Genomic DNA, 57,671 nt, shown 5'->3' with positions numbered 1-57,671 from the left:
CCACAATTGCACATAGATTACGCAGGGAATTCAATGAATGAACGCAGACGAATTTTTCAAAACGCGCAATGACGACACCTAAGGTGAACTGCGTAACATATAACGCCTTAGGTAACTTCGCTTCGATTTTAGTGTCAAAAAGAAAAAGGCCAGAGGCTTAACACCTCTGACCTGAGCTTTAGATGGTGGGCGATACAAGATTCGAACTTGTGACCCCATCCGTGTGAAGGATATGCTCTACCCCTGAGCCAATCGCCCGTCGCCTTTCGGCAAAAGAGATACTAACATAGCCGTGCGCGGTTTACCAAGAACTTTTTGCCCTCGATTATAAATTCGTGCGCGTAAGTCAAGCCAAAGCAGCCAAGTCACCCAACAAACCAGAAGGTAAAAAGCCCTTTATCGCTTTATCCACGAGGTCTCGGGCCGGCAAATAAGTCGCGCGGTGTTGTAGGCCATGTCGAGCGTAAGGCAGGTGCGCGCGGCATAGAAGCCATCCTCGTGCTGGATGGCTAGCGCCAGCTCGGGCTTGTTGACGGTCAGGTACAGCGGCAGCAGTAGCTAGATCCGGCCGCCGTAGAACTGCGCACCCGCTAGCACGGACTCGACGCGTCCGAGCTTGAGCGCAGCCCGGTCCACTGCGGTGTCGGTCGTATAACAGCGTCCGATCGTCATGAGCATGCTATGCAGGCTCATGACGGCCGCGGCCATGGTCCCGAGCGATCTAGAATCATCGAGCACCAACGACGCGACCGCCATCATGAGTTCTCCAAGAGCCTGAGTGCGTTGGGCATGTCCGCAATAGTTGACTGAATGGCTTCGTCGATCAAGGCGATGCTGTCCAGATCATCGGGTAAAGTACGGGGTGCTTTCGGCACGATAGGGTCGGTTGCGTCTGCTGTACAGTTGTCAAAAGTCATGCTTTCAGGATAATTGCTGCAACAACTATCAGGGCATGTCGTTGCATTTAACGTTTTCATCACGCCGTCCTTCTGCTGACTGAATACGAGCGTTTAACCCGGGCATTTCGACCATGCAACCTAAATTGATATTCTTGAGGCAATCAATCATCGCTGTCCAAGCGTCTAGATGTCAGGTCGAAAACCTTGACCTTGTCCCTTGCGCCTATTGCGATGATTTGAACTACTTCGACGTGCCCGTCGCGGATGCGATAAATTACGCGAATGCCATCAGTACGAAACTTAAGTTCCCTACAACCTGCAAGAAGACCCGAAAGCGGCTTGCCAATTTCATCGGCCCGAAGTGCAAGGCGCGCAATACCTTTGTCCGCCATAGCGCGAACCGAGCCATCGAGTGACAGATACTCTTTCTCGGCAGTCTTGTCGTAAAACTCAACCTTAAACCTAGCCACGCTCACTCGAACAGCTCCTCGTCGGAAATGGGATCGGTTGCCTCGGCTTCTAGCATGGCCTCGAACCTCTCACGTCCCACGGTATCGGAGAACGGAATGCCCTTGCGATTCGAATCAGTGTCGCCCTGCGCGAGCCTTGCAGCGGCTATAGCGTGCAGGCGCTCCTCTCGGAGCTGTTCGAGTTCGACCGCCATCGCTTCGAACTCGTCGAAGCCAACGATAACAGTATCGATGCCATCGTTCCTGTCTGAGACAAATTGCGGTTCTCTTCGAGCGCGACGTCTCGCTTCGCCAAAATTTTTGCTTGCCTGCGTCGAAGTCAGCACCTGTTCGCGTCCGAAAACGAGTTTCTTGTCTATCACGGCAACCATAGCAACCTCCTTTAAAATCTGTCTCTAATACGTATTATTGTTTAATTTAAATACGTACGTAAAGAAAAGTTAAACAGCAATATTCTTACTATTGATTGTTTCGGACGAACAGGGTTTCGAATCGTACTCCAGAGCAACCGGTTGCCTGACAGGGTCTTCGATGGCGCAGTTTAGGGTCTTTGCGAGCGCCAATGCCGAAGAGAGCGAGGCACGGCGTAGGTCGAGTCGGATCTGCTCGTAGAGCTGTATAGCGCGAAGTAAACCCCCGATTGGGTGGCGAGCTATTTTTGCGTTAGACCGGCTGGGCTTTCCCGTGGCTATTAACGCATCCCCATCGCGGATGGCCTTTAGGTTCTCAACGTTGAGTACAACGGGAGGATCAGATAGCAGGATGATATTCGCAAACTCATCGTCCCGCACATGTTGCTTCATAGATGCGCACCTCATCTTGCTTGATACTTTTGCGGAAGGGCAGGCGCATGTGCTCTGGTGGGTTGGTGACGATATCAACCTTTCGCCCAAGTTCCCTCTCGAGCTCATGGGAGAGTTCGTAAAGCGTGCCGAACGTCATGGTGTTGCCGCAGACTAGGCGCAAGTCAATATCGCTATTGGGCGTTTGCTCGCCTCGGGCAAACGAGCCAAATAAATAGGCTTCTCTGACGTCGTATTGAGCCAGCACGCGGGATACCGCGGATGATATGTAATCAAATGAAATCATGTCTCAATTGGGCGATTAACAGTAGAACGTCCGAGGGCCAGCGTCGAAACCGCCGGTCTGGCTTTTTGCCGTTCTGCAAGCTCGAAGATAAACGGAGCGTTTGATCTAACGAACTCGGTCAAAAAAATCCAGATCGTCGGCAGTAAATCCCTCGAAGTTGAACCACTTGACCGTAGGCAAGTAGCATTCAACGTGGTCAAAGCTAAAATCAACCGGACGCTCGACGGCTACACGAACGGCCCCGTCATCTCTTGTCTCTGAGTAGGCAAACTGAGTGCCGTCATTAAGCTGAACATAGCTCCATAACATGACTACCTCCTTAGTGTATATATCCGAGTATTAAGAGCAGACTAGATGGTTTGGATGTTCTTTTTAGAAGGAGTTTGTCAAAAAGACATTTTTAGAATTCATGCAGACTCTCCGAAAAAGAAAATGCCTCCAACCCAAAGAGATTGAAGGCATCTTCTCAGTGGGCTTTCTTTTGATTCCGTTGGTCACGCCCTACGACCAATTTCTGATTTTAAGTATGTTCAGGTAATGAAGGAAATGAGTGAGATTTCGAAAATGAGTTTGGCAGAATTAGGCAGAGTCAAATAACGAATGCCTCGTGTTATTTCTTACCCTTTGTTCGGAAGCAGAAGCTTGGTATATATCTGGAAGACAGTAAGAAGAAATAGGTCTTCCATGGTCTCGATTCTCTCGCCATCGAAACCGCCGGGGCACCCGTAGTACCTATTGTTGGCCTCGTCACCAGAGCCGTAGGTTGCCGCGTAGAATGCAGCGGTCGACGCGAATCGGCAGGCCTCTATCTCGAGGCTCGATTCGAATTGATAGTCATTTTTTAGATAGGAAATGGGGGCGAAGGAAGCGCCCCTCGATTCGAAGGCCTCGGAAAGGACCTTACGGATAAGGTAATCGTACCCCGGGGTACAGCTATCAGGGGGCAGGAACGAAGAGTCCAGGCACTCGGGAAGAAGGTTAACCCGAGGTTCTGGCAGTCTCTCCCCCGCATACCTTTCGAGGCTGTGAAGCACGTATTTCCCATCATCATAAAGAACAGATTCATCTTTTGGGAAGCGGTCACGGAGGACGGCTTCGACTGCGGCGATGCAACGGACGAACAGGTCATCCTCTCCCCTGACCCGCAAGTCAAGACTGCAGTATTTAAGAATCAGATTCTGCACCTCCGGCACTAGGCAGCAGAATTCCCAATACATCTTACGTGAATAATGGAAAAGATCATTGTGCATGGCGGCAACGGCGCAAAGCGGAATCAGGCCTCTGTCGGCGTAATGCTTCGAGATGAACTCAATCGCTCGTGCCTTATTCCCTTCGGCGTGCCTACGCTCATCCCTCTCGTCCTGACGACGTTCGAATACTTCCATGCGCTTGCTCTGATATATTTGTATAAAGGCGATAACAATTGTCGCAGCTAAAGAAGATACCAAGCATATAAATTCAGGCATCGTGCTTCTCTCCAATAGAATTCTTACACAAAATCCAGTAATCACGCGATCCAATTATTGAGCATTTTTACGCATAGGGCGTTTGCTTTGATCGGAGCCATTTCATTATGAGCTTGTGCGAGTCTAACGGAATATTGGTGAGCTTATGAGGCTGGTTAGATCAGGCCATCTTTCGTCGACGAATCGGCGTCATCTGACAATGCAAGAGGAGAACGTTGATACATATACACCATCGTTTAAGCTCACTGGATTAGTTCTTGATAAGATGCGAAGAATAGCAGCAAGGAGATGATTGTATGGTTCGGCGAATCTCTAAATCGGAAATTGCCGGCGTACTTGAGCAGTGGCGTGTCGGGTCATTAATCAAATTTGTGACGCAGAGAGTTTATGCGGAACAACTTATCCAGGGAATCCCCTACCTGCAGGCGATTGATGAATTTAGATCAAAAGAGGCGGGAGATGGAAGGTCTGATGCCTACGAGGGTCTCCTTACAAGTTTTATGTCTGTTGGTTCAAGTCGTGCAATTTACTGCATGACGGCACTTGAAGATTCGAATTATCAATTCTTCCTACAGAGTAAGGATGGGCGGCGCATTAGAGACGAATTTTCAAATAGAGGCGCTGCAGTTTTGATTAAGGATCCTGTCGAGTTTTTGCTTCGATTTCAGGAAGCGGAACCTGAAGGTATCAATTTTGGACTGGTTTCTTATGACGGAGACATATTTGAGCCCAAGGTGGCGTTATCCAACTTTAAGCAGGCAGCCAGTGAAGTTACTTTCCACAAGAATCGTGCATATGAATATCAACATGAGTTTCGAATCGTCACTGGCCACGACTGCGATATCGACTTTAAACAGGAGGACAGGGATGGTGTAACGCACAACGTGTTCAACGGTTACATTCCCTATCAGGGTTTGAGACTTGGCTCCCTTGATGACATTGCTGAATTGCTTACCTTTCAGTGAGCGTCTATCGACAACGTTAAAAGGCGCGAGTTGAATTATGTATAACTTATAAGGGCGGAGGATCCAGCATGAGCAAGAACAAAAGCGACCAGAACGCGCACGAAGAGCAAGTGTTCAATGATGTTCTTAATCTATCAATGGCCTCGGGTGGTTACAAGAAGAAAGCTGCCTTGAAGGTGAGTGGATCTATTAACGCAGGCAGCGAGTGCCCTGATATTGTTATTACCCGCGAAAATGGATCCATTGTTGGTTTGGAGCATTTTAGAATCGACCATAACATCAAACATGGTCGAAACGCTCAATCAAAATCTGCTGAGCTCACATCGGTAATGAAAGCTGACTATGAAAAGCTGGTGCCAAGGCTAAAAGCCGACGACGTATCGTCGGAGGAAATGGCGAGTTTAGTCGCAAACTATGTCTCAGTGGCCAAATATCATCAAAGCTGTGCATGTTGCGATGATTTGACGCGCTCCCTTGATGCTCGATTGTTTGGTGGAAAAACAGGTCATGCTCGCAAATTACCTAAATACCGCAATCACCTTACTGAACTTAGCGGTGATGGTGGACGCATTGAATTGGGCTATTTAATTGAAATTCATTCAGATTTTCAGGGATTATTCATTCACGATGGAACAAGAGTGGCCCGCCTCGACAGTGGACAATGCCCACTTTATGCGGAAATTTACGATCTCCTTTTCAAGGCATCTTGCGAGGTCGATTGGATCCTAATAGGTTTTTACCCATGCCTGACTGACCAGATTGCGAATGCCGCCATCATAGATTGTCGTAACAATATGTTTAAGGAGAGCTGCCGCAGGCAGCGTCTTAAAAGAACGGAATATTTAGGTCTAGGTAAAACGGAACCCTTTCTCAAACAAAGCAGAGTCGGAGAAACAGAAATTGAGCTTTGCGCAGATAAGGTAAATATCAAAATCGAAAACCCCGCTGAAGGGATTTCCCCTGAGCTCCTATTTTGCACTGCGATAAATGATGCTGCAAGAGCATTAAATCTTGATAGAAGCGGCGAAACGTATACAACAACTATTTCTGTTCAACTGATTTACGAACTCGTGCGGATGAGGAGTAAGAAGATACGAGGCATCGTAAGAATCTATGACGTTATGCGGCTGCTTGCAGAGATTGAGCCAGCTATGTTGAAAAGGGAAATTGACAGTTTTGGTGAACGGTATAACATTTCCGAAACACCAGACTTTTGCTTATAGACAATCCGTGATGTCACTAAGAAGCCAGCTCACACAGCCCACCAATGAGCCCGGTTTAATATTTGCCCGCTTTAGCACCGCCGAATATTGCGAGGCAACTCTGCTGGTCTTTCACTTGGGCACCAAGGTCGACATAGATCCCGGTGCCCTTTCGTTGCCCTCAGTCCAATCTGCGACAATATTGATTGATTGTCTCACTCATGTGGATCTGGGTCGCATGTCACGATTCAGCCCATGGTCGCGTCCATATGGCCTCTGCCTTCGATAATTGGGCGCCTATAAACAAACAAGCAAATAGCTATACCTTGTGGATGTCCCTTTCTTCCAAATGGTAGCTATTTCAGCAGCGATATGCGGCGGCCAAGAGCACTGTCCCCAGTAGGAAAAGCGCTACGGACGCGACGACCCAGTTGTTGTCGCCGGTCTTGGGGAGTGCCGCTGTTGTCACAGTGGCAGCCTTGGGCTTGGGGACTTTGACGACTGTGGTCTTGGTTACTGTCGTTGTTGTCTTGGTTGTTGTGGCCGCGGGTCTCATCGAGGGATTTGCCGTGGGCACTGTGGTGGGCTCTCCAGCGGCGGGGCTTGCATCGGCGGGGGGCTTGTCCGCGCTATCGCCAGTCACCTCGCCCCTGTCGGTCTCCCCCGCCGGAGGCGTGGCGACATCGGGCACAACCACCACATGCGGTGCCATCGCACCGGAGGCATCCAACACGCCGCTAGCACCAAAGGCCCCGTCGGCAGGCGTCACAAACCGTGCGGACACAAGCGACCCGCCCGTGCACGCTACGCCGCTATCGGCACCGGTCGCATCGAGCCGCGAGGCGTCGACGGAAAGCCGGCAGCCAACCGCACCGTCGCCAAGGCCCGCGTCCTGCAGATACACGCCGTAGGCGCGCACGCCCGCTCCGTACCCGGCGCCCGCGGCAACGACGCGCCCGCCGCCGCGCACGGCCATGTCGCCGGCGATCACACCGGCGACCGCCTCGTCCGTGATATCGGCCCCGTCTGCCCGGGCATCGACGGTGCATCCGTCCACCACGAGCGCCTGCGAGACGTGGATCCCGCACTGCGAGCCCGTCGCCGTCAGGGTCCCGGCGCCGCGAAGCGTCAGGTTGCCCCACACCTCCATGCCGCACAGCGTGATGTCCGCATCGGGCGCATGCGACTCCGTCACGGAGTTCTGCCCGGCAAGCGTCAGCACCAGGTCGCCGTCGGCGCCGATGGCCTCGCCCGCGTAGCCGTTAAGCTCTAGGTGGTCGGCATCGGTCCAGGCCCAGCCGGGGCCCGACACGCCCGGCTCGTAGTACGTCGCGTCCGCGATGATGAGGCTCTCCGCGCCCGCAGCATAAGAAGGCCCACCCAGCAAAACGCATAGGCAGGCCATGGCAACAATCGCAATGTAATGACGGCTGGTGTAGGACTCGGCAGCAAACATACCCGCTCCGATCTTCGCAGAGCCAATAGAATGTGTACCAGAAAATGCCCTGGTAGCAGCAATTAATAGTTTAGCGAGATCAATGCGGGAGCAAAGAGAAATCGTGTGGGCAATGTCCACAATTAGGTGTAAATCGCTTTGCCAGTCGGTGAAAGGAGGGATCAACGGATTAGATATCCATCTTATTAAAGTCGATGGAATATCCCATGGACTTGAGTTCTTTCAAGAGGCCGAACTCCCAACTGTCTGTTCCGGTATAAACGACGCCCTGTAGATCGGAGGGAATCTCGATACCTTTGTCAACAAGAATTGCAACGTTTTCCCTGCCAAGCCGACCAATAAAGTATCCGGCTTCAAATACAACATTTTGTCTAGCCCTGGGCTTTTCCGACTGTTCTGCCTGGGCTCTTCCTTCGTCGTCCGCCGTAAAAAGGCATACCGCTCCTGCTGCATCGCCTTCAATTTCCAGCTTTTCGATGATTGTCTTGCCCTGATTTGACTGCTCGTTTAGGACAACCGCCGTCAGGCCCTGCCTTTCGATGATTCTCGCGACCCTTTCTCTAAGCTCTCCGTTGTGACCATGAACGATAAATACCTTCGAATAATCTCCAACATTTGCAGTCGATCCGGTTTCCCCTTCGTCTGAAAACTCATCAAGGTATGTCTCCAGCACAGCTTTTGCACTGCGCAGGCCGTCCGCACAGGCTTCAACGAAAGCCGAGTCGGGCGTACCGGAGGTGAAGAAAGACAACGAGTAGCTGATTTTGTTAAAGCTTTTAAATTCGTAGCTGTCTTTTCCAAATCGCCTAATTAAAAGCCTGTCCGCCCTTGTCTTCCATGCTTTAAAGTCAGGCGAACTAGAGCTGATGTATTTCTTTGAAAGTTCGTCTGCTGTTTCGCACAACTGCTGCAAAATTTCAAAATCAGACATTAAGCCTTCTTTCTATAACCAATAACGGAGCTAAGAAGCATCTTATTCCAATGAGCGGCCAAATCTCTTTACTGTTTCCTCGGTGCCCCTATCGGAGATGGACTTGCCCAGTGCGAACTCAATAGCGTCCAGCAAAGCCATGACGCGAGCTTTGAAATAGGCATCAAAGTCATCATTAATGAACGCATCCCAGTCAATGAGATTCGATTCGATGACGGAGTTCACAGTGTTCGATGTCAGCTTTCTTAACGAATTTCGCTGAGTAGACGCTGGGGGCCGCGCCTCCAATTTCTGTGCCCGAATAGGAGTACGAGCACGTCGGTCAAGATGCATTCGGTGGTCAACATGGCGGGATCTATCTGCGAGCGGAAAACAAGCGGCGCTGCTAATGGTAGCGCCGCTCGCATCATCAAAGAAGAATCGTTATCGATTGTCTCTGGGACTTTTCGTTCAAAACCAGAGCATGTCGACTACTGCTTATCGAAGTACATCCACCCTACAGGCTGCATTAGATCGTAATAATCGACGGGCGTTTTGAAGCGAATCCTGCCCAAATAACCACGCTTTTCAGCAACCAACTGCATCTGTCTGCGTCACGGCAAACTCTTTGAATTGGCGTTGCGGCAAGTTTGTCTTAAGAAAATAAGGCTGTTAAGACAAACCCATTTTGACGTTTACGTAACGTCGACCATCGATCAAGCCGTATTATTCGGAGTTAGAATTATCGCCCCACGACGCTGAGCCGGTGACCATCCAATGATTTTTGGCATCGATATAGACATCGCCAATCTGATTGTCCAAGCATTCATCGGACTCGTTACCTTGGTGGCCTTGATTGTCGCATTCTGGCAAGGCAGCCAGAGCAAAAGGAACAGGGAGGACGACATCAAGCGGTATCAGCCATCCCGCATATCGGCATGGTACGAAGGGGGTCGAAACCGTACCGGTCAGCCCGAGGACAATCGATTCGTCTGGCAGTTCGTCGTGCTTCGAAACGAAAGCGAGTCCCCCGTCTACGGCGCAATCGTCACCTGCGTCGGGATTAGCGGAGCCGGCCCCTCTTTCAAAGGAGAGGACAACCGCCCCGTTTTTCCCAACCGCGTCTGCGTCGGCACGCTTCCTCCTGGAGCATGGTACATATGGCTCCCGACGGAAGGGCACGGAATGGGAGTACGCACGGCGCCCGAAACGGCTTTCACCGACGCAAACGGAACATCGTGGGTTCGGCGAGGCAACGGAAGGCTCGAGGAGATTCCTATGGAGCCGGCCTCGTTCTACAGGCTGTCCCTCCCCTTGCCCTGGCGCGGATGCGAAAAGCTGACCGAGTAGCCCCTTGGCATCGTCGCTTCAAGCATTGGGTTTTCCGAACTGAGACGCGACCTTCTCCAGCCGTTCCGGATAACGGGAAAGTCAGAAACACTCGGGTCTACGGGGCGGGATCGCGAGGGCGACTCCGCCCTATTTTTCCGATGCACCCATGAATTGATGCGAGATCGGCATCGTTTCCTCGAAGCGCTTACTTACAGATCTATGTTGGACCATTTGCATGACTCCAAGTAGATATTAAAAAACCCGTTGCCGGAACAAGCCGGTAACAGGCTCACTTTGCTACAACGCTATAAAGAGTGCCAATATCGAAAGTCAATTTATAATCCTACAGCGATGTGAATTCACGATCGGACCTCGCATCGATGCACCGGGGCCGCTGTTCGTGACCAAGCCCGACCATGACGGCGAGGCGGTCGACGAGTTCAACGAACCGCGTTCGGGCATAAAGTTCAATTTGGTAATCGGTGAGATCCTGGCATAGGAGGCATGGATGGAAGTGAGGTCGATGTTGAGCGAAGACGGCCGAATCATCAGGGTGGACAACCCGTGGTGGTCGTTTTACATCGATACCAAGCTGGCCCCGGAGCTTGATAAGCACAGGTGCGGGAAATGGATGTTCTTCTTCAATGATATTGAGTTCGTAGAGGAGGTCTGCCGTGAAGCGGCTCTCGGTACGGTGGTTGCTGAATGCAAGCACAGCTCCTGCGAGACCCTCGCGAAGGGCAGGCGCGGTGTCGCGTGCTTCTATTTGAATATGGACGACGACGAAGCGCATCGCCGCGTGATCGCATTCATGTTGGAACAAGACCTGATTCGGAGAACGAAGTCGGGAAAGCTGTTCAACATCGGCTTCAAGCTTGATGATCAGACGCGAGCGAGAGAATATGAGGCCGCTTTCAAGGCGCAGATCAGACTTGGCGACTTTATCGACCTTGAGTCTGGCGAGTTTCTTTAGCAATCCCGCTGTGATGCTACGTTAATTTACTGGTTATGATTCACAACTATCGGACGTTATATTTCTGGTTGGGGCCGGTGGTCAAATCGATCCCAACCAATGGTTTTACAAACGATAAAGAGCGGTCTCCAGCTACTTATTTACCATTCTCGACAAGATAATCGAAGTCAATAAGTTGAAGTTGCTCTACGAACTTCTCCAAATACGAGACGACTTCCTCGTCGTTCACGAATAGCGGCCTGTCCTGCGTCAGTCCGCCTGATTTGTCCTGCGGATAGCGGAGACTGATGCCGTTGTCATCGATGTCGGCAATGGCATTTACAAAAGCACCCATGTTCTTGATGGTTCTATTGTCTTCACGGCACTTTTGCTTCGGAAACCTCGAGAGCAAGGAATTCCACAGGTTTCTAAGGCTGTGGTCTTTCTTAGGCTTAGCCCCACATTTTTTATCGCCCTCTTGATTGAAAGCTCAATACAGTGCCTTGTGAGGAACATCACCGGAATCGCGTAGGAATGCTCCAGGAACACATACATGCCCGGCCTGTCGGTCGCTCTCCTCCCGGCGGCCGCAAGCTCCTTGGCGGCATTGAGGAAGGATTTAATGAATTCATCGTCGAACCTGTCGGCTTTAAGTTCGTCTTTCACTAGGGCAGACGAGTCCAACAGCGTGAAATACCTTAAAGTGGGGTCATCAAGGCCATCCATCTGAGGCTTCATGACCTGTTGATCCTTGTATTTAGGGAAAACATGGTCATTGAACATGCTATCCATCAGAGAATCTCTCCTGTCTTCGCGTTCATCCTCGCCCCCGACCTCGGGTTGGTGAAATCGTATACGGCCTCGCTATCATGGTCGGGCTCGATCACGAACAGCGGCCCGACACGAGCACGTCGGCCAAGATGCGTTCGGTGGTCAACATGACGGGGCCTATCTGCGTACGGAACATAAAAGAAGCGGCGCTGCTAATGGTAGCGCCGCCTGCATCATCAAAGAAGAATCGTTATCGATCGCCTCGGGGACTCTTCGTTCAAAACCAGAGTGTGTCGATTACCATTCATCGAAGTCCATCCACTCCACAGGCAGCATCAGACCGTAATAATCGACGGGCGTTTTGAATCGAATCCTGCCCAAATGACCGTCGCTCTTCCGCACCCAACTGCGTCCGTAGCGATCGGTGAAAGCCACCTCGCAGCCGAGGGCCTTATGCATCGAGCAATCGAGATGCCCGATACACCTCACGGTTTTGCCCGGAGCAACGGACGAGAGTAGAACTCTGCAGCCACACCCCTCGACGTCCCTCCCGTCTTGAGGCCCGGCACCTTGGACGAGCGCGGCAGTGAGGATAACTTGGTAAACGACGTCGTTGCTATTGTTCATCACTTCTAGTCCGAACTGCGGCCCGAAATCAACCCTGCACCTGCCAACCGTGGCCGTCTCCCCCTCGGGCATCCTGACCACACGGGCACAGATGGCCGAGGCCTGGCTCCGCGCGGCCGCCCGGCGGCCCCGTATCAGCGTGACAATCCACTGGAGGAGAGTGAGCGCCAACGAGAGGAAAGCAACAGCCGTGCCGAAATCGATTTGACCGTTGAAACTAATTACAACGCTATCTGGGAACATTTGGTCAACCCATCCGCCAGCGCCGCCGCTTCAAGGAGAGGCTTCCGGTCAACGGGCCCCACTTGGCGAACGGCTCGCTTCTCCCGTCGCACATCCCGCATTCTGGCCGCAGGCCTCTCGTGAATCCATGGGTAAAAGAGCACGCGGTAGCGCTCGTAAAACCCTTCTCCAGGCATATCATCATCGGAGCGCACGATATCACAGTCCCCTTCCTCTACAGATTCCGCCTTATGGAGACCCTACACCAACAATCGCGACACTACCTTCGCCATCGGCTCGTCGGCGTCCAAGCGCCACCTCCAATCAATCTCGCCCCGCCGCGAAAAGCAGGAAGCCGACCCGAAGGACGGCTCCCCAGTGTCCCGTGCGGCGGAGGATGACCGCACGGCTATGTTCCTAGACGTGTCGCCATGCCGAGGGCCGCCCCGGAGGACGGCCCTCGGCATGGCGTTCGGGCTACAGCCCGATGAGCCCCCTGAGTCCAGGGTGGGAGAGCGCCATCATCGCAGCCATGATGACCACGAGGACGACGTCTGCGGCGATCAGACAGTTCCTCGGCCATTTTCCCAGCTCGACATTCCGATGGTTGAAGGACATCTTCCAGATGAAGACCAGCAGGATGCAGACCGTGTTGATGAGCACGAAGCCCACGAGCGCGGCGAGGAGCACGATGGCGCGTATGCCGCCGTCGATGCCGAGCGCGCCCATCGCGGAGGTCGAGAACCCGACGCCGCCGTTGAAGGCGAGCACGACCGCCGCGAACACGCCGAGGATCGCGATGTACTCCATCCTCGTCTTGTCGAGGCGCTCGTCGAACTCCCTTTCCAGCTCTGCGCGTTTCTGGTCCGCCTCGTCCCTTTCCGCTTTCACTTCGGCGATTGCCGCTTTGAATGTGCGCATGGCCTGCTGCTGTTCGATGTCGTGGCTCAGCCTCGTCTTTTCCAGGTCGATGTGGTCGGCGAGTTTGAGGACACTTTTCGCCTGGTCACAAAATCCATGTTTCGTCAGGTTGTCATGGATGATGCGAATGTTCTCGGCGAGGCAGTTGACCGAATAGGGGACCCCTTCGTCCAAGTCCCCAGGGGACTGCCCGAGTGCATTGAATACCAGGTCGCAGATGTCGGCATATCTATGGCGATAGGGCTCGCTCCCCCCATATAGCTTTACGAAGAAGTTCGAGGCTCGGCGGATGTCATCCTGGGAGAGCACCGCAGCATCATCCGTGCTGGCGAGGGATTCGAGCATGTCGCGGAGAGCCTTGCGTTTCTCTGCGTCGTCGCTGCCTGCGTTTATTGGGGGAACTTTCAGGGGTGGCTTCGAAAGAGTCCCAATCTTGCTGGTGAGCAGAGAGAGGGCCCTTTCGAAGTTTTCGGCCGCCTTTGCGTAGTCTTGCTCGGTCACTCAGAGACCTCGCTAGCGCACTGCATGATCAATTCATTTGGGATGATTCCCTTGTGTAGGCGCTTCTGGTTGTAGATGACGTCCCACGGAGACCCCTCGGCGTGTGAGATCCTGACGAGCTCCCATGGGGATTTCTCGGCGAGCATGTCCACCCCCGCATCCAGAAACGGGCGGATGGAATCATTTATCTCGGTGTCGAACTCGCGTTTTATCGGGAAGCCGCCGCAGTCAGAGAACTTAACGTAGACATCTCTGATGACCGGGCCGTAGGGCCATGCCTCAAACTGGTCGGCGAATAGCAGCTCGCCGGTCTCGCTCGCGTGTATGACTTGCAGGAAGTAAAGAATCTTCTGGAGCTGAAGATTGCTGATTGGCGTGTCGTGGCGATATCGCCTGCTGACGGCGTACTCGGCGATTTCCATCGCACAGTACTCTGTCCCGATTTGGACTTTCATCTGTTTCCTCCTTTTCCAAATCATACCAGTGATGTGCTTCCCATCTGCGCTTATCGTGATAAAAGCATCTCAGCTCGCCCGGACAAAAAACGGACGGTCCCTCCAGCGGGGGTTCCGGTCTCGGACGCGCCCCCTAGTCCTCCACGGCCCCAGCACCAGGGCGAACGGCACGTGCAGCAGGAACGCCATGAGCACGAGCGCCGTGACCGCAATGCCCAACGCCCATTTCACGTCTTCGCCAATCACTTCATCTCCTTCCGCTCGAACCTGCAGAAGCGCGCACATGCGCCCAAGGTCGCTACCGTGTATCTCGCGATCACCACATCCCTCGCTAATGGCGCGCGTGGCCCTGCAGTCGGCGAGCCCGGACTCGAGCTCCCAGATGACCATCGAGCAGACCGAGGGGTTCTGCCCCAAGGCGGCCGAGGTGCTCAAAGAGGCCGAGATCGACGCTCTGGCCTACCTCGACTTCCCCTACGAGCACCACGTGAGACTTCGCACCAACAACGTGCAGGAGCGCGCCAACCGCGCGCCCAAGCGCCGCAGCCGCGTGGTGCAGGTGTTCCCCAACAGAAAGTCGCCCATCGGGATGATGAGAGCGATGTTCTCCGAGAAGGACGAGGACTGGGCGGGCCTCTGCTGGTTCGACGACGACTCCATCGGCAGGGCTGTGGAGGGCGCCAAGGACCAACACACCGAAGCACGCCTACGGGGGCACCGCCGCCGAGCACGCGGCCAGGACCATCGGGCTCGGTGTGGCCGACAGCCCCGTTCCCGGCGGGGAGGCGGTGTGACATTAGCTAGAATGACGGCATTCTAGGTGGTTCTCGGTTCCTTGGGCAGCCTTCGGCCACCCTCGAGAGCAGAGACCTACATCAACATTTGCGAGACTATCATACTGTTGATGAGCGAATGGAGGCTTGCGATGCGTAAGTCAGCAAGATACTTGGGGCGGGATGTTGGGCTTAATGCTGAGGAGATGAATGTCTGGCTGAAGGAAGAAGGATACCTCGAAGGCGAACCTGGAGATTATAGGGTCACCGAGAAGGGGCATCCCTATGCCACGCAGAGGCATAGGGAAACTGGAAGCCCAAATCATGCTGGCTATGTTGCCACGTAATGGGAAGAGGAGATTCTCGATGAAATGGGGCCGCTTTCCTCAGAACGCAGACGCGAGCTTTCCGATTCAGTTGCAGCCAATCGCGCCGAAAAGAAAAGGCAGAGAGAAGAATTGGAGGCATCGCTTGCGGCAAATGGCGACTATAGTATTGATGACGGCCAGCGCAATGGAGATGATGCCTCCAATCCGAACGGCGGCAAGGTGGCAGCTGCTGCGATTGCCGTAATTGCCGTCGGCTATCTGGTGGCGAAAGGTGCTCAGGTGGCAAAGCCTCATGTCGAAAAATGGTGGCGTGAGACCGCGCGCCCAAAGATTGTCGAGACAAAGAAAAACGTTATGACGAAGTTCAAGGGTGTATTCGGCGAGCAGGGCGAAGAGGCTGACCCCAAGACAACGGAGAAGACGGCAAATTAACCTTTAGCGCCTTTCGATGGTGGGGAAAAGCTGGACGCTGCGTTCTCACCCATGCAAGAGTCGTCCATCATCGCGTACCCCACCGTGTCAATCGAGTGGTCGTTGCCGACGGGGGATGTCGTCAAGCCACGTCCCGTCTCGGTCGCTGTCGAACTTCTTGAGCCTGGACTCCTCGTGCGCCAGCGGACAGCGCACCTGGTCGTTGCAGATTTCGCGCAGCCCTGCCAGCCACTCCTAGGAGAGCCGCTTCGTGTTGCTCTTGCGCGCGGGCCTCGCCCGCAGCCCCGCCTCGCGCCGCCACATGCCATCGGCTGCTTGCCTTCGGGCATCTCGTCGCAACCGATCAACTCGTCGTGCAGGCATGCGCCCCCCGCCGGGCGTGTCCGCGTAGGCGAACAGCTGGGCGAATAGCATCACCACAGTATTTATGGCGGGGAAGGCCGCGAGCAAAGGCGTAAGAAATGCAACCCACGACGCACAACGCTCCACCAACTAACCGTTATTCAGGGACACGTTCGGCCAACTGCGCCCTAAATAAAACGGGGGTCCCGAGCACTAGTCCGGGACCCCCGTTGTTTCGTATGAGCTGTTACCTCTACTGCCCCTGCGCGCGGTAACGGGTCTCGGTTGCCTCCTTGGCGGGGCGCCACCAGGACTCGTTCTCCACGTACCAGTCGATCGTCTGCTTGAGCCCCTCGGCGAAGTCGGTGTGGGCCGGCCTCCAGCCCAGCTCGCGCTGGAGTTTCGTGCTGTCGATGGCGTAGCGGCGGTCGTGTCCGGGGCGGTCTGCGACCCAGTCGAAGTCCTCGGGGTCGCGGCCCATGGCCGTGAGGATCATGCGCAGGACCGTGATATTGTCCCTCTCGCCGTCGGCCCCGATGAGGTAGGTCTCCCCCATCCGGCCCTTGGTGAGGATGTCCCAGACGGCCGAGGAGTGGTCCTCGGTGTGGATCCAGTCGCGGACGTTCTCGCCGCGGCCGTAGAGCTTGGGGCGGACGCCGTCGATGATGTTCGTGATCTGCCTGGGGATGAACTTCTCCACGTGCTGGTAGGGGCCGTAGTTGTTGGAGCAGTTGGAGATCGTTGTCCGTAGGCCGTAGGTGCGGGTCCATGCGCGCACGAGCATGTCGGAGCTGGCCTTGGTCGAGCTGTACGGCGAAGAAGGCTTATAGGGCGTCTCCTCGGTGAACTTGGCGGGGTCGTCGAGCGCGAGGTCGCCGTAGACCTCGTCGGTGGAGACGTGGTGGTAGCGGACGCCGTACTTCCTCACGGCCTCCAGCAGGCGGAAGGTTCCCTCGACATTGGTGCGCAGGAAGGGCTCCGGGTCGGCGATGGAGTTGTCGTTGTGGCTCTCGGCGGCGTAGTGCACGATGGCATCGTGGCCGGGGACGATTTCATCGTGCAGCGCGGCGTCGCAGATGTCGCCCACGACGAGCTCCACGCGGTCGGAGGGAAGCCCGGCGATGTTCTCGGGGTTGCCGGCGTAGGTGAGCTTGTCCAGGACGGTGACGTGCACCCCGGGGTGGTTGTCCACGACGTAGTGCACGAAGTTGCTGCCGATGAAGCCGCAGCCGCCCGTGACGATGATGTTCTTGGGTTCAAAAATGTCTGTCATATTTACCTCCTCATTGCCTCGCTGGCCACATTCAAAAGATACTTGCCATATGCGGTCTTCTTCAGCGCTTCGCCCAGTTCATATAACTGTGTATAGTCGATAAATCCGCGACGATAGGCGATTTCTTCCAAGCATGCGATGTAATATCCCTGGCGGCTCTGGACAGCCTCCACGTACTCGGCAGCCTTCAAAAGACCTTCGGGCGTGCCCGTATCCAGCCACGCCATGCCTCGGCCCATCAGCTCGACCGACAGTTGACCTTTATCTAGATAGGCGTTGTTGATGCTCGTAATCTCCAGCTCGCCGCGTGCGCTCGGTTTAACGTTTGCCGCGATGTCGGAAACTTGCCCATCATAGAAGTACAGCCCTGGTACTGCATAGTTCGACTTTGGGGCCTCGGGCTTTTCCTCAATGCCGACAACCCGATGATTCTGGTCGAACTCCACCACGCCAAAGGCGCTTGCGTCTTGCACGGGATACCCGAAAACAACGGCCCCGCCGCGACCTTCCACTCTCTCTTTTGCGCGCGTAAGCAAGCGAGTGAGGTCTTGGCCATGGAACATGTTGTCACCCAGAACCAGCGCACACGGCTCGCCGGCAAGAAAGTCGCGCCCGATAGTAAAAGCCTCTGCCAGACCGCGAGGCACGGCCTGCTCGGCGTATTCTAGTCGCATTCCCAACTCGGAGCCATCGCCGAGAAGCTCCCTGAACGCCGGTAGGTCACGCGGTGTCGAGATGACAAGCACTTCGCGTATGCCCGCCAGCATCAACACGGACAAAGGGTAGTACACCAACGGTTTATCGTAGATCGGCAGCAGCTGCTTGCTCATCGCCTTGGTTATAGGATGCAGACGAGTACCCGACCCGCCCGCGAGGATTATGCCTTTCATATCCCCTATCATCCTTTCAATAGCCAGCCTATTACGAAGTGGTCAAACTAAAGGTAATTAAATAATTTACAGCTTCCTCCTAAGAGCTTCACTTCCCAGCCAGAACCCATCCCTTGAACAGCCTCAGATCTTCGGCCGTCGTGATCTTGATGTTCGCGGTCGAGCCCTTCGAGAACCATACACGCTCCCCCATCGCGAACATCAGGCTCGTGGTGTGCGGCTCCACCTTGTCCAGAAGGCCGCGGCGGGCGCCCTCCTCGTAGACCCACTTGGCGTATCCGTAGCGCAGCGCCTGCGGGGAGTTCAGGCACATAACCTCGTCGCGGTCCACGAACCCGCTCGTTCCCTCGCCGTCGCCCGGGGTCGCGGCCAGGTACACCTGGCTGTGCGCGGGGCTGGCGTTGCCGTGCAGCCTGCAGACGCGTATCGCGTCGGAGATCACCTCGTCGGAGACGAACGGGCTGGCGCCGTAGTGGACGAGCACCTGGTCGTCGTCGGAGATCTCGCCCTCGAGCTTCCTGAGGCCGCTGATGACGGAGTCCTGGAACTCCCTGCCGCCCTCGGCCACCCAGCGGACCTTGTCGAAGCCGCCGGCGTCGCAGATGGCGCGCAGCTCGTCCTCGTAGCCCTTGCGGCAGACCACCTCTATCGCGTCGACCTCGGGGTGGTTCTGGAACCTCTCAATGGTGTAGGACAGCACGGGGCGCCCCAGGACCTCTATGAACTGCTTGGGCACGTCGGCGCCCACCCGGGTGCCGCGGCCGCCGGCTAGTATCATCGCTATGTTCATCGTCTACTTTCCCTCGTACATCTCGAGCGCCAGCGGCAGGTAGTGGTTGAGCGTCCTCCAGCTCCGCAGCATGAAGAAACCGTCTTCGCCAAGCGTGTCCTTGAATAGACACCAGCACATCCAATACCAAGAGCTCAGTGCGAACACGCCGTAGGCGTGACGCTTTTCCTCAAGGCTCAGCCCGCGCCCAAAGTAAAGTTCCAAAATCTCGTCGCCCTTATCGTGCGAGAGCCCATCGCGTACCACCATTGCCGCAAGATCGTTCATCGGGTCGTTCATGCCCGCATATTCCCAGTCGATCATGCACAGCCCCTCGTCGCCGACAATCCAGTTAACAGCGTATGTATCGTTGTGGCAGAGTACCTTCGGCCACTCGTCGAGCTCCACGTGGTGCCAAACCCGGCCCAGGCGGCGCCTCAGGCCGGCGAGGCGCCCCACGGCCTCACCTTTCCTCGGGGAGGCGAGCTCGAGCAGGCGGTCGCCCTCGGAGAGGAGGTCGACCGCGAGCGCGCAGGAGGCGCCGCTCTCGTGGAACGCGCGGATCTGCCCCACGCCTGCCGCGAGGTCCACGGGGTTCTCGTAGTCGAAGGAACGCGACGAGGGCACGAAGCGCGAGAGCTTCCAGCCCTCGGGGCTGATGTCGATGACGGAGGGGTCGATGCCCAGCTCCATCGCCGTGCGCTCGGCAACCACCTCGGCGTCGCGGTCGACCAGGGCGGAAGAGCTCACGCCCGGGTGCCTGTAGACGTACTTCTCGTGCCTGAGGTGGAACGAGAACGAGACGTTCGTCAGGCCCGCGTTCAGCGGCTTGATGTGGGTTATCTCTTCGGGTTCGCACGAGAGCAGGCTGCAGATGTTGGCGATTGCGGCGGGGCTCACGTTCGCGAGCACGCCGTCCTCGCCGAGCTCCTCCATGCTGTCGAACTCGAGCATGCCCTCGGGGGCGGCGGAGGCGAAGAGCGGCAGCTCGTCGGCATGCCGGCCCCAGAACTGCTCCCACAGGAGGCCCTTGACGCCGATGTAGCCGCGCTCTCGGTCGTAGAGCCCGAAGAACCGCTCCGCCCACTCGGGCGCGATATAGGCCGCGCCCACCATGCAAGTGCCCGAGGGGGCTCCGCAGCGGAGGTTCGCCAGCCGCCCGTCGGCGCAGACGTCAGCGACCAGCTCGCGCGTGGCGTCCCCCTGCTCGCGCACCATGCGCACGGAGCGGTCCCCGCCGCCGAAGCCGACGAACGGGTTCTCAGCGTACCAGTGGTCGGCGCAGCACAGGAAGGAGCCGCCCAGGCGGTCGCGAACGAGGTCCAGGCTCGAGAGGTTCGACTCGTCTGCCCAGCGGGTGCTCAACACCAGGTCGACGCCGAACCTGTCCTCGAGGTAGAAGAAGCGCTCCTTCTCGTAGCCCACAACCACGGCGATGTCCTCGACGCCCGCCTCGCGAAGCTGGCGGATCTGCCGCTCGATGAGCACCTCGCCCTTGTATTCAAAAAGCCCTTTGGGCTTGTCGTAAAGCGGCGGGAAGAACTGGGACGATTTACCGGCGGCAAGGATAATCGCGGTTTTAACCCTGTTGCTCATTGGAATTTTTCCTCCGTATGTCTCTCAAGCCCTCGATAAACGAGAAGGCGCGAATTAACAGCACAACGGTTTCCGTAACAGCAGTCGCATAGCAAATGTTCAGCGCGTTCAGTTGTCCATAAATCCAGAGCACGACAAGGAAAAGAACTTGAATTACCGCTCCAGCGACCACAGAAGAGTTTGAGACTCCGGCCTTGCCCATAGGAGTAAGGGCCGGGAAACCTAGGAGATATGAGGCGAGTGAAATCGGAATGAGCGTGATAAGGATTCGCAGATAGTCTCCGGATTCAGCGTACCCTTCACCAAAGAACCACTCGCATAGCCCAGGCGCAAAGACGGCTACAACAATGCATGCGGGTACGAGCAGGACTTCGCCAAATACGATGATTTTGACCAGAAGACGGTAGTTCTTAGTTCTGATCATATAGGGAAACATGCTATCCGCAATTGGCGATGAAAGCCCTTTTCCTGCATTTACCGCATTGGTGCAAGCCGTAAAACGCCCTAGCTCAGCGGAGCCAGGAGAGACGACTCCCAAAACCATGGTGTTCAAGGAGGAATAGAACGTAGAGGCAACTCGTGAAACAAAATACTGCGCAGAATCCTTCATGCTTCTCCACACATCGGAGACCCCGATGTGACAAAGACAGACTCCGTATTTGCCGCGAAGATGGAATAGTAGAAAGATGTCCGCAATTGCAGAACCTAAAAAATAAAGGAGAGGAACGAGCATGTACTGCGTCGAATCCTTGACGAACACGAAAACGCCTACCAGGAACACGCTCTTTACGACAACGGTGCTAACCGTCACCATTTTCATATCTTCTAAGCCGCGGTAGGCAAAATCAGGCAACAGCGCACTTGCGGCGGCATAAAGTAAATAAAAAAAATAGAGAAGAGGGTCTTCAGCAAATTGTGGAACGGTAAGGCATAAAACCGCCAGCACCAGACCGCATAGAAGCGCAAGCACGATTTTCGCCAAGGACGCAGCAGTCAATGCTACGGAAATCTTCGCCCGGTCAAGTCCAGCACGGGATACCTCGGCAGTTGCTGAGAGGATAAACCCAAAGTCAATAATTAGGTAAGCATAAGAATAGAATGCCGTCCCGAATCCGATACGGCCATACACTTCCGGACCTAGAACGCGCGTAAGGTAGGGCAAGGCTATAAAGCTAAATAAATAGGAGGTCGCCAACAATATATACAGAGCGAGCGTATTGCCCGCAAGTTTTTTATCAGCCAAGAATGTCCCCAACCGTCGATCCGTTTTTTGATAAGGAAATAATCATTTGAGCAACCTGTTCGTCACCATGGCCATCATCCTGAAAGCCAATTAAGGAGAAGAACCGATCAAGTGCCTTTCGATAGTCCATTTCGTCAAACCCACGAGCGTTAGCGATAAGCTCATCGCTAGTTCGAGCAACAGAGAAAGGCCGATCTTCGAGTGAATAATAGAAGCCTCTGTCGCACGAATAAGCATCAAAGTCAGGGGCATATACAAAGCCAGGCCGCCCGGTAAGCGCAAAATCCTCAAGAATAGAAGAGTAGTCGGAAACCATTACGTCAGTCGCAGCCAAAAGCTCTTGTGCATCCAGATAGTCAGTCGCATCGAGGTAGCCGTTTAAAAACTCCGGCCTGGTTAACTTCGCAATGTTTGGATGAAGCCGATAGGCAAAGACGTAATCTTTCCCAAATCTCTCCGAGATTGCTCTTATGAAAGCATCGAAATCGAACCGGTATTGATCAACCGACCAATCGGCTCTGAATGTTGGCGCGTATAGGCAAATAGAAGCATCATCATCTACCCCCAGCGCCCTTCGCACTTTCAGCCTTGCTTCCTCATCCCCAAGAATCAATGGCCTGTTTCTGGGGACGCCGCACCTGACGACAGGGCCGTCGTACCAAAACGCCGTGCGATATACATTTTCATAAAGATCGTTATCGGCGAACATCAAGTCAGTCAACGCACCATCAGCTTTTGCATAGTCCACATACTCAGGCTCAAGGTGGTCTTTAACATCACGCTCAACTCGCTTGGGAGAAATATAGCAATGCCATGTATGAATATAAATTTGATCACTGCGCTTAAGAACGTAACGCGGTGATCGCACATTGTCGACCCAAAACCGCGCAGTAGCAAGTTCTTGCTGCGCGGCAAAACTTGTCCTGCGAACCTGCCTTATATAGGAAGGGGCGGTGCGATCTTCTTCGTTAACGAGCAGAACTAAATCAAATTCGTTTGGGCATAGTCGTTGAAGCGCCTCGGCGATATATTTCGGATTACCCAGGTAACCCCTACCCACGTTGCACATAAGGACAACTTTGTTGAACTGAGTTCTACTCGCTAAACTCAAAATCTTTCCAAGGCCGCTAAGCGCACGTCCCCTTAAATTGCTCAACTTCTAAATCCCTTCAATAATTCAACAGTCAGAACTACAGCCCTTGCCATTCGATGATTGCCACACTGGAGACAGCGAACAAGAAACCAGTTATCGAACCGTAGGGGTGTGCCGACAATACGCTCGAAGACACCGAAACGATGCATCGCGGAAGCTATTTCAGAAAAGCCATCCAGAGGGTCCCGATTAGCCACTTCATTGATTTTTTCGAGATATATGTATTGATCAACCTCACCACGTTTAGCGGCTTCTAGACAGTCATCCCCCCATTTGCTCCCGTATGCGATTAGACGTTTGTTTACACGCGCCACATCAGTTAATTGGCTAGGCTTAAATCGTGAAGTGCTTGCTCCATCATTGGGCCGGTAGAAATAAAGCGCCTCGTCCAAACAGAAAAGAGAGCTGGAAGCATCGACAATAGGAAGGAGCTGGAGTAAATCCTCGCCATGCATCAGGCCCGCATAAGCCCCATAGGTTGACTCCCTATCTATGCGGCAAAGACGAAAGGCTTTGCCGCATAGATTGTTAAACCGCCCTGTACAAACGTGCTTCTTTACGATGTTGTAGCCCTCACCAGAATAGAAGCCGTCGTCAAGCGGATCGGAGTCATCGAAAGTAGAGAAATCTGACTTACGCGAATAACGAAACGAGATAATGTCAGCATTCGTGCGGTCAATTGCCTTCGAAATCAAGTCGAGCGCATCAGCTCGCAAGCAATCATCCCCGTCGAGTGAAATGACGTAATCACCTTCGGCAAGAGCGAGGCCATTTCGCCTAGCGAGAAGGAGACCTTGATTCTCTTTGTGTACGACCTTAACCTTGTCGCTAGCGGTAGCAAAATCATCGGCAATTGTGCCAGTCAAGTCGGTCGAACCGTCATCAACGACAATGAGCTCAAAGTCCTGAAATGATTGAGCCGTGACAGATTGCAGACATTCGAACAAGTATTTTTCTACATTATAAGCAGGGACGACTACTGAAAACCTCACGCTGCCGCCTCCATCGACTGGTTGTTTGTAATTTCAATAGAGCAAACTGCCTCGCGTTCGCCATATTGCCAAAGAGCGAACAGTCCTCCCAGGGCAAAACCAACGAGTACGTCACCGCCTCCGAACTGGATGAAGGAAACGATAAGGAAAATAAGGATGAACGCTTCAAACGGAGAGCCAAGTTTATCCAAGAAACACCTGTTGAGGAAGGAGCAGACCATCGCTATGAAAATGAAAAATCCAACGATTCCGAAGTCGAGAAGAACCTGGAGAAAGTACATATGAACGTTGTCCTCAGCGTATGCTAAACCGCTAATAAGAGAGACATGATTGATCGCGTTTCCTGATCCCGCTCCAAATAGTGGGGCATCCAAAAAAGTTGGGATTGCGTAATCCCACATTCTCAATCTGCCGAGCGAACCATCATCCTGCCCCGCTTCAAGAAGACGTTCGATTACGATATTGCCGTTAGCGGCAAGCGCGATGAAAGCACAGACAATGCAGGCGACAGCCAGGAACAGCCTAAGAGAGACCCCTCGTTTGCCATTTTTAAAAACAAAGATGTAGACAAAGGCGAGAACGCAGATAATCAAACTAGCTCGCGAGGCATAAATCATCGACAGAGCAATGGCACTAAAAAAATAAGCCTTGCCACGTCGGTTGCAGTCAAAGAAAACGCAAAACATTGCCAGCCAAGAACTTTCAATATTCACCCCGCCCAAGAAGAAGGTCGGGAGCCAAGGGTGCCCCATATACTGGTTGGCCAAGAAGTAAGTGATGCGGTCATGGTAGAAGCCTAACTTGAGAAAGACGAGGCCCATCATGACAATAGCTACGGTCTGAGCTACTCTTTTCCATTGCGCAACAGTAAAATCACGCCCGAGATTATAAAAACAAGTCGCAATCATGTACATGAAAACGTAATGCCACGAGGCGGCATTGAGCCCATAGGCCAAATAATCGAAAAAAGAAATGATTAATAATGCGAGGAGCCCGATAAAAAACCACTTACCGGGCAGCATCCATTTCATTTTTAAAGTAAAAAGGCTGTATATCAGCACCACGAACATCATGAGGTGATAGGGCTTTACGGTACCGGTCTCAATACCAAATGGGCTGGAATCTTGAAAACAAAGCGCCAAAAGAAACAAAAAAGCAAGGATCATTGGGGCAGTCCAAGTTCTGCAAAGATTTCCTTTGGCACCATCAGAAGTGCCATTGGCGGCAGTCCTGATGTTACGTTCGCTCAATGTAGCAAAAGCCATATAATCACCTATTGGGCGTGAAGCAGTCGTCGATAAGCATCGCAGAAGACGCAAAAAGGAACGCGTCCCATCCTCGATATTGAAGCCGCCAGTTTTTCCTTCTTGCGCGCCTTCGGGTCGCGAATCACTGTCGCAGAATATTTCTGCAATTCCTTCCACATCGTTGCCTGAGCCGCCTTGTCCTCCTTGGGAATCTGGGAGAAAACTACGCGACAGATTGCAAAACAGCGCGAGCATGTCGCATCAGAGAGCTGTGGGTACCATTCGGTCATTTTGATGCGCATGCGTCGGGTAATCTCCAGACAGCTCGCCATTTTCTTTGGATTAAAAGTACCTCGCATGATGCTGGTAGGGCGCTGCCGATAAGCATATAGATCGGTCGCCTTCAGTACGGCGACCTTTCCGCACTCGTGAGCGAACCGATAGGCAGTCTCATCATCCTCGTAGTAAAGCCCCTCGGGGAAGTAAACCTTCTCGACAAGATTTCGCGTATAGAGTCGCCAAACAGCGCCGGCCCAACTCTTCTGGTACAGAACCTCTTCCTGGTACTGTTCTTCGCTCAGTAGCTCGTACTCGCTCGCGGCCTCAACGTCCCGCCCCAGCTCAGGTTCCTCCCCGTCAAAGAAGTCGACACCGTGTCTCATGGCCGCCATCTCGGTACCGGTCTGTTTAATGGCTCGATACAACGCCTCGAAGAAAACGGGTGAGATATAGTCATCGCTGTCGATGAACCCGACGTAGTCCCCCTCGCAAGCCTTGACACCCGTGTTGCGAGCAGCGCTGAGCCCGCCATTCTCGCGATGAACGCACTTCACACGGTCGCACGCGGCTGCATATCGATCGCATATCGCCGGACAGTTGTCCGTCGAACCGTCGTCGACCAGAACTAACTCGATGTTAGGGTAAGTCTGCGCCAAGATGCTTTCGACGCACTCCTCGAGGTATCTCTCGACGTTATAGATGGGCACCACGACCGAGATTAAGGGCAGCTTGGTGGAGGCAGCCATATTAGTTTTCAATTATCGTCCCATCTCCGCTAATGCGTTGGCGTAGTAATCCTGCAGCCTAAACGCCTCGGCCCGAGAGTCAAAGCCGGAGGCGATGCACTCATCGGTGCGAGACGTGCGTTCCTTTCCACGGCTGCAGACGACGTTTATCTCTTCGGCCCACTTCTTGGCGCCGTCAGTCAGGGATATAAAGTGCCCTTGGCCGCAGAACGATGCCTCGGTCGTGATCTCACTCGAGAAAAACACTTCAGCACCCGCACACTGGGCCTCAAGACCAACAACAGGAAGTCCCTCATATAGACTCGGCAGCAGGAAACAATCCATCGCCTGGTAAAACCCGACGATGTCCTCCCTGCGACCCAAGTACATCACGCGGTCGGTAAAGCTGTTAGCGTCCATGTAGGTGAGGATCTGCTCCTTGTACTCGCCGTCGCCGATGAGCAGGAACTTTGCCTTAGGATTGAGTTTGCACAGCTCCCCCACGACCTCCATCAGGAACATGGGGTTCTTCTGCGCAGCGAACCTGCCAATGAACCCTGCGAGCAACTCATCGTCCGCAACCCCCAGCTCTGTGCGTGTCCTTGCTCGAAGGACGGGGTCGAAGGAGTTCTTGCGCGAGTCGATGGCAGTTTTGAAAACGCTAACCTTCCCCGCGTCGAAAAGAGCGTCGCCGAACTGCCAGCGGCCGCAGTCCTCGCCGCAGGACATATAATGTGTTGCAAAGAGCTTTGAGAATCTGCGCAAAATAAGCTTGAGTACGGTCTTGGGCTCGCGCTCGTTTGCCATGGACAAACTCTCGGAGATGCGCACCGGGATTCCGCACTTCTTGGCCACGCGCAATGGAAACAGATTCATCGTGCTGTTATAGGCGTGCAGCACATCGAAGTGCTCCCGCTTGAACACGTCGGCCATATCGGACATGTTCTTCGCTATATTCTGGTAAGGGGCGATGATATGGACGCGCCCGCCGCGAGCCTCAATTTCCTCGGTCGGCACGGCGTTGGAGTCGGAGTCGCAGATGAAGTGGACCTCGACCTTCTCCGGGTCGAAGTTGAGAAAATACTGCATGGAAAGCGTCTTCTTGCCGCCAGAATTCATCTTGCCTTCAATGAAGGCCACTTTAATGGGACGTATTTCACCCATTCCTACGCCCTCGCCTTCTTGAGAAAGTACTCTGTGGCGCAGGAAACGACATACTCAAAATCCTCAAGCGACATACCGTAGTACATAGGCAGACGAACCAAACGATCAGAATCGGGAGTAGTGTGTTCATCCTCTCCGCTGAAGCGGCCGAACCTCTCGCCTGCTGGAGCGGAATGCAAGGGAACATAATGGAACACGCACCCCACGCCATGTTCTTTCATGAATGTAATGAAAGAAGTTCGGGCCTCCAGATCGCGCAACTTGATATAAAACATGTGCGCATTATGCTCACAGCCCTTGGGAACGCGCGGAAGCTCCAAAAGGCCTTTTTCCGCAAGGGGTTCAAAGGCGGCGTAATAGGCTCGCCATGTTGCCAGACGATTCTCGTTGATTTCGTCGGCGTGCTGGAGCTGGGCCCACAGATAGGCTGCGTTGAGCTCGGAGGGAAGATAGCTCGAACCGAAGTCGACCCAGTTATACTTTGCGACTTGGCCGCGGAAGAACTGTGCGCGGTTGGTACCCTTCTCACGGATGATCTCCGCGCGATCGCAGTAAGCGGAATTGTTGATAGAGATGGCGCCGCCTTCGCCCATCGAATAGTTCTTCGTCTCATGGAAGCTATAGCAACCAAAGTCACCGATAGTGCCGAGAGCACGTCCCTTATAGGTAGCAATGACAGCCTGCGCCGCATCCTCGACAACTAGAAGGTTGTGGCGCCGGGCGATATCCATGATAGTATCCATCTCGCATGCGACGCCAGCATAGTGTACGGGCACGATAACACGAGTACGTTCAGTGATGGCGGACTCGATTTTCGTCTCGTCGATATTCATGGTGTCAGGACGGATATCAACGAAAACAAGTTTCGCACCTGCAAGAACAAACGCTGTTGCCGTTGAAGTAAATGTAAACGAAGGGAGAATGACCTCATCGCCAGGCTTTAGATCGCAAAGAATTGCAGCCATCTCGAGAGCACTAGTACCGCTCGTGGTCAGCAGAATCTTATTGGAGTTGAAGCGACTCTCAAGCCATTCGTTGCACTTTTTTGTAAACAGGCCATCACCAGCAATCTTGTGGTTGACCTCAACTGCCTGTTGGACAAACTGGATTTCATCCCCTACGCAAGGAGGAATATTGAACGGCACTGTTCTATTGCAAGACATTTATTTCACCTTTCTATAATTAGTGTTTCAAAAATCAACGACCGGTTTTGGAATTGCCGAACATGGCGCCAAAAGTACCTACGAAGCACTTCCAATCCATGCGGAAACAGCGATTGCGTACGTAGCGAAGCTCAATCTGTTGACGCAAGCCGCTTTCAAAGGTCGCAGCATTGCGGTCAGTCGCCTGCCATAGGCCAGTGATGCCCGGGGTGACGCTCAACAGCTCTTCCTTCTCCTCGTCGGAGAAGTGTTGCTCCAACTCTTCACGCGTGATGGGACGCGGGCCGATAACGGATAGGTCACCCTTAAGTACGTTGAGAAACTGCGGCATCTCATCGATAGAACATTTACGGATGAACTGGCCCACCTTGGTAATGCGGGGATCGTTGTCGACCTTGCGCTCGACCTCCCACTGGTTTAATTGCTCAGGGTTTAGGTACTTATGCACATCGTTTGCGTCAGTGACCATGCTGCGGAGCTTAAGCACTCGAATCGCCCGACCGCCCCTGCCCACTCGCTCTTGCGCGTAGATGGGCCGTCCCGGCGATTCTGCGCATATCGCTGCGCATACACCGGCTATAGGAATCGCGAGAAGCGCCGTGCAAAAGGCGCTGAATACTATGTCGAACGTTCTCTTGCATATGCGGTAGAAGAGGGTTCCCGTTGGTTTCCTAGACATGGGCTAACACCCCGCCATTGGAAAAATCTCGGGAAATGCCTCTAGCAGGCACCCCCCGTTATTACTTCAATGACTGTAAGGGCGATGATTTTTAGATCGGTAATCACGCCGCGCTTAGCGATGTACTCCAAATCACGTCGCACCATGCCATCGAAGTCCGTGTCGTTGCGGTCGGTAACCTGCCACCAGCCGGTAATGCCAGGCTTCACTGCCAAGCGCTGCAGGTCGTACTCGGTGTACTGCGCAACCTCATTCGGCAACGGCGGACGGGGTCCGACGACGCTCATCTGCCCCAGGAACACGTTCAGGAACTGAGGAAACTCGTCGATGGAGTGCTTGCGGATGAACCTGCCGATCCTGGTGACGCGGGGGTCCTCCTTCATCTTGAACATGGCCCCGGCAATCTCGTTTTGCTCCTTGAGTTCGGCGAGGCGCTCGTCGGCGTCCTTGTACATGGAGCGGAACTTCCACATGCGGAAGGTTGATAGGCTGCCGTCACGGTGGGTCTGGCCCACGCGGATCTGGCTGTAGAACGGGTTGCCCTCGCTCTCAAGGCGGATGGCCGCGGCGAGCACAAGGCTGGGTACGGCGATGACAGCCAGCACGCAGCCGCTGAACACGATGTCGAACGCGCGCTTAACGGTGCGGTAGGCAAGGCGCGAGCGATCCCAGTCCATAATGGATTGCATGGCCCTGTAGCGGCCGACGCCCTCACGCCGGTCCATGGCCTGAGCAATCAGTGCCGCCCCCGCGGGCGCATCCGTTGTATATTGAGTTTTATCCGACACGTTCTCTTCCAACACTTCGTCCCCGGGTCGGGGATCCTCCCTGTTCTGAGTAGCGACCGTTTGCAGCTAGGCGATCGCCTTTTTAAGGTTGCGCATGACGCGCTGCTCGGCTGAAAGCACGGCGAGGCCAACGCGCGTAGTTACGCGTCGGCCGCACAGGTCGAGCTCCAAATAAGCAGTGCTCTTGCGTCTGTTAATGGTTTTGATAAGGCCTTCGTGACCCAGCAGTGGGCCTGCCGTAACTACGACCTGGTCACCGTCTTTAAGGGCTTCGCTCATGGGCACTATGCGGTCTCCCCTATGCGTAAAGCCGTCAATAAGCTGGACCTCTTCTTTTGCCAGCGGCACAAACTGACCGTCCTGGGATAACACCCGGGCAAAGTCGTCCATGCGTAGCAGATACTGTTGCACGGTGCGGGGATCTGCCGTATCGCAGATAAGATAACCGGGAAAGAGCGGCTTGGTCGTACTGACCCATTCGCCGTGTACTTTGATCTCGGTTTAAAATTGGGGATAAAAGAGCTCCTGCATGGCGCTCGCCGGCACCATACGCTCGATGCGCTCGCGCATTACGTCTTCGCGACCGTTAATGACCTGGATCACATACCACACGAGCACCACCCCCTTGCTGTCTTACGTGTAACTCACGGGGTTTGGGTATGGCTTCGCCAGGGCGCTTGTGCGCGAAGGCGCTCCATATTCAAACCCTGAGCCCAGTTAGACAAGCGCGTGGCTCTGCCCCACCGTGAACGGTATGTATATGTGCAGTTGCTAGAGTCGCGGACGTGTATCGCAAAAATAACCGCGACCCCAGCTGGCTGCGTGCGGCCCAGTCAAGCGGGTATAAAACTGGACCGCACGCAAACAGCTAAAGACTGCTGTGGTGTGCCGTAATAACGTATTGCACTGTCCAATGAAAACTTATAAATAGCCACAAAAACAAGTGCAAAATCGCGCATGTCAATCGATATTGGAGCTCGTGGTGTTTCTGGCACCGCCGTTACGGCCGGATGCTGATCGACCCTGCGCTTTGTGACTTGCTGGAGCCGTGAGCACAGTTGAACCCATGTAACGTTAGATATCCTAGCACAAGCTGTTAGTGAAACTGATTTGGGCTGCGTTGGACAACATATCGTTCATTTGACGTGCTAAAGGGGGTTGTTTTGGGAAGTTGTTCACGTTGGCACAGGTTATTGGGGTGCCGGCGGCGGTTAGGGACGTTCCTGTGACCCACATGGAGCAGCGAGCTGCACTGGTAATTGAGTTTGGCTAACAAACTATGTACAGACATGTGAAATAAATTGTGCAACTTTTTGTTGGTGTGGATTGGGTTTGTTGCGCGAGGTATTTTGGCATGAAAAAAGGCCTTCGGAATTCCGAAGGCCTTTATATTCACGATGGTGGAGACGAGGGGGATCGAACCCCTGACCTCTTGACTGCCAGTCAAGCGCTCTCCCAGCTGAGCTACGCCCCCGTGACGAGGAGATACTATAGGGGAAGTTGGCTCGACGTGCAAGGACTTTTTTGGGTGAGACTTTAAATGCCTATTGAGCCAATTGATATAGGTAAGCGATGGCGGTGCCGGTGTGGACTTGGATCTTGGCCGTACCCCTGACAACGTTGCTGATGCCCGTATCGGCTAACAAGCCCAGCGAGGCGTGATCTAGCTCCCACTCTAGACCGTGTTCGCTTACAACCGTCCCAGGGGCTATGGCGATGATGGAAAACGTTTTGCCTTCGGCGCCCTCAATGGTCCACGATTCGCCTGCGCGAAGGATGCGGGCGACCACCTTGTCCTCGGCAATCCAGGCAGGGGCATCCTCGTAGCCCGCGAGCAGCCCCAATACGGATAAAGCCATGTCGGGGCGGCCGCCCGTAGCGCAAGTCGCGACCACTTCGGCACCCGGCCAGCGACGGCGGACGGCATCGAGCGCCAGAGCCAGATCTGTATAGTCCTTGTAGGGGTCGTGGCGTTCAACTTCAAAGTCGGTGGCGGCATCGACCATCGCACGGCCTGCGTCGCTCACCGTGTCGGCATCCCCCACATAAACGTCGCAGCCCAGACAGGCGCCCAGCAGCGCGTCGAGCCCGCGGTCCACGGCGACAACGTGGTCACACTCCCCTGCTAACTTACGCAACAGATCCGCGCTCGCCACCACGGGCGAGCCGCAGACCACTAATACCTTGCAAGCCACAGCCCTCGCCTATCCCTCAAACGAAAGCACACGGGCCAGATCCAGGTCTTCATAGCTGTCGATAAAGATATCGCAGTTGTCGCGAACCTCGTCGCGCTCCATACGGCCATGCGGGTCATAGATGCCTACACGCTTAAAGCCGGCGGCGCCAGAACTCTTTAGGCCAAAGACGGCGTCCTCAAACACCCATGTGCGCTCAAACTTGTGCCCATGGCGCTCCTCAAGGCGGCGTAGCGCCAGCTCGTATACGTCGGGGAACTGCTTGGAGCGCCCGGCCTCGCCCGTCGTGGTCATCAACTCCATGTAGGCATCGAGGCCCGCACCCGCAAGGGCGGACTGCACCAGCTCGGCCGGCGTGGACGTGGCAACGCACATGGCAATACCGGCCTCCTTCGCCCGCTCCAAAAAAGCCAGGAGCCCCTCGCGCGGCGGCACCTTTGAGTACCCATCGATCAAAATGTCGCTCAGCTCGCGGTACAGCTCCTCGCCATTCGCACCAATGCCCCACGTGTCGTGGTAGGCCTGGCACTCGTCCTCCAGCGACAGGTGCTCAAACTGGGCAAAATCGTCAACGGTCACGTCGACACCGTGGCGGTGCAATAACTCTGGCTGGGCATAGGCCCAAACGGGGGTGCTATTAACCAGCGTGCCGTCGCAATCGAAAATAAAAGCAACCTTGGGAGCGGCGGTATGGGACATAAACGAACCTTTCGATATCAAATGGTAAACATCCTGCTAAAAACGTTTTACCAAACGTCAGCCAAACAATTTTGAAACCCAAATTGGTAAAACTGTCAAGAGTTTTACCACGGCAATTCTGCCAGTGGTATAAACATGTCGCTTACCGATTAAACGCCCCAGCAAATCCGCTTTCGTCCATAAAACTAACGCACAGGTGTTATCGTAGTTTCTGCCGAAAGTTCCACCGAGCACGCGAGGTGGAACGAATCATAGAACTATCGCCGTCCCTTCGATTCGTGCAGCCTTGGACCTTTCGCATCTAGTCACCAAGGCAACATGCTGCCGCGTCATGATGGGATCAAACGTGAGCGATACAAAGCTAAAGCCAGCAACTAAAAAGCCCGCTACCCGTAAAGCCGCCCCGCACGCACCGGAACTCTCCAAGGACGATGTCTACCTGTTTGGCATCGGCACGTGGGAGCGCAGCTGGGAAAAGATGGGCGCGCATCCCGACACGCAGAACCGTACGCGCGGCTGGCGTTTTTGCGTTTGGGCGCCCGATGTAAAGAGCGTGCATGTCATTGGCGAATTTAACGACTGGAATGAAGAAGCCAACCCGCTGGTGCCCGTGCATACGAGCGCTATCTGGGAAGGCTTTATTCCTGGTGCCGAGCAGGGCCAGCTGTATAAATACCTCATCGAGACCAACGAGGGCGAGAAGCTTTACAAGGCCGATCCGTATGCCTTTAAGGCCGAGTGCCCTCCGGGAACGGCGAGCGTGCTGTGGACCCTCGATGGCTACAAGTGGAACGACGCCGCATGGCTCAAGCGCCGCGCCAGCCATAACCACATGTCGCAGCCGCTTAACATCTACGAGGTGCATATTGGCTCGTGGAAGCGCCACGGCGATGCGCCGCAGGGCGAGCCGGACGAGTACGGCAACTACCCCGGTCCCATGGATCCCTTCCCCGCACAGCGCGGCGAGTTCTATACCTACGACGATCTGTCGGTGGAGCTCGTGGACTACGTGCGCGACATGGGCTACACGCATATCGAGGTCATGCCGCTTATGGAGCATCCCTTTGATGGCTCCTGGGGCTACCAGACGACCGGCTACTACGCCGCCACGTCGCGCTACGGCAACCCGCAGCAGCTCATGCACTTTATCGATGCATGCCACGAGGCAGGCATCGGCGTGATCATGGACTGGGTGCCCGGCGGTTTTTGCGCCGACTCCCACGGCCTTGCTACCTTTAACGGCCATATGCTGTTTGAGCACGAGATTCACCCCAACTGGGGCACGCACAAGTTCGACTTCGCCCGTGGCGAGGTCCGCTCCTTCCTTGTTTCCAACGTGCTGTATTGGCTCGAGAACTTCCACGTGGACGGCATTCGCATGGACGGCGTGTCCAGCATGCTGTACCTCAACTTTGGCATCGACGATCCGGGCCAAAAGAAGTTCAATAAGTACGGTACCGAGGAGGACCTGGACGCCAGCGCTTTTATCCGCCAGGTCAACTGCGCCGTGGAGGCCCACTTCCCTGACGTGATGATGATGGCCGAGGAGTCCACCGCGTGGCCGCTCGTGACCTACCCGCCGCAGGACGGCGGTCTGGGCTTCCACAACAAGTGGGACATGGGCTGGATGAACGATACCCTGCACTACATGCAGACCGATTTTCCTTGGCGCCCCGGCAACCACGGGCTGCTCACGTTCTCCATCATGTACGCCTTTACCGAGAACTTTATTTGCCCGCTGAGCCACGATGAGGTCGTGCACGGCAAGTGCTCGCTGATCGGCCGCATGCCGGGCGACTGGTGGCGCCAGTTTGCCGGCCTGCGCACGCTCGCCTTCTACCAGATGACGCACCCCGGCGCCAAGCTCAACTTTATGGGCAACGAGATTGGCCAGTTTATTGAGTGGCGCTACTATGAGTCCATCCAGTGGTTCCTGACCGAGGAGTACGAGACCCACAGTCATCATCAGGCGTTTATCAAGGCGCTCAACCATCTGTACACCGCCGAACCCGCCCTGTACGAGCGCGGCTACACCGACGACGGCTTTACCTGGATTGACGCGGACAACTCTAAACAGTCCATCGTGAGCTTTGTGCGCCAGGGCGAGGACGTCGATGACGACTTGGTGATCCTGATCAACTTTGACCCGGCGAGCTACGAGAGCTTCCGTGTGGGTGTGCCGCGCGAGGGTGACTGGGAGGTCATCTTTGACTCCGACCGTCCCGAATTTGGCGGCAGCGGCTATGCCGGCGAAGAGCCCTACACCTGCTCGAGCGAGCCCTATCCCTGGAACGGGCAGATGGACTCCATCGAGATTAAGGCGCCCGGCCTGGCAGGCGTGGTGCTTAAGCGCCGCGGTCCCAGCAGCTATAAGCCGCCGGTGGTTGAGGAGCCCAAGGCTGCGCCCAAGAAGCGCACGTCCTCGGTAAAGCCTAAGCCTGCGGCCGCCAAGAAGGCTCCGGCTAAGGCGAAGGCAAAGGCTGACGCAAAGCCCGCTGCTAAAGCTACCGCGGCCAAGAAGCCGGCTGCCAAAAAGGCCGCTACCAAGGCCAAGTCTGCTTCTGTTAAGCCGTCTGCCAAGGATGCGTAACAAAGCCGTTACAGCTGTAATCACCCACCCCACAGGGGCGTAGGATACAAGCCATAACCGTTCCGGGAGAAACATCCCCGGGGGAAAGGGACGTATGAATAAGATCTTCGACAACAAGCAGGAGTTTACCGAGCTCTATCGCGATGCCGTCATGAGCATCAGCGGCAAGAGCGTCGAGGCCGCCAGTGACCTCGACCGCTTTAACGCCCTGGCCAAGCTCGTGGCCGAGAAGGCACGCACCGTTGCCACCAAGAGCGACGCCCGCGCGGTGTCCGAGGGCAAGAAACGCGTGTACTACTTCTCGATCGAGTTTTTGATCGGCCGCCTGCTCGACAACTACCTGCTCAACTTTGGCGTGCGCGATATGGTCGCCGAGGCGCTCGACGACATGGGCTTTGACCTGTCCGTCATCGAGAACCAGGAGCCCGATCCGGCTCTGGGCAACGGTGGCCTGGGCCGTCTGGCCGCGTGCTTCCTGGATTCCATGGCAGCCGAGGGCATTGCCGGCTACGGCAACGGCATGCGCTACCGTTACGGCCTGTTTAAGCAGGAGATCGTCAACGGCAGCCAGGTTGAGGCCACCGACGAGTGGCTCACCCACGGCTATCCCTGGGAGGTCCGTCGTCAGGACAAGGCCGTGACCATTAAGTTTGGCGGCCACGTTGAGGGCTTTGAGGAGAACGGCCGCACGTTCTACCGCACGGTGGACACGCAGGACATCCTGGCCGTTCCTTATGACATCCCCGTTGTGGGCTATGCCGGCGAGACCGTCAACAAGCTGCGCGTCTGGGCCGCCGAGCCGGTCGAGGAGCACTTCGATCTGGAGGCCTTCAACCGCGGCGACTACGCCTTGGCCGATGCCGAGCGCGCCGAGGCCGAGGCCATCAGCGCCATCCTCTACCCCAACGATGCCGGCGAGCACGGCCGTCTGCTGCGCCTGAAGCAGGAATACCTGTTTGTCTCGGCCGGTATCTACAGCCTGCTCGACACCTTTGAGAAGGAGCACGGCGCTAACTGGGAGTTGCTGCCGCAGTTTGTGGCCATCCACACCAACGACACGCACCCCGCCATGTGCGGCCCCGAGCTTATGCGTATCCTCATCGACGAGAAGAAGCTCGAGTGGGACGACGCCTGGAATATCGTGACGCAGGTCGTGAGCTACACCAACCACACCATCCTGCCCGAGGCTTTGGAGAAGTGGCCCATCGGCACGTTCTCCAAGCTCCTCCCCCGCGTGTACCAGATCATCGACGAGATCAGCCGCCGCTGGCATGAGTCGTTCGACACCACGCAGGAGGGCTGGCAGGAGCGTCTGTGCCAGACCGCCATCCTGTGGGACGGCGAGATTCGCATGGCCAACCTGTCCGTGATCTGCAGCCACAGCGTCAACGGCGTGGCCAAGATCCACTCCGACATCATCAAAAACATCGTGCTCAAGGACTTCTATGCCCTGACGCCCGAGAAGTTCAACAACAAGACCAACGGCATCTCGCACCGTCGCTTCTTTGCCGAGGCCAACCCCACCTACGCCAAGCTCGTGACCGAGGCCATTGGCGACGGCTGGCTCAAAGACGCCTTTGAGCTGGAGAAGCTCAAGGAATTCCAGAACGACACCGAGTTCCTAAAGGCCGTGGGTGCCTCCAAGCGCGCCAACAAGGAACGCCTGGCCGCCTACGTCAAGGCCGAGACCGGTCTGGTCATTGACCCCAACACCGTCTTCGATGTCCAGGTAAAGCGCTTCCATGCCTACAAGCGCCAGCTCATGAACATTATGAAGGTGATGGACATCTACAACCGTCGCATCGCCGACCCCAACTTCCACGTGACGCCGACGACCTTCATCTTTAGCGGCAAGGCTGCCTCGAGCTACACCTTTGCCAAGGAGACCATCCGCCTCATTAACTCCGTGGCCGACGTCATCAACAACGATGCCCGCGTCAACGAGGTCATGAAGGTCTGCTTTATCCCCAACTTCCGCGTGAGCAACGCCCAGCTCATCTACCCCGCCGCCGAGATCTCGGAGCAGATTTCCACGGCCGGCAAGGAGGCCTCGGGCACGTCCAACATGAAGCTCATGATGAACGGCGCCATTACGCTGGGCACCCTCGACGGCGCCAACATCGAGATCGCCGACCTGGCCGGCCGTGAGAACGAGGCCATCTTTGGCCTGACCGCTCCCGAGGTCGAGCAGCTCTGGGCATCCAACAACTACTTTGCGTGGGATACCCTCAACGGCGACCGCGAGCGTCTGGGCCGCGTGATGGACGAGCTCAAGGACAACACGTTTGCGGGTCTTTCGGGCAACTTCGAGAGCATCTACAACGAGCTCATGAACAACAACGACCCCGACCTGGTCATGGCTGACTTCCGTAGCTACGTGGATGCATGGGAGAACCTCACGGGCAGCTACGGCGACCAGGAGACCTGGAACCGCAAGGCCCTGCTCAACACCGCCTCGAGTGGCTGGTTCTCGTCCGACCGCACCATTCGCGAGTATCGCGACGAGATCTGGCACGCATAAAGCGCGCGAGCTCCCTTTGCCGCACGGCATTACTCGACGGGCGTGACAGTGCGCCGCGCCCGTCGCTAATGGGTTAGGAACATCGATGACAGAAGGAGAAATCGATGAGTAAGAAAGAATGCATCGCGATGCTCCTCGCAGGAGGACAGGGCAGCCGATTGGGGGCACTCACCCAAAAGATCGCCAAGCCGGCGGTTAGCTTTGGTGGCAAGTTCCGCATTATCGACTTTTCGCTGTCCAACTGCTCCAACTCGGGCATCGACACGGTGGGCGTTCTGACGCAGTACCGTCCCTACCTGCTGCATGCCTACGTGGGCTCCGGCGAGGCGTGGGATCTGGACAGCCGCGACGGCGGCGTGTCGATCCTGCCGCCGTACGAGACGCAGACAGGCGGCGCCTGGTATGCGGGCACGGCCGACGCCATTACGCAGAACCTCGACTACATCAAGGCCAACGACCCCAAGTACGTCCTGATTCTTTCGGGCGATCACCTGTATCGCATGGACTACCGCAAGATGCTCAAGACGCACATTGAGAACAACGCCGACCTCACGGTGAGCGTTATGCCCGTTCCGTGGGAGGAGGCCAGCCGCTTTGGCATCCTGACCACCGACCCCGAAGACGGCCGCATCACCAAGTTTACCGAGAAGCCCGAGAAGCCCGATTCGAACCTCGCGTCCATGGGCATCTACATCTTCTCGGCCGACGTGCTGATCGAGGCGCTCGAGGAGGACGCTCTGGACCAGCGCTCGAGCCACGACTTTGGCAAGGACATCATCCCCAAGCTGCTCGGTGAGAACAAGCGCCTGTACAGCTACGAGTTCCACGGCTTCTGGAAGGACGTCGGCACCATCGCCAGCTTCCATGAGACCTCGATGGACCTGCTGGGTAACAACCCCGAGTTCGATCTGTTCGACAAGAACTTCCCCATCATGTCCAACATCACCACGCGTCCGCCGCACTACATTGGCCCGGACGGCCGCCTAGACGACTGCCTGGTCTCCAATGGCTGCAAGATCTACGGCACCGCTCGCCACTCGATCCTTTCGACCGATGTCATTATCGAGGAGCGCGCCGTGGTCGAGGACTCCGTGCTGCTGCCGGGTGCGCACGTTAAGAGCGGCGCGCACATCTGCCGCGCTATTTTGGGCGAGAACTCCACGGTCGAAGAGGGCGTGAAGCTCGGCTCTGTCGATACCACCAAGGATACGGCCGTCGTTGGAAATGACGTCGTTATCGGGAAGGGGGAATGATCCGATGATCAATCGCAAGGCCATCGGTTATATCACCGCTAACTACTCTTCGTCCTACGGCAGTGTCCTGCTCAAGGACCGCCCCATCGCGTCCGTTCCGTTTTTGGGCCGCTACCGCCTGATCGACTTTCCGCTGTCCAACATGATGAATGCCGGCATTAAGACCGTCGGCGTCGTCATGCCGGGCAACTACCGCTCCCTGATCGACCACGTGGGCTCGGGCAAGGACTGGGGCCTGGACCGCAAGAAGGGCGGCCTGTTCATGGTGCCCGGCAACGCGTACGGCACCACCAAGGGCGGCATGCGCTTCCTGCTGCGCGACATCATCTCCAACAAGACGCTGTTCCAGCGCTCGGAGAATCCCTATGTTGTGATGATGGGCACCAACATCATCTTTAACATGGATCTCAACACCATCATCGAGGCGCACGAGAACTCCGGCGCCCAAATGACCGTGGTGTACTGCAAGGCCACGCGCAACGTCGATGACGAGACCAAACTCGAGATTAACGAGAACGGCCGCCTGACGGGCGTGAGCGCCGGCGTCGTGTACGGCGACAACGCCTCCATGGACTGCTGCATCGTCAACCGCGAGACGCTGCTCGAGATCATCGACCACTACCAGGCCGCCGACTATCTGGACCTGCTCGAGGCACTCCAGGGCGACTTTGGCAACATCGACGTGTGCAGCTACGAGTACAAGGGCGAGGTCGTGGGCGTGTTTAGCGAGAAGTCGCTGTATCGCCGCAGCATGGACCTGCTCGACCAGACCGTCGCCGATCAGCTCTTTGACCCCGAGCGCCCGATCCTGACCAAGGCACACGACGTGCCGCCTTCGCGCTATGCGACCGGCAGCCACGCCTGCAACTCGATCATCTCGGCCGGTTGCATCATCAAGGGCACCGTGCGCAATTCGATCCTGTCGCGCGGCGTTGTGGTTGAGGAAGGCGCATCGGTGACCAACTCGATCATCAACCAGAGCTGCATCATCAAGAGCGGCGCACGCGTCGAGAACGCCATCCTGGACAAGAACAACGTGGTTCCCAACAACACCGAGCTTCGCGGCACGCCCGAGAACATCCTGGTGCTGGGCAAGGCTCCGTTAACTTCCGACACCACCATCGTACGTTAACGTTGGCACCGCAACATCGCTCGTAACATGTAGAATAGCCGCCCGGTTAGCGCCTGGCGGCTATTCTCGAATTGAAACATGGGAGACAATATGGCAGATTCCAGCAAAAAGATGCAGATCGTGTTTGCCTCGGCCGAGTGCGCACCGTTTGTTAAGACCGGTGGCCTGGGCGACGTGGCGGGCTCGCTGCCTGCGGCGCTCGTGCGCGCCGGCGCCGAGGTCATCGTGATGGTGCCCAAGTACGCAACCATCAAGGACGAGTACAAGGCGCAGATGGAGCACTTCTCCGACTTTTACGTGAGCCTGGGCTGGCGCAATGAGTACTGCGGACTCGAGAAGCTCGAGCACGACGGCGTCACCTATATGTTCATCGACAACGAGCGCTACTTTGCGCGCGACTATCCGTACGGCTTCTTTGACGACGGCGAGCGCTTTGCGTTCTTCTCCAAGGCCATCACCGAGAGCCTGCAGCACCTGCCGGCCGGCTTTGAGTGCGACATCCTGCACTGCAACGACTGGCAAACGGCGCTGGCGCCCGTGTTCTTGCGCGAGTTCTACCAGGGCCTGCCGCTGTATGACCGCGTCAAGACCGTGTTCTCGATCCACAACGTGGCGTTCCAGGGCCAGTTTAGCGACACCGTAATGGAGGACATCCTGGGTGTGGCGCATATTCCGGCGGCCGCCTCACAGCTGCGTTGCGACGCCTGCAGCATCAACTACATGCTGGGCGCCCTGCGCTATGCCGACGCCATCACCACAGTGAGCCCCACCTATGCCAATGAGATCCAGACGCCCGAGTTTGGCGAGGGCCTGGACGGCGTTCTGCGCGAGCGTTCGTATGCGCTGCAGGGCATTTTGAATGGCATCGACGTGGCAGGCTTTGACCCGGCGACCGACAAGCGCATTGCCGCCAACTACACGGTTGATGACCGTGGGGGCAAGGCCGTGTGCAAGGCCAAGCTGCAGGAAGAACTGGGGCTCGAGGTTCGCGACGACCGCCCGCTTATGGTCATGGTCACGCGTCTGACGCGCCAGAAGGGCTTGGATCTGGTCATGTACGCGCTCGATCGCATTTTGGCAGGCGGCGTGCAGGTGGCCGTGCTTGGCACTGGCGACCGCGACTACGAGGACGGCCTGCGCTACTTCCAGGACAAGTACCCCGGCACCATGGCCGCGCGCATCGAGTTCGATCCGGCGCTGTCGCAGCGCATGTATGCTGCCGCCGACATGTTCCTGATGCCTTCGAAGTTTGAGCCCTGCGGCCTGTCGCAGATCATTGCCATGCGCTACGGCACCCTGCCTATCGTACGCGAGACCGGTGGTCTGAAGGACACTGTGATTCCGTATAACGAGTTTACCGGCGAGGGCACGGGCTTCTCGTTTAGTAACTTTAACGGCGACGAGATGGGAGACGCCGTATTCCGCGCGGCGCGCCTGTTCTGGGATAACCGCGACGCTTGGAACCAGCTGGTCACGCAGGCCATGAGCCAGGACTTTAGCTGGACGCGTTCGGCCGAAAAGTATCTGGACCTGTACTTCTTTATGCATCCGGAGATTGAGAGGCCGGCGGCTGTTGTCGACGAGCCTGAAGCTGCGGCCGAGCCCGAGCCCATGGCCGAGCCGGTTGTTGAGGCGCCCGCTGCTGTTGAGGAGCCCAAGACTGAGGAGAAGCCGGTTGAGGCCAAATCTGAGGTAAAGGCTGAGGCAGCACCCGAGGCTGAGGCTAAGTCGGCTGCGAAGCCTGCCGCCAAGAAGGCCACAACGCGCAAGACGACGGCCAAGAAGGCTGCGACGACCAAGGCCGCCGCAGCAAAGACGACTGCTGCCAAGGCAACGCCGACGCGCAAGCGCGCGACCGCCGCTGCCAAGAAGGCCGCCGAGGCCGAGGCTGCTCCCGAGGTAAAGGCCGAGACCGCCGAGGCTAAGCCGGCCGCTAAGGCTCCGGCCAAGACCGCTGTCAAGAAGACGACCGCGACCAAGAGCACGGCCGCCAAGAAAGCTACAGCTACGAAGACGACGGCTACCAAGGCCACTGCAACGAAGACTGCCCCCAAGACGGCCGCAAAGCCGGCCGCCAAGGTCGAGGAGGCGCCTGCCGAGTCCAAGGCGAAGGCAACTGTTGAGGCCAAGCCCGCCACCAAGACCACCACGCGCAAGCGCACGACGACAGCCAAGAAGACCACGGCAAAGACCGCAACTCCCAAAGCAGAGACTAAGCCCGCTGCTGCCAAAGAGGAGCCCAAGGCCGAGGTAAAGGCCAGGCCGGCGCCGAAGGCCGCTGAGGTCAAGACCGCTCCGAAGGCTACGGCAAAGACCGAGCCCGCCAAGGAGGCCTCGGTCTCCCCCGCCGCTCCCACTGAGGAAAAGGCTCCTACCAAGAAGACCTCCGTCCGCAAGGCAACGGCCGCCCGCAAGCGCCGCTAATCCTGACGATTAAAACTTAATCCTCACCGCAAAAGAGGGCGCCCCAAGCAGGCGCCCTCTTCTTGGTTGAACTTCGTATTAAAAAGAGGGCCGGTTTACTACGACAAAATGGCTCCGGCCGACCACAACGAGCAATCTACAAAATTGGCAACGCTTCTACCTGCGGTTTTATTATCACCAAATTGACTGTGGTCGAGATCATTCAATTCATCGTAGTAAACCGAAGTACTTTCGTTTGGCTACAAATAGTATCCGTATAGGCGTTTTTGAACATCGCGATAATTTGGATGGTAAAACGATTTTCTAGGACAACCGTTCGCCGATAATGAGCGGCTGTAGTTTATACAACTAAAGTGCAACGATATACTTAAGTACTGTGCGTTAAGCCCATGGCCCGCTGGCCATGATTGTATAGAACTGGACCGTACTATGAGATTGATTCACAACAGCCGTCTGCCGCAGTTTCGCACTCCGTTTGGCGCTGTGACCACTGGAACTTCCGTTGCACTCTCGGTGATTTTGGAGGATGCCGATCCCAACCAGGCAACGCTTACGCTGCGCACCTGGATCGATGAGATCGGTGAGTCTCTGTATCCCATGACGCACGAGGGCGACGGCATATTTACCGTAGAGCTTGAGTGCACCGAGCCCTGTCTTATCTGGTACAGCTTTATATGCAATATCGAGGGCCAACCCGAGGTTCGCTTGGGCGCGCCGCAAGGCCGCACCGGCGGCGAGGGCGTAACCTACGACTACGCCGAGGTCCCGTCCTTCCAGATTACCGTCTACAAGCACCGCGAAGTTCGTCCCGAGTGGTACGAGCGTGGCATGGTTTACCAGATCTTCCCCGACCGCTATGCACGCGACGAAAACTGGCGCGAGCGCACGCAGACCGAAGTCGAAAAGCCTCGCAACGGAATCCAGCGCCGCATGGTCGAGGACTGGAATGAACCGCCCGAGTACGAGCGTGCCGAAGACGGCTCCATCAAGACCTGGGATTTTTACGGTGGCTCGCTCAAGGGTATCCAAAATGACCTGCCCCGCATCGCGGAGCTGGGCTTCACGGCCATTTACCTCAACCCCATCTTTGAGGCCGCGAGCAACCACCGCTACGACACGGCCGACTACACCAAGATCGACCCGATCCTGGGCACCGAGCAGGACTTTACCGAGCTGTGCCAGACAGCCGAGAAGCTGGGCATCTCCATCATCTTGGACGGAGTCTTCAACCACACGGGCGACGACTCGATCTATTTCAACCGTTACGGCAACTACCCCGGCGTGGGTGCCTGGCAGAGCAAGGATTCGCCGTGGCGCGATGCGTTTACCTTCCACGAGGACGGCTCGTATGACTGCTGGTGGGGCGTGGGCAACATGCCCGCCATCAATGAGAGCTCCGAGCTGGTACGCGAGCGGCTCCTGGGCAAGGACGGCGTGATCCGCAAATGGCTGCGCGCTGGCGCCCATGGCTGGCGTCTGGACGTCGCTGACGAGCTTTCCGACGACTTCCTGGCCGAGATCAAGAAGGCTGTGCTCGCCGAGAAGCCCGACGCGCTGCTGCTCGGCGAAGTCTGGGAAGACGCCTCCAACAAGATCAGCTACGGCCATCTGCGCCGCTATCTGCAAGGCTCCGAGCTGGACTCGGCCATGGATTATCCCTTCCGCGACATGGTCATCGGCTTTTTGATGGGCTACAAGAACGCCTACCAGGCAGCCGAGGATATCGAAACCCTGCGCGAGAACTACCCGAGCGAGGCATTGTCCTGCGCGCTCAACCTGCTGTCGAGCCACGACCGCCCGCGTATCATCTCGGTGCTCGGCGGCGGCCCCGACGAGTCGCAGCTGCCCGAGTGCGAGCGCAGCAAATGGCGCCTGGACGAGAACTCGATGGGCCTGGCCAAGAGCCGTTTTTGGCTCGCCACGCTCATGCAGATGACCTTCCCCGGCGTGCCTTCGATCTACTACGGCGACGAATACGGCCTGGAGGGTCTAACCGATCCGGGCAACCGCCGCACCCTCCCGACCAAGGACCAACTGCACGACTTCGACACGCTGGCTATTGTCAAAAACGCCTCCGCCGTACGCCGCGCACTGCCGTTTATGATCGACGGCGAGATCAAGGCCTTCGCGCTCAACGACGAGGTGCTGGCATACAACCGCGCGGGCAAGGATGGCGAGTCCGCGACTGTTATCATCAACCGTAGTCTGCGCAATTCGCACCGCGTGACGATTCCGGCGCTCGACGAATGCGCGAGTGACGTGATCAGCGGTCACGAGTGCGAGATCCACAACGGCACGGTCACGCTCGATTTGTATCCGCTGGGATCGTCGATCATCTATCACCACGCCGAGCAGCGTCTGCAGGAGCCGCTCGATCACGGTGCGGGCGTTGTGTGCCATATCACATCGGTGCCGACCGACGACGGTAAGCCCGGCACGATCGGCGCGCCCACGCGTCGTTTTATCGACCATATGGCCGCTATGGGCATGCGCTACTGGCAGGTCCTGCCTGTCAACCCGACGGACTTCTTTCGCTCCCCTTACGCCGGTCCTTCGGCCTTTGCAGGCAATATCGACCTGCTGCCCGAAAGCCACAAGGAGCTAGCCGCCGACTTTGAGACCTGGAAGGCCCACGGCGGCGAGGATGCCGATCCGCTGTACACCGCGTTTAAACATCGCAATGCCGATTGGCTCGAGAAGTACTGCGTCTATATGGCCGTCAAAAAGTACTTTGAGGGCGAATCGCGCCACGATTGGCCGGCAGATGTTGCGCGCTACAACGAGCACTTGATTGACGACAAGCGTTTTCACGACGAGGCCGAGCTTCAGGCGTACATGCAGTACCGCTTTGACCTGGCTTGGTGCGAGCTTATGAACTATGCGCACAAGAAGGGCATCGAGGTCATCGGCGATATTCCTATGTACGTGTCCGACGATTCGGCAGATGCGTGGAGCGAACCCGAGAACTTCTGGCTGTCCGATACCGGTAAGGCAATCGAGATCTCCGGTGCGCCGCCCGACAACTTTGCGCCCGAGGGCCAGGTGTGGGGCAACCCGACGTTCCGCTGGGACCACATGAAGCAGAACGGCTACCGCTGGTGGATGGATCGCCTACGTCGTGCGTTCTCGCTCTACGACCGCGTGCGCCTGGATCACTTCCTGGGCTTCCACAGCTACTTTAGCATTCCCGCAGGTAAGGCCTGCGCCGACGGGCGTTGGCTGGCAGGCCCGGGCAAGGACCTTTTCCAGACCGCCTATGACGAGTTGGGGCCGCTCAACTTTATTGCCGAGGACCTGGGCTACCTGACGCCCGGCGTTCGCGCCATGGCTTCGACCTGCGGCTTTCCCGGCATGGACGTGCTGGAGTTTAGCGACTACGACGTCCGCTGCGGCGTGCACCCCACGCCGGGCAAGATCCTGTACACCTCGACGCACGATACGTCGACATTGGCCGGTTGGAGCACGCGTTACTTTGCGGGCGGTGATGAACCAAGCGGTGTTGAGGTGGCGGCCAAGCTGATGAGCGACGCGCTGGCAAGCGACGCTCCCCTGGTGATGATGCCGCTGCAGGATGTCCTGGGGCTGGGCGACGACGCGCGCATGAACGTACCGGGCGTGGCCACGGGCAACTGGACCTGGCAGGCTGACGAGGCCGACGTTGCGGCCGCTGAGGGCAAAACCGCACAGCTCCTGCGCAACACGCATAGATTCTGGGGCGAAGCGTGATAAAACGCCCGATATAGGGTACAGTTACAGACGTTTGAATTTTTGCGGGCAGAGTAATCTGCCCGCTTTGTGCTGAAAAGGAAGTATTATGGCGCGCTACGATTACAAGTGCTCGAGCTGCGGCAACGTGTTTGAGGTTGAGCATCCCATGTCCGAGACCCCCGAGGTCGTGTGCCCCAACTGCGGCGCTCCGGCCGCCAAGACGTTCTCGGCCAGCGGCATCAAGTTTGAGGGCAGCGGCTTCTACAACACCGACCAGCGCAGCGGTGGCTCAAGCACCAGCGCCACCAGCGGCTGCTGCGCCAACTGCCCGCATAACCACTAGAAACCAATCAGCCCCGCGACCGACACCAATCGCGGGGCTGTTTCTTAGCGCTATAGGTAGCTAATTATCAGGCCAGGTTTCCTTATGAATTGCGGTGAAATAAGGACAGTTTGGCAGGTAGAAGCCGCTATTCAATCCCTATTTCACCGCGCATTAGTAGTTAGTTGTGGATCAGGCGGGCGCAGAAGTGGCCGTCGTAGGAGTCGGCGTTTACCGGCACGCTTTGGAAGAGGCCTCGGTCGTTTTGGCGTACGGAGACGAGCTTCTTGGCCTGGGCGAACTCGGGGAGTTGCAGAATCTGCGCCTCGGAAAGCGGTGCCACGCTAAAGCCGGCACCCTCGGGAGAGCTCAAGAACGCTTCCACGACCTGCGTGTTCTCCTCGTCGAAAACCGAGCACGTCGCATAGATGAGCTCGCCGCCGGCAGCCACGCGCGCAGTAGCCTCTTTGAGCATCGTAAGCTGCAGTTTGGGCAGCTCAACCGTCACATCTTTTTCGGTCAGGCGCCACGGTATCTCAGGATGACGGCGCATGGTTCCGGTGCCAGAGCACGGCGCATCGATAAAGACCGTGTCGAACTTAACCGGCTCGCCAAGCATGGCATCAAACGATGTGAGCACCTCATTAAGCTCGCAGGCATCACCCGAAACCGTGCGAACGCCCTGAATACCGGCCTTATGCAGACGAGCGAGATTCAGATCGCACTTGCGATCATGCAGATCGAGCGCCGTATGCTGACGCTCATAGCCCGTACGCTTGGCCTGGCACATCATCACATAGGTCTTGGTGCCACGACCGGCACCAATCTCAAGGCAGCTACCAGGGCGCGTGGCAGCTGTGGCGATAAGCTGCGCGTTGAGATCAGATGCCACCGCGGCAGCACGCTCAAACGCACCCGAAGCAACGGTAACCTGGGCATCAACCGGGGCATGGCAGCCCGGGAAGACAGGTGCGACGAGCTGCGAGATATACGGATCGGGCTTGGAAGGAAAAGCGTTCTCATGCAGGGCCAGCGGCGCGGGGGCCAGATTGCCGGCGAAGCCGAGCGCACCCTCTGGAGTGTCAAACGACGCCATAATGCGAGCGCATAGCCAGCGCGGAAGACCCATCAGGCGCGACAGACGAACCAAGCGTCGCTCAGACTCATCCACGTCGGATGCCGTGGCAAAGTCCTCAACGTTGTCCGCAACCTTGTGCAGCACCGCGTTTGCCAGGCCCGCAGCAGACTTAGCACCACTGCGCACCAGCTCAACACCCTGGCTCACGGCAACGCGGCCCGGCGTATGCAGGTAGAGCATCTCGAAGGCCGAGATACGAAGCGCCATGCGAACGCGCGGCGCAACCTTTTTGGGTTTATCGAGAAACTGATCGAGCAGCTCGTCCAAAATACCCTGCGTGGCGGCCACGCCCAGCGCCAAGCGGGCGGCAAAAGCGGAATCGCGCTGGTCAATAGCCTTGGCCGATGCGCGAGAGGACAGCACGTCGCGCGCATACATGCCGCGGCGATCGGCCTCCATCAGTACATCGAGCGCAAGCTTGCGCGCGGGAGACAGCTTGCTCATGACAATACACCCCACGAAAGATCGGCACCCTGCAAGCCAGCAGCCCAAGCAGAAGCGGCCATAGCACGCTTGCCATCAGGCTTAACCTCGAGCAACTCAACCGAGCCATCGGAAAGGCCAAGGTAAACACGCTTAGCCTGAACGAGAACCTGACCCTCGCCAAGCGACACATCAGCCGCCGCAGCATCGAGCACACGCACGGTCTTGCCGGCAATCACGCAACGAGCAGGCGCGGTATCGGACGAAGCGAGCACATGACGCACGCAATCGAGCGCCGCCATTTGCGGATCCAAGCGCATCTCCTGCTTAGAAATCTTGGCAGCATGGGTAACGAGCGCCTCATCCTGTTCAGTCCACACGGCAGTGCCATCGGCAAGAGAAGGAAGCATATCGGCAAGCAGTTTGCCGCCGAGCTCAGCGAGCTCCATAGTCAGCGCCTCGGCATGCTTACCGGCAACCGACGTGGAAGCCTGAGCACAATAAGCACCAGTATCCACACCATGCCCAATGCGCATAATGGAAACGCCAGCAACCTCGTCACCAGCAAGAATGGCACGCTGAATGGGAGCGGCGCCACGCCAGCGAGGCAGCAGCGAAGCATGAACATTCACAATACCAAGCGGCGCCATATGCAGCACCTCATCGGGCAAAATGCAACCATAGGCTGCCACACAGAAAATATCAGCCTGCGCAGCCTTGAGCACCTCAACAACCTCAGGCGTCATACGATTAGCCTCAACAACCGGTAACCCCAGCTCAAGCGCCTTAGCCTTAACAGGAGACGGCTCAAGCTTCTTACCACGCCCACGAACAGCATCAGGACGAGTAACAACAAGCGCAATCTCATTCCCAGCCTCAACAAGCGAAGTCAAAGAAGGCACAGCAAAATCAGGCGTACCCATAAACACAATACGCATAAAGAACGTCTCCCCTCAAGCAAAGCCGAGACGGCTACAAACAACAGCGGAAAGCCAAGTACCCAGCCCATCCGCAATAACAATTCAACAAGAACAAATATACCCAAAACCAAAGAAAGAGCCGCAATAAAAGCAGCTCTTCCAACAAAGCAATTATCAGCGAAGACGCCTATCCCTGACCCAACGGCACCCGGGCGAGACAAGCAGCGTCAACGTAGTCCCCGGGGCGCCCGCCTATATCGTCCCGCGCGCAGTTTCGCAGCGCAGCGAGAATGTTTGAGCACGGGATGATATAGGCGGCGCCCCGGGGACGGACAAACCTACTCCGTCTCGCCCGGTCGAGCGCCGCGGGCCAGGGCGTCCTGGTACTCCTTGACGGCCTTGAGCCTCTGCATCGGCTTCAGTCGCTCGAACATAGTGTTGCCATGCAGGTGATCGATCTCGTGCTGCAGGCACACGCAGAACAGGTCGCCCGTAGCCTCGTAGCGAATCAGGTTTGCGTCCAAGTCGTACGCCTCGACGACGACATGGTCGGGACGCTCGATCTCACAGCTAATACCAGGAATGGATAGACAGCCCTCGCTATACGGAACGAGATGGTCGCTTTGCTCGACAATCACGGGATTGATGAGCACGTACGGGTCGTAGTCGTTCTTGTCGCTGTAGTCGCAGTCGATGGTAACGAGCTGAATGAGCTCGCCGATCTGCGGAGCAGCCAGGCCGCAACCGCCGTTATCGAACATCATTTTCTTCATCTTCTCGGCAAGCGCCTCGATCGCCGGGGTGATCTCCTCGATGACGGCGCACTCCTGGCGCAGACGAGGGTCGGGCGACAGTACGATTCCGTTGGCTTCCATGGCCATCCTTTCGGTTTGTTACATCAAATCATAGGCGTCGACGTCAACGCTCACGCTCACGCCGCGCACAGAGCCCACCTCTTTGAGGCAGGCGTCGATATCATCAGAGACATGGTACCCCACGGGCGACTTCACAAGCAGATGGAAGCGGTAACGGTCCTTGGCTCTCTCGATTACACACGAAGCCGGGCCTAGCACCTGCGGCACGGCACTCCCCGCCCGCAAAAAATCGGGCGCGGCGGCATGCCAGCGGCGCTTAAGAAGCTTTGCAATGCGCCCAATGTAGTCCTGCGCGTCGTCTCGGTTTGCCGACCACACCAAGATGTTGACCAGGCGAACAAACGGCGGGTACAGCGCGTCGCGGCGCTGGTCCAAATCGTAGTCGGTAAAGATCGAACGGTCGTGCTCAGCGACGGCACGAATGACCGGATCCTCGGGCAGGTAGGTCTGGACGATCACCTCGCCGGGACGATCACCACGACCGGCACGGCCGGCGACCTGCTCCAGTAAATCGTAGGCGCGCTCCCCCGCTCTAAAATCGGGCAGTTTTAACGCAAAGTCGGCATTGACCACGCCCACGAGCGTGACCTCGGGAAAATCGAGACCTTTAGCGATCATCTGGGTACCCAGCAACACGGCGCAATCCGCCGCATCGAACTGCTCGAGCAGCTTTTTGTGCGCATCCTTGCCACGCGTGGAATCGGCATCCATGCGAATGATGGCAACGTCCTCGGGAAGCAACTGGTGCAGAGCGTCCTCGATCTGCTGCGTGCCCAGGCCCATTTTTGCCAGGTAGCGACTGCCACATTTGGGGCAACGGCTCGTGGGCGCGGGATACGGCTGCACGCGCCAAGACGAACCGCATGTGTGACACTTCAGCGTGTGTGTGCGCTCGTGATACGTAAGCGCTGTGGAGCAGTGGTTGCAGGTGGGGACGCAGCCGCACTCGCGGCACATAAGGAATGGCGCAAAGCCACGGCGGTTATGCAGCAGCACGGCCTTCTCGCGGCGCTCGACCACACGCTCCAAGCCCTCCATCAAGGGTTTTGAGAACATGGAGCGGCTGCCGTGCGAGAACTCGCGGCGCAGGTCGGCAATGCGGACCGTGGGAAGCACGGCGTGTCCGGGGCGCTCGGGCATCTCGACACGCGTCCAGGTGGCACCGTTATACATGCCGCGGCGGCAGCGGTCGAGGGCCTCGGCAGAAGGCGTGGCCGACCCCAGCACGAGCGGGCAGCGATAGCGGCGCGCCATCTCGGCTGCCACCTCGCGCGCATGGTAGCGCGGACTGGACCCCTGCTTGTAGCTGGTCTCGTGCTCCTCGTCAATGATGATGAGGCCCAGGTCGTCAAGCGGGCAAAAGAGCGCCGAACGTGCGCCGACGACCACGCGGGCCGCACCGCTGGCAACCATATCCCACTGGTCCAGGCGCTCGCCGGCCGAAAGCCGCGAATGGAACACGGCGACCGTCTCGCCAAAGCGCGAACGGAAGCGGCCGACGGTCTGGGCCGTCAGCGAAATCTCGGGCACCAGCACGCAGGCCGAGCGACCGGCTGCAAGCACGCGCTCAATGGCGGAGAGGTAAACCTCGGTTTTGCCGGAGCCGGTGACGCCGTCCACGAGCACCACGTCGCCGTGCGCATCCAGGCGAGCGCGCTCAATCTGCGCGAGGGCCTGTCGCTGACCGTTGGTGAGTGCCATCGGGGCCTTGCCGCTCGCCGAGGACAGCGTGGTCTGCTCGTTGCAGCCACGCCAGGCGCGGCGCTCCTCCACAACCACGACGCCGCGTTTTTCGAGCGCCTTGATGGTCGACGACATGCTGTTATAGAGAAGGTTGAGGTCGCGCGTCGTGACCGGGCCGCACTGGAGCGCCTCGATGAGTTGGCGCTGGCGGACCGCGGTCTTGGGCGGCGTATAGTCGAAGCCTTCGGGCGTGAGCATGACCCAGCGATTTTGGATGGGTTTGACGGCTGGACGTTCAACCGTCCACACGCCGTCGTCACCCTTGACCACACGCGGACTGCCGCCCGGGGGCAAAAACAGGCGCAGGCACTCGGAAAGCGTTGCGACGTACTCGTGGCTCATCCAGCGTGCGATACGGGCGGCTTCGGCGGTAAAGAGCGGTTTGCTGAGGATAGCCTCGACGGCTTTAATGCGCGCGGGGTCGAGGGCGTTGTTACCCTGCAGGTCGCCCAGCTCAGGCGCAATGTCGACGACATAGCCCGCGGCGGCACGGTTACCAAAGTGAACCAGGACCGTGGATCCGATCTGCGCCTCGTTGGCAAGGGACTGGGGAATGCAGTAGGCGAATGGCTCGGACAGCGCTCGGGTAGGAATGTCGAGAACCACGCTCGCGTAGGCAGCGATGGGCTCAGGTGCAGGCTTAGGCTGAGCCGAGGCAGCGGCAGGCACGGGCTTCACCAGAGCCTCCTCCGGTTCCGGCGAACCAAACAGCGACAGTTGTTGAGCCATACACCACCTCTAACGAACGGACCTGAAAGGGGTGGGACAAAATAATCAGTAGAGTTTGTCCCATGGCCGATACGAGTGTCGAGCTCGTTGCGTCACTCGAACATGGGACAAACACTACTGATTATTTTGTCCCAGCAACCCACTCATCGGTACAGAAACAAGAGCCCCGCTCGGGGGAACGGGGCTCGGATACATGCGTTTACGCGTCTACTACAGCGCCATCGTGCGGGCGCGGTCGATACGCGCCAGGCAGTCGTCGCGGCCGACGAGCGCCATGGTCTCGCCCAGCGGAGGGCTCACCATGTTGCCGCAGACGGCGACGCGCACGGCCTGGAACACCACGCGCTTCTTAAGGTCCATCTGCTCGGGCAGCGGCTCAAGCGCGGCGTCGATGGCCTCGGCAGTCCACTTGTCCACGCCCTCGAGCGCGGCCTTGGCGGCATCCAGAATGGCGACCATGCCTTCCTTAGCCAGACCCTTGTTAACGGATTTCTCGTCATACTCGAGCGTCTCGGCCGTAGCAAAGATGGGAGCGGCGACGGTCACGACGTCGGCCGGCATCTTGGTGCGCGGCTTGACGATGGCGGCAAGCGCGTCGATCCAGTCCTCGCCGTACTCGACGTTGCCCTCGATGAGACCCGCCTCGTGCAGCTCGGGGACCATGATCTCGTCGGCAAACTGGGCATCGGACATGCCGTTGATGTACTCGGCATTGACCCAATCGAGCTTCTTGGGATCGAAGGTCGCCGGGTTCTTGGAGATGCGGTCGAGCGAGAACTTGCTGGCCAGGACATCGCGCGGGATGATCGTGGTCTCGCCGTCGAGCGACCAGCCGAGCAGCGCCAGATAGTTGACGAAGGCGTCGGAAAGGTAACCAGCGTCGCGGTACTCCTCCACCGAAGTTGCGCCGTGGCGCTTGGAGAGCTTCTTACCGTCGGCGCCCAGGATCATGGAGATGTGGGCGAACGTGGGCACGGGCGCGCCGAGGGCCTCGTAGACCATGACCTGGCGCGGGGTGTTGGACAGGTGGTCGTCGCCGCGGATGACATGGGTGATCTTCATCATGGCGTCGTCGACGACGGTCGCGAAGTTGTACGTGGGCGTGCCATCGGAGCGGAAGATGACAAAGTCGTCGAGCTCCTTGGCGTCGAAGGTCACCTCGCCGTGGACGGCGTCGTGGATGACGACGTCGCCGCGGTCCTCGGGCACCTTGATGCGCAGGACGTAGGACTCGCCGGCCTCGATGCGGCGGCGGGCCTCCTCGGGATCAAGATCGCGGCAACGACGCTGATAGCCCTGGAAGGGGTCCTTGCGCTCCTGCGCGGCCTTGCGGTCGGCATCGAGCTGCTCCTTGGTGCAGAAGCAGGGATAGGCCTTGCCCTCATCCCAAAGCTTCTGGGCGGCCTGCTTGTACAGGTCCAGGCGCTCGGTCTGGGCATAGGGACCATAGTCGCCGCCCACCTCGGGGCCCTCGTCCCAGTCCAAGCCCAGCCAACGCATGGCGCGCAAAATGATCTGCGTGTTCTCGTCGGTGGAACGGGTGGGATCGGTGTCGTCGATGCGCAGGATGAACGTGCCGCCGTTTGCACGGGCGAAAGCCCAGTTATAGATAGCGGTGCGGGCGCCGCCGATGTGCAGCTTGCCCGTCGGTGAGGGTGCAAAGCGGACGCGAACGTCTGATGCCATGGAAATCTCCTCGATTGCAGGATGGATGTCTAACCGCACCAGTATAAAGCATCAAAGCAACCTCCGCACAAAGGGCACCGACCCACTCATTGGGGACAGACTTAAATGAGTGGGTGCGGAAAGGGTGTGAATGTTTGATTTACGCGCTATGATGTGCCCTTGCATAGAGAGCCCGGCGGAATGGTAACGGTCGCCGGGACACGTTTTTGAAAGGACAATCATGTCAGAAGAACTTCGTTCCATCCCACCCCAACACGGGTCCTTTGTTTTTACGTCGGAGTCGGTGACCGAAGGTCATCCCGATAAGATCGCTGACCAGATCAGTGACGCCGTCCTCGACGCAATCCTCGCCAAAGAAATAGAGCTCCAGGAGCAGGGCTACATCGCCCCCAACGGCGTGCCTGCCAACGTGGAGAACGTCCGCTGCGCCTGCGAGACCCTCGTGACCACCGGCACCGTCATCGTCGCCGGCGAGATTCGCACCCAGGCCTACGTCGACGTACAGGAAATCGCCCGCGGCGTCATCCGCCGCATTGGCTACAACCGCGCCAAGTTCGGTTTTGACTGCGACACCTGCGGCGTTATGAGCCTCATCCACGAGCAGTCGCCCGATATCGCCCAGGGCGTTGACGAGTCCTTCGAGACCCAGACCGGCGCTACCACCGACCCGATCGACCTGATCGGCGCCGGCGACCAGGGCATGATGTTCGGTTATGCCTCCAACGAGACCAAGACCCTCATGCCCATGCCGCACTACCTGGCAAGCCGCCTGGCCGAGCGCCTGGCTGCCGTGCGCCATGACGGAACCCTGCCCTACCTGCGCCCCGACGGCAAGACCCAGGTCACGGTGCGCTACGAGGAAGGTAAGCCCGTGGAGGTCACGACCATCGTCATCTCCACGCAGCACGCCGCCGAGATTGAGGACATGGGCAAGATCAAGGCCGACCTCATCGAACACGTCATCACCCCGGTCATGGCCGCCGAGAACATGCCGTGGGACAACGCGGACATCTACGTGAACCCCACCGGTCGCTTTGTCGTGGGCGGCCCCATGGGCGACACGGGCCTCACCGGCCGCAAGATCATCGTCGACACCTACGGCGGCTACGGCCGTCACGGCGGCGGTGCCTTTAGCGGCAAGGACTGCACCAAGGTCGACCGTTCCGCCGCGTATGCCGCGCGCTGGGTCGCTAAGAACGTGGTCGCCGCCGGTCTGGCCGACCGCTGTGAAGTCGAGCTCGCCTACGCCATCGGCGTTTCCAAGCCCCTCTCAATCATGGTCGACACCTTCGGTACCGCGCATGTTGCCGAGGACAAGATCGTCGAGGCCGTCGAGAAGACCTTCGACCTGCGCCCAGGCGCAATCATCCGCGACCTAGACCTGCGTCGCCCCATCTACGAAAAGACGGCAGCCTACGGCCACTTCGGCCGAGAAGACGCCGACTTCACCTGGGAGAAGACCGACCGAGTCGAAGAACTCAAAGCAGCCTGCGGCCTGTAAGCCAACGGCAAAAGCTGCAGCCACATATCGATGCACCAAAAGAAGTACCGGCCCCAACCGGTACTTCTTTTTTATTAATCCGGTGGTGAAGATATTTCGATATGGGCATACGCAACGTCAGCAGCCAATGAATTTTGGAGCACATGCGCCTCTACCATGTATCCTTAGTCCCGAGGGGCGGGGCATAAGGTCGATCGCGAGTTCCGCACGAGCCGGAGAGCACTTAATGTGCTCTCCGTGCGAGTCAGGACTGTCCGGGCAGGCGACCTTATATATTTGCCCTCCCCGGGGCTCCTCGCCAGTCCCCCTCAGCTAGTTCTTCAGCGAGTTCAGCGGTGCCGGGAAGCGTCCACCACGGTGGGCAAGCACGGTGCCGGCGTTGGGGTTCACCGGCATGATGGGCGCACGGCCGAACAGACCGCCGTATTCGACGCAGTCGCCCACGCCCTTGCCGATGGCAGGAATCACGCGGACGGCCGTGGTCTTGTTGTTGATGACGCCGATGGCCATCTCGTCGGCGATGATGCCGGCGATGGTCTCGACCGGGGTGTCGCCGGGGATGGCGATCATGTCCAAGCCAACGGAGCACACGCAGGTCATGGCCTCGAGCTTCTCGAGCGAAAGCGCGCCGGCCTCGACGGCGGCGATCATGCCGGCGTCCTCGGACACGGGGATAAAGGCGCCCGAGAGGCCGCCCACGCTGGAGCTGGCCATGACGCCGCCCTTCTTGACGGCATCGTTGAGCATGGCGAGCGCGCAGGTCGTGCCGGGGCCACCGCAGGTGCCCACGCCGATGATTTCGAGGATGCGCGCGACGGAGTCGCCAATGGCAGGCGTGGGAGCCAGCGACAGGTCGACAATGCCTTTCTCGACACCCAGGCGATGGGCGGCCTCGCGGCTCATGAGCTCGCCGGCACGGGTGATCTTAAAGGCGGTCTGCTTTATCTTTTCGGCGACTTCCATCATCGAGGCGGAATCGGGCAGCGTCTCCAGGGCAGCGGCCATAACGCCGGGGCCCGAGACGCCTACATTGATGACGGCGTCGGCCTCGCCACCGCCGTGGACGGCGCCCGCCATAAACGGGGAGTCCTCGACCATGTTGGCAAAGCAGACAAACTTGGAAGCGCCAACGGAATCCTGGTCGGCCGTGAGCTTGGCGGCGTCGATGATGGTCTGCGCGGCCATGAGCACGGCGTCCATGTTGATGCCGGCACGCAGGCTGGCGACGTTGACGCTGGAGCAGACGCGGCTCGTGGTGGCGAGCGCCTGGGGGATGGACTGGATGACGCGTCGATCGGCGTCGCCGATGCCCTTCTGGACGAGTGCGGAGAAGCCGCCCAGGTAATCGATGCCGAGCGTCTCGGCCGCGCGGTCGAGGGCATGCGCGATGGGGGTGAGGTCCTCATCCTTGCAGCATGCGGCGATCTGCGCCACCGGGGTGACGGAAACGCGCTTGTTGACGATGGGGATACCGTACTCGCGCTCGAGGTTCTCGGCGGTCTCGACCAGATGCTCAGCCGTGTGCGTCACGTGGTCGTAGATCTTCGTGCACATGCGGTCGAGGTTCTCGTCACCGCAACCCATGAGCGAAACACCCATGGTGATGGTCCTGATGTCAAGGTTCTGCTCCTCAACCATGCCGCGGGTTTCCGCGATTTCTGCGGGCGTGATCGCCATCCTTGCGCTCCTATCTGCCAAAACGAGCATAGTCTTATCTATTCTAACGTGCCGCACGTG

Annotated in this window: 52 protein-coding genes and 2 tRNA genes; 15 read left to right on the top strand and 39 right to left on the bottom strand. The window is 57.2% G+C overall.

Going from position 1 to position 57,671, the window contains the following annotated elements; genetic code table 11:
* Positions 1–183: 183 nt before the first annotated feature.
* The 9 genes from DXC67_RS00830 to DXC67_RS00790 all read right to left on the bottom strand — a co-directional run bounded on the left by DXC67_RS00830 (position 184) and on the right by DXC67_RS00790 (position 3,843).
* Positions 184–258, bottom strand: a tRNA-Val gene (locus tag DXC67_RS00830).
* Between the two features lie 138 nt (positions 259–396).
* A complete protein-coding gene (locus tag DXC67_RS10765) occupies positions 397–546 on the bottom strand; it encodes a DUF3825 domain-containing protein (RefSeq protein WP_369831351.1) in 150 nt (49 codons plus the stop codon).
* A 12-nt stretch (positions 547–558) separates the two neighbouring features.
* Entirely contained in the window at positions 559–759 is a 201-nt protein-coding gene (locus DXC67_RS10460) for a hypothetical protein (RefSeq protein WP_199410543.1), read from the bottom strand.
* A gap of 301 nt (positions 760–1,060) precedes the next feature.
* On the bottom strand, positions 1,061–1,369 hold the full coding sequence (locus tag DXC67_RS00815) for a type II toxin-antitoxin system RelE/ParE family toxin (RefSeq protein ID WP_147327731.1): 309 nt from the start codon (positions 1,367–1,369) through the stop codon (positions 1,061–1,063).
* Positions 1,370–1,371: 2 nt separating this feature from the next.
* The gene (locus DXC67_RS00810) at positions 1,372–1,740 is read right to left on the bottom strand and encodes a hypothetical protein (protein WP_117636992.1); all 369 of its coding nucleotides are present in this window, start codon (positions 1,738–1,740) and stop codon (positions 1,372–1,374) included.
* 69 nt (positions 1,741–1,809) lie between these two features.
* On the bottom strand, positions 1,810–2,172 hold the full coding sequence (locus DXC67_RS00805; protein WP_117636991.1) for a hypothetical protein: 363 nt from the start codon (positions 2,170–2,172) through the stop codon (positions 1,810–1,812).
* Positions 2,147–2,458, bottom strand: a complete 312-nt coding sequence (locus tag DXC67_RS00800; protein WP_117636990.1) for a nucleotidyltransferase family protein — start codon at positions 2,456–2,458, stop codon at positions 2,147–2,149. Before DXC67_RS00800 ends, DXC67_RS00805 begins: the two co-directional genes overlap by 26 nt.
* 105 nt (positions 2,459–2,563) lie before the next feature.
* On the bottom strand, positions 2,564–2,767 hold the full coding sequence (locus DXC67_RS00795; RefSeq protein ID WP_117636989.1) for a hypothetical protein: 204 nt from the start codon (positions 2,765–2,767) through the stop codon (positions 2,564–2,566).
* Positions 2,768–3,075: 308 nt separating this feature from the next.
* Entirely contained in the window at positions 3,076–3,843 is a 768-nt protein-coding gene (locus DXC67_RS00790) for a hypothetical protein (RefSeq protein WP_199584261.1), read from the bottom strand.
* Between the two features lie 377 nt (positions 3,844–4,220).
* On the opposite strand from DXC67_RS00790, the gene DXC67_RS00785 reads away from it, so the two are divergent.
* Together DXC67_RS00785 and DXC67_RS00780 are read left to right on the top strand one after the other, a co-directional pair.
* A complete protein-coding gene (locus tag DXC67_RS00785) occupies positions 4,221–4,889 on the top strand; it encodes a hypothetical protein (RefSeq protein ID WP_117636987.1) in 669 nt (222 codons plus the stop codon).
* A gap of 68 nt (positions 4,890–4,957) precedes the next feature.
* Entirely contained in the window at positions 4,958–6,112 is a 1,155-nt protein-coding gene (locus DXC67_RS00780) for a hypothetical protein (RefSeq protein ID WP_117636986.1), read from the top strand.
* Between the two features lie 340 nt (positions 6,113–6,452).
* Here DXC67_RS00780 and DXC67_RS00775 read toward each other — a convergent pair whose 3' ends face one another.
* Both DXC67_RS00775 and DXC67_RS00770 read right to left on the bottom strand, forming a co-directional pair.
* Complete coding sequence (locus DXC67_RS00775; protein ID WP_117636985.1) at positions 6,453–7,547, bottom strand: hypothetical protein; 1,095 nt, start codon at positions 7,545–7,547, stop codon at positions 6,453–6,455.
* Positions 7,548–7,716: 169 nt separating this feature from the next.
* A complete protein-coding gene (locus DXC67_RS00770) occupies positions 7,717–8,478 on the bottom strand; it encodes a TIR domain-containing protein (protein WP_117636984.1) in 762 nt (253 codons plus the stop codon).
* Between the two features lie 756 nt (positions 8,479–9,234).
* Here DXC67_RS00770 and DXC67_RS00760 point away from each other — a divergent pair.
* Entirely contained in the window at positions 9,235–9,807 is a 573-nt protein-coding gene (locus DXC67_RS00760) for a hypothetical protein (protein WP_117636982.1), read from the top strand.
* 490 nt (positions 9,808–10,297) lie between these two features.
* Positions 10,298–10,762: a hypothetical protein gene (locus tag DXC67_RS00755; protein WP_117636981.1), complete on the top strand. Its 465-nt coding sequence runs from the start codon at positions 10,298–10,300 to the stop codon at positions 10,760–10,762.
* 136 nt (positions 10,763–10,898) lie between these two features.
* Here DXC67_RS00755 and DXC67_RS10545 read toward each other — a convergent pair whose 3' ends face one another.
* The 5 genes from DXC67_RS10545 to DXC67_RS00730 all read right to left on the bottom strand — a co-directional run bounded on the left by DXC67_RS10545 (position 10,899) and on the right by DXC67_RS00730 (position 14,238).
* Positions 10,899–11,096, bottom strand: coding sequence for a hypothetical protein (locus tag DXC67_RS10545; protein ID WP_117636980.1), 198 nt, complete (start codon positions 11,094–11,096; stop codon positions 10,899–10,901).
* Entirely contained in the window at positions 11,081–11,479 is a 399-nt protein-coding gene (locus tag DXC67_RS10540) for a hypothetical protein (RefSeq protein WP_147327730.1), read from the bottom strand. The genes DXC67_RS10545 and DXC67_RS10540 overlap by 16 nt, the downstream gene beginning before the upstream one ends.
* Positions 11,480–11,809: 330 nt before the next feature.
* Positions 11,810–12,382, bottom strand: coding sequence for a hypothetical protein (locus DXC67_RS00740; RefSeq protein ID WP_117636978.1), 573 nt, complete (start codon positions 12,380–12,382; stop codon positions 11,810–11,812).
* A 456-nt stretch (positions 12,383–12,838) separates the two neighbouring features.
* Positions 12,839–13,783: an MnhB domain-containing protein gene (locus tag DXC67_RS00735; RefSeq protein WP_117636977.1), complete on the bottom strand. Its 945-nt coding sequence runs from the start codon at positions 13,781–13,783 to the stop codon at positions 12,839–12,841.
* Complete coding sequence (locus tag DXC67_RS00730; protein ID WP_158551258.1) at positions 13,780–14,238, bottom strand: Panacea domain-containing protein; 459 nt, start codon at positions 14,236–14,238, stop codon at positions 13,780–13,782. Before DXC67_RS00730 ends, DXC67_RS00735 begins: the two co-directional genes overlap by 4 nt.
* 343 nt (positions 14,239–14,581) lie before the next feature.
* Between DXC67_RS00730 and DXC67_RS10335 the strand changes: the two genes are divergently transcribed.
* The 3 genes from DXC67_RS10335 to DXC67_RS00715 all read left to right on the top strand — a co-directional run bounded on the left by DXC67_RS10335 (position 14,582) and on the right by DXC67_RS00715 (position 15,772).
* On the top strand, positions 14,582–15,058 hold the full coding sequence (locus DXC67_RS10335) for a transposase (RefSeq protein WP_158551257.1): 477 nt from the start codon (positions 14,582–14,584) through the stop codon (positions 15,056–15,058).
* Positions 15,059–15,163: 105 nt separating this feature from the next.
* Positions 15,164–15,358 carry a hypothetical protein gene (locus DXC67_RS00720; RefSeq protein WP_117636974.1) on the top strand — a complete coding sequence of 65 codons (195 nt, stop codon included), beginning with the start codon at positions 15,164–15,166 and terminating at the stop codon, positions 15,356–15,358.
* Positions 15,359–15,382: 24 nt separating this feature from the next.
* Positions 15,383–15,772, top strand: a complete 390-nt coding sequence (locus DXC67_RS00715) for a hypothetical protein (RefSeq protein WP_147327728.1) — start codon at positions 15,383–15,385, stop codon at positions 15,770–15,772.
* Positions 15,773–16,367: 595 nt separating this feature from the next.
* Here DXC67_RS00715 and rfbB read toward each other — a convergent pair.
* The 17 genes from rfbB to DXC67_RS00630 form a co-directional block, all read right to left on the bottom strand.
* Entirely contained in the window at positions 16,368–17,387 is a 1,020-nt protein-coding gene (rfbB, locus tag DXC67_RS00710) for a dTDP-glucose 4,6-dehydratase (protein ID WP_117636972.1), read from the bottom strand.
* A 2-nt stretch (positions 17,388–17,389) separates the two neighbouring features.
* Positions 17,390–18,277, bottom strand: coding sequence for a glucose-1-phosphate thymidylyltransferase RfbA (gene rfbA / locus DXC67_RS00705; protein WP_117636971.1), 888 nt, complete (start codon positions 18,275–18,277; stop codon positions 17,390–17,392).
* Positions 18,278–18,365: 88 nt separating this feature from the next.
* A complete protein-coding gene (locus DXC67_RS00700; protein ID WP_117636970.1) occupies positions 18,366–19,067 on the bottom strand; it encodes an IspD/TarI family cytidylyltransferase in 702 nt (233 codons plus the stop codon).
* A gap of 3 nt (positions 19,068–19,070) precedes the next feature.
* Positions 19,071–20,642, bottom strand: a complete 1,572-nt coding sequence (locus tag DXC67_RS00695) for an NTP transferase domain-containing protein (protein ID WP_117636969.1) — start codon at positions 20,640–20,642, stop codon at positions 19,071–19,073.
* Entirely contained in the window at positions 20,626–21,885 is a 1,260-nt protein-coding gene (locus tag DXC67_RS00690) for an oligosaccharide flippase family protein (RefSeq protein ID WP_158551256.1), read from the bottom strand. The genes DXC67_RS00695 and DXC67_RS00690 overlap by 17 nt, the downstream gene beginning before the upstream one ends.
* Positions 21,878–22,996 carry a CDP-glycerol glycerophosphotransferase family protein gene (locus DXC67_RS00685; RefSeq protein WP_255413340.1) on the bottom strand — a complete coding sequence of 373 codons (1,119 nt, stop codon included), beginning with the start codon at positions 22,994–22,996 and terminating at the stop codon, positions 21,878–21,880. Before DXC67_RS00685 ends, DXC67_RS00690 begins: the two co-directional genes overlap by 8 nt.
* Positions 22,997–23,037: 41 nt before the next feature.
* Complete coding sequence (locus tag DXC67_RS00680; RefSeq protein WP_117636966.1) at positions 23,038–24,030, bottom strand: glycosyltransferase family 2 protein; 993 nt, start codon at positions 24,028–24,030, stop codon at positions 23,038–23,040.
* Positions 24,027–25,295: an O-antigen ligase gene (locus DXC67_RS00675; RefSeq protein WP_158551255.1), complete on the bottom strand. Its 1,269-nt coding sequence runs from the start codon at positions 25,293–25,295 to the stop codon at positions 24,027–24,029. Before DXC67_RS00675 ends, DXC67_RS00680 begins: the two co-directional genes overlap by 4 nt.
* An 8-nt stretch (positions 25,296–25,303) precedes the next feature.
* Positions 25,304–26,302 (bottom strand): glycosyltransferase family 2 protein, encoded by a 999-nt coding sequence (locus tag DXC67_RS00670; protein ID WP_147327726.1) that lies wholly within the window; start codon positions 26,300–26,302, stop codon positions 25,304–25,306.
* A 12-nt stretch (positions 26,303–26,314) separates the two neighbouring features.
* Positions 26,315–27,445, bottom strand: a complete 1,131-nt coding sequence (locus DXC67_RS00665) for a glycosyltransferase (RefSeq protein ID WP_117636963.1) — start codon at positions 27,443–27,445, stop codon at positions 26,315–26,317.
* Between the two features lie 2 nt (positions 27,446–27,447).
* On the bottom strand, positions 27,448–28,608 hold the full coding sequence (gene rffA / locus DXC67_RS00660) for a dTDP-4-amino-4,6-dideoxygalactose transaminase (protein ID WP_117636962.1): 1,161 nt from the start codon (positions 28,606–28,608) through the stop codon (positions 27,448–27,450).
* A 34-nt stretch (positions 28,609–28,642) separates the two neighbouring features.
* Positions 28,643–29,287 carry a sugar transferase gene (locus DXC67_RS00655; RefSeq protein ID WP_117636961.1) on the bottom strand — a complete coding sequence of 215 codons (645 nt, stop codon included), beginning with the start codon at positions 29,285–29,287 and terminating at the stop codon, positions 28,643–28,645.
* 41 nt (positions 29,288–29,328) lie between these two features.
* A complete protein-coding gene (locus tag DXC67_RS00650) occupies positions 29,329–30,075 on the bottom strand; it encodes a sugar transferase (protein ID WP_233503113.1) in 747 nt (248 codons plus the stop codon).
* A gap of 66 nt (positions 30,076–30,141) precedes the next feature.
* Positions 30,142–30,486 carry a KOW motif-containing protein gene (locus DXC67_RS00645; RefSeq protein WP_233503112.1) on the bottom strand — a complete coding sequence of 115 codons (345 nt, stop codon included), beginning with the start codon at positions 30,484–30,486 and terminating at the stop codon, positions 30,142–30,144.
* A 987-nt stretch (positions 30,487–31,473) separates the two neighbouring features.
* Positions 31,474–31,549, bottom strand: a tRNA-Ala gene (locus DXC67_RS00640).
* 70 nt (positions 31,550–31,619) lie between these two features.
* Positions 31,620–32,270 (bottom strand): thiamine diphosphokinase, encoded by a 651-nt coding sequence (locus DXC67_RS00635; RefSeq protein WP_117636959.1) that lies wholly within the window; start codon positions 32,268–32,270, stop codon positions 31,620–31,622.
* Positions 32,271–32,279: 9 nt separating this feature from the next.
* On the bottom strand, positions 32,280–32,969 hold the full coding sequence (locus tag DXC67_RS00630) for an HAD family phosphatase (protein WP_117636958.1): 690 nt from the start codon (positions 32,967–32,969) through the stop codon (positions 32,280–32,282).
* A 331-nt stretch (positions 32,970–33,300) separates the two neighbouring features.
* On the opposite strand from DXC67_RS00630, the gene glgB reads away from it, so the two are divergent.
* From glgB to DXC67_RS00595, 7 genes are all read left to right on the top strand, one after another.
* Entirely contained in the window at positions 33,301–35,559 is a 2,259-nt protein-coding gene (gene glgB, locus DXC67_RS00625; protein ID WP_117636957.1) for a 1,4-alpha-glucan branching protein GlgB, read from the top strand.
* 94 nt (positions 35,560–35,653) lie between these two features.
* Complete coding sequence (locus DXC67_RS00620) at positions 35,654–38,080, top strand: glycogen/starch/alpha-glucan phosphorylase (RefSeq protein ID WP_117636956.1); 2,427 nt, start codon at positions 35,654–35,656, stop codon at positions 38,078–38,080.
* A 104-nt stretch (positions 38,081–38,184) separates the two neighbouring features.
* Positions 38,185–39,333 carry a glucose-1-phosphate adenylyltransferase gene (locus tag DXC67_RS00615; RefSeq protein WP_035138263.1) on the top strand — a complete coding sequence of 383 codons (1,149 nt, stop codon included), beginning with the start codon at positions 38,185–38,187 and terminating at the stop codon, positions 39,331–39,333.
* A 4-nt stretch (positions 39,334–39,337) separates the two neighbouring features.
* Positions 39,338–40,465 carry a glucose-1-phosphate adenylyltransferase subunit GlgD gene (gene glgD / locus DXC67_RS00610; protein ID WP_117636955.1) on the top strand — a complete coding sequence of 376 codons (1,128 nt, stop codon included), beginning with the start codon at positions 39,338–39,340 and terminating at the stop codon, positions 40,463–40,465.
* Positions 40,466–40,555: 90 nt separating this feature from the next.
* Positions 40,556–42,889, top strand: a complete 2,334-nt coding sequence (glgA, locus tag DXC67_RS00605) for a glycogen synthase GlgA (protein WP_199410541.1) — start codon at positions 40,556–40,558, stop codon at positions 42,887–42,889.
* Positions 42,890–43,318: 429 nt separating this feature from the next.
* On the top strand, positions 43,319–46,615 hold the full coding sequence (locus tag DXC67_RS00600; protein WP_117636954.1) for a 4-alpha-glucanotransferase: 3,297 nt from the start codon (positions 43,319–43,321) through the stop codon (positions 46,613–46,615).
* 88 nt (positions 46,616–46,703) lie between these two features.
* A complete protein-coding gene (locus DXC67_RS00595) occupies positions 46,704–46,940 on the top strand; it encodes an FmdB family zinc ribbon protein (RefSeq protein ID WP_117564081.1) in 237 nt (78 codons plus the stop codon).
* Positions 46,941–47,100: 160 nt separating this feature from the next.
* On the opposite strand, the gene DXC67_RS00590 is transcribed toward DXC67_RS00595, so the two are convergent.
* From DXC67_RS00590 to gltX, 5 genes are all read right to left on the bottom strand, one after another.
* Positions 47,101–48,501: an RsmB/NOP family class I SAM-dependent RNA methyltransferase gene (locus DXC67_RS00590; RefSeq protein WP_117636953.1), complete on the bottom strand. Its 1,401-nt coding sequence runs from the start codon at positions 48,499–48,501 to the stop codon at positions 47,101–47,103.
* Positions 48,498–49,418 carry a methionyl-tRNA formyltransferase gene (gene fmt, locus DXC67_RS00585; protein ID WP_117636952.1) on the bottom strand — a complete coding sequence of 307 codons (921 nt, stop codon included), beginning with the start codon at positions 49,416–49,418 and terminating at the stop codon, positions 48,498–48,500. Before fmt ends, DXC67_RS00590 begins: the two co-directional genes overlap by 4 nt.
* A 320-nt stretch (positions 49,419–49,738) precedes the next feature.
* Positions 49,739–50,275, bottom strand: coding sequence for a peptide deformylase (gene def / locus DXC67_RS00580; protein ID WP_117636951.1), 537 nt, complete (start codon positions 50,273–50,275; stop codon positions 49,739–49,741).
* Positions 50,276–50,293: 18 nt separating this feature from the next.
* On the bottom strand, positions 50,294–52,747 hold the full coding sequence (gene priA / locus DXC67_RS00575) for a primosomal protein N' (RefSeq protein ID WP_117636950.1): 2,454 nt from the start codon (positions 52,745–52,747) through the stop codon (positions 50,294–50,296).
* A 210-nt stretch (positions 52,748–52,957) separates the two neighbouring features.
* Entirely contained in the window at positions 52,958–54,433 is a 1,476-nt protein-coding gene (gene gltX, locus DXC67_RS00570; protein ID WP_117636949.1) for a glutamate--tRNA ligase, read from the bottom strand.
* Positions 54,434–54,653: 220 nt separating this feature from the next.
* Here gltX and metK point away from each other — a divergent pair, with 220 nt between their 5' ends.
* Positions 54,654–55,934 carry a methionine adenosyltransferase gene (gene metK, locus DXC67_RS00565; protein ID WP_117636948.1) on the top strand — a complete coding sequence of 427 codons (1,281 nt, stop codon included), beginning with the start codon at positions 54,654–54,656 and terminating at the stop codon, positions 55,932–55,934.
* Between the two features lie 312 nt (positions 55,935–56,246).
* Here metK and DXC67_RS00560 read toward each other — a convergent pair whose 3' ends face one another.
* Positions 56,247–57,611 carry a PFL family protein gene (locus tag DXC67_RS00560; protein ID WP_035136908.1) on the bottom strand — a complete coding sequence of 455 codons (1,365 nt, stop codon included), beginning with the start codon at positions 57,609–57,611 and terminating at the stop codon, positions 56,247–56,249.
* Positions 57,612–57,671: the final 60 nt, after the last annotated feature.

Origin of the sequence: Collinsella sp. TF07-1 (assembly GCF_003437235.1) — a bacterium.
Classification (GTDB): Bacteria; Actinomycetota; Coriobacteriia; order Coriobacteriales; family Coriobacteriaceae; genus Collinsella.
This window is presented reverse-complemented; position numbering and strand designations above follow the sequence as displayed.

What these genes read in the sequence shown, in the direction of transcription:
- DXC67_RS10460 (WP_199410543.1), bottom strand. Translation starts at nt 759, where the DNA reads ATGATGGCGGTCGCGTCGTTGGTGCTCGATGATTCTAGATCGCTCGGG.
- DXC67_RS00810 (WP_117636992.1), bottom strand. Translation starts at nt 1,740, where the DNA reads ATGGTTGCCGTGATAGACAAGAAACTCGTTTTCGGACGCGAACAGGTG.
- DXC67_RS00805 (WP_117636991.1), bottom strand. Translation starts at nt 2,172, where the DNA reads ATGAAGCAACATGTGCGGGACGATGAGTTTGCGAATATCATCCTGCTA.
- DXC67_RS00800 (WP_117636990.1), bottom strand. Translation starts at nt 2,458, where the DNA reads ATGATTTCATTTGATTACATATCATCCGCGGTATCCCGCGTGCTGGCT.
- DXC67_RS00795 (WP_117636989.1), bottom strand. Translation starts at nt 2,767, where the DNA reads ATGTTATGGAGCTATGTTCAGCTTAATGACGGCACTCAGTTTGCCTAC.
- DXC67_RS00790 (WP_199584261.1), bottom strand. Translation starts at nt 3,843, where the DNA reads ATGGAAGTATTCGAACGTCGTCAGGACGAGAGGGATGAGCGTAGGCAC.
- DXC67_RS00785 (WP_117636987.1), top strand. Translation starts at nt 4,221, where the DNA reads ATGGTTCGGCGAATCTCTAAATCGGAAATTGCCGGCGTACTTGAGCAG.
- DXC67_RS00780 (WP_117636986.1), top strand. Translation starts at nt 4,958, where the DNA reads ATGAGCAAGAACAAAAGCGACCAGAACGCGCACGAAGAGCAAGTGTTC.
- DXC67_RS00775 (WP_117636985.1), bottom strand. Translation starts at nt 7,547, where the DNA reads ATGTTTGCTGCCGAGTCCTACACCAGCCGTCATTACATTGCGATTGTT.
- DXC67_RS00770 (WP_117636984.1), bottom strand. Translation starts at nt 8,478, where the DNA reads ATGTCTGATTTTGAAATTTTGCAGCAGTTGTGCGAAACAGCAGACGAA.
- DXC67_RS00760 (WP_117636982.1), top strand. Translation starts at nt 9,235, where the DNA reads ATGATTTTTGGCATCGATATAGACATCGCCAATCTGATTGTCCAAGCA.
- DXC67_RS00755 (WP_117636981.1), top strand. Translation starts at nt 10,298, where the DNA reads ATGGAAGTGAGGTCGATGTTGAGCGAAGACGGCCGAATCATCAGGGTG.
- DXC67_RS10545 (WP_117636980.1), bottom strand. Translation starts at nt 11,096, where the DNA reads ATGGGTGCTTTTGTAAATGCCATTGCCGACATCGATGACAACGGCATC.
- DXC67_RS10540 (WP_147327730.1), bottom strand. Translation starts at nt 11,479, where the DNA reads ATGAAGCCTCAGATGGATGGCCTTGATGACCCCACTTTAAGGTATTTC.
- DXC67_RS00740 (WP_117636978.1), bottom strand. Translation starts at nt 12,382, where the DNA reads ATGTTCCCAGATAGCGTTGTAATTAGTTTCAACGGTCAAATCGATTTC.
- DXC67_RS00730 (WP_158551258.1), bottom strand. Translation starts at nt 14,238, where the DNA reads ATGAAAGTCCAAATCGGGACAGAGTACTGTGCGATGGAAATCGCCGAG.
- DXC67_RS00720 (WP_117636974.1), top strand. Translation starts at nt 15,164, where the DNA reads ATGCGTAAGTCAGCAAGATACTTGGGGCGGGATGTTGGGCTTAATGCT.
- DXC67_RS00715 (WP_147327728.1), top strand. Translation starts at nt 15,383, where the DNA reads ATGGGGCCGCTTTCCTCAGAACGCAGACGCGAGCTTTCCGATTCAGTT.
- rfbB (WP_117636972.1), bottom strand. Translation starts at nt 17,387, where the DNA reads ATGACAGACATTTTTGAACCCAAGAACATCATCGTCACGGGCGGCTGC.
- rfbA (WP_117636971.1), bottom strand. Translation starts at nt 18,277, where the DNA reads ATGAAAGGCATAATCCTCGCGGGCGGGTCGGGTACTCGTCTGCATCCT.
- DXC67_RS00700 (WP_117636970.1), bottom strand. Translation starts at nt 19,067, where the DNA reads ATGAACATAGCGATGATACTAGCCGGCGGCCGCGGCACCCGGGTGGGC.
- DXC67_RS00695 (WP_117636969.1), bottom strand. Translation starts at nt 20,642, where the DNA reads ATGAGCAACAGGGTTAAAACCGCGATTATCCTTGCCGCCGGTAAATCG.
- DXC67_RS00675 (WP_158551255.1), bottom strand. Translation starts at nt 25,295, where the DNA reads ATGGCTTTTGCTACATTGAGCGAACGTAACATCAGGACTGCCGCCAAT.
- DXC67_RS00670 (WP_147327726.1), bottom strand. Translation starts at nt 26,302, where the DNA reads ATGGCTGCCTCCACCAAGCTGCCCTTAATCTCGGTCGTGGTGCCCATC.
- DXC67_RS00665 (WP_117636963.1), bottom strand. Translation starts at nt 27,445, where the DNA reads ATGGGTGAAATACGTCCCATTAAAGTGGCCTTCATTGAAGGCAAGATG.
- rffA (WP_117636962.1), bottom strand. Translation starts at nt 28,608, where the DNA reads ATGTCTTGCAATAGAACAGTGCCGTTCAATATTCCTCCTTGCGTAGGG.
- DXC67_RS00655 (WP_117636961.1), bottom strand. Translation starts at nt 29,287, where the DNA reads ATGTCTAGGAAACCAACGGGAACCCTCTTCTACCGCATATGCAAGAGA.
- DXC67_RS00630 (WP_117636958.1), bottom strand. Translation starts at nt 32,969, where the DNA reads ATGTCCCATACCGCCGCTCCCAAGGTTGCTTTTATTTTCGATTGCGAC.
- glgB (WP_117636957.1), top strand. Translation starts at nt 33,301, where the DNA reads ATGATGGGATCAAACGTGAGCGATACAAAGCTAAAGCCAGCAACTAAA.
- DXC67_RS00620 (WP_117636956.1), top strand. Translation starts at nt 35,654, where the DNA reads ATGAATAAGATCTTCGACAACAAGCAGGAGTTTACCGAGCTCTATCGC.
- DXC67_RS00615 (WP_035138263.1), top strand. Translation starts at nt 38,185, where the DNA reads ATGAGTAAGAAAGAATGCATCGCGATGCTCCTCGCAGGAGGACAGGGC.
- glgD (WP_117636955.1), top strand. Translation starts at nt 39,338, where the DNA reads ATGATCAATCGCAAGGCCATCGGTTATATCACCGCTAACTACTCTTCG.
- glgA (WP_199410541.1), top strand. Translation starts at nt 40,556, where the DNA reads ATGGCAGATTCCAGCAAAAAGATGCAGATCGTGTTTGCCTCGGCCGAG.
- DXC67_RS00600 (WP_117636954.1), top strand. Translation starts at nt 43,319, where the DNA reads ATGAGATTGATTCACAACAGCCGTCTGCCGCAGTTTCGCACTCCGTTT.
- DXC67_RS00595 (WP_117564081.1), top strand. Translation starts at nt 46,704, where the DNA reads ATGGCGCGCTACGATTACAAGTGCTCGAGCTGCGGCAACGTGTTTGAG.
- DXC67_RS00590 (WP_117636953.1), bottom strand. Translation starts at nt 48,501, where the DNA reads ATGAGCAAGCTGTCTCCCGCGCGCAAGCTTGCGCTCGATGTACTGATG.
- fmt (WP_117636952.1), bottom strand. Translation starts at nt 49,418, where the DNA reads ATGCGTATTGTGTTTATGGGTACGCCTGATTTTGCTGTGCCTTCTTTG.
- def (WP_117636951.1), bottom strand. Translation starts at nt 50,275, where the DNA reads ATGGAAGCCAACGGAATCGTACTGTCGCCCGACCCTCGTCTGCGCCAG.
- priA (WP_117636950.1), bottom strand. Translation starts at nt 52,747, where the DNA reads ATGGCTCAACAACTGTCGCTGTTTGGTTCGCCGGAACCGGAGGAGGCT.
- gltX (WP_117636949.1), bottom strand. Translation starts at nt 54,433, where the DNA reads ATGGCATCAGACGTTCGCGTCCGCTTTGCACCCTCACCGACGGGCAAG.
- metK (WP_117636948.1), top strand. Translation starts at nt 54,654, where the DNA reads ATGTCAGAAGAACTTCGTTCCATCCCACCCCAACACGGGTCCTTTGTT.
- DXC67_RS00560 (WP_035136908.1), bottom strand. Translation starts at nt 57,611, where the DNA reads ATGGCGATCACGCCCGCAGAAATCGCGGAAACCCGCGGCATGGTTGAG.